Origin of the sequence: Pseudohalocynthiibacter sp. F2068 (assembly GCF_023015645.1) — a bacterium.
GTDB lineage: Bacteria > Pseudomonadota > Alphaproteobacteria > Rhodobacterales > Rhodobacteraceae > Pseudohalocynthiibacter > Pseudohalocynthiibacter aestuariivivens.
Genome location: NZ_JALKAK010000016.1, coordinates 57,672 through 100,813, shown reverse-complemented (window position 1 = coordinate 100,813; position 43,142 = coordinate 57,672). Strand labels below are relative to the sequence as shown.

The 43,142-nt window shown below is 52.3% G+C and carries 36 protein-coding genes and 3 pseudogenes (1 of these 39 only partly in view); 18 read left to right on the top strand and 21 right to left on the bottom strand.

The annotated features are described in order from the left end of the window. The 5 genes from glyA to MWU63_RS16740 all read right to left on the bottom strand — a co-directional run. A partial coding sequence (gene glyA, locus MWU63_RS16760) for a serine hydroxymethyltransferase (RefSeq protein ID WP_247078925.1) occupies positions 1 to 1,277 on the bottom strand: 1,277 nt, incomplete at its 3' end. A gap of 27 nt (positions 1,278 to 1,304) precedes the next feature. Then, entirely contained in the window at positions 1,305 to 4,013 is a 2,709-nt protein-coding gene (locus tag MWU63_RS16755; protein WP_247078923.1) for a phosphoenolpyruvate carboxylase, read from the bottom strand. Between the two features lie 141 nt (positions 4,014 to 4,154). Then, positions 4,155 to 5,033 carry a succinate--CoA ligase subunit alpha gene (gene sucD / locus MWU63_RS16750; RefSeq protein ID WP_247078907.1) on the bottom strand — a complete coding sequence of 293 codons (879 nt, stop codon included), beginning with the start codon at positions 5,031 to 5,033 and terminating at the stop codon, positions 4,155 to 4,157. Then, positions 5,033 to 6,229 carry a malate--CoA ligase subunit beta gene (locus MWU63_RS16745; RefSeq protein ID WP_247078904.1) on the bottom strand — a complete coding sequence of 399 codons (1,197 nt, stop codon included), beginning with the start codon at positions 6,227 to 6,229 and terminating at the stop codon, positions 5,033 to 5,035. The genes sucD and MWU63_RS16745 overlap by 1 nt, the downstream gene beginning before the upstream one ends. Before the next feature lie 24 nt (positions 6,230 to 6,253). Further along, on the bottom strand, positions 6,254 to 7,444 hold the full coding sequence (locus MWU63_RS16740) for an aminotransferase class V-fold PLP-dependent enzyme (protein ID WP_247078902.1): 1,191 nt from the start codon (positions 7,442 to 7,444) through the stop codon (positions 6,254 to 6,256). A gap of 207 nt (positions 7,445 to 7,651) precedes the next feature. Here MWU63_RS16740 and MWU63_RS16735 point away from each other — a divergent pair, with 207 nt between their 5' ends. From MWU63_RS16735 to MWU63_RS16725, 3 genes are all read left to right on the top strand, one after another. Further along, positions 7,652 to 8,317, top strand: coding sequence for a response regulator transcription factor (locus MWU63_RS16735; RefSeq protein ID WP_281496581.1), 666 nt, complete (start codon positions 7,652 to 7,654; stop codon positions 8,315 to 8,317). A gap of 108 nt (positions 8,318 to 8,425) precedes the next feature. After that, positions 8,426 to 9,403 carry a CoA ester lyase gene (locus MWU63_RS16730; protein WP_247078897.1) on the top strand — a complete coding sequence of 326 codons (978 nt, stop codon included), beginning with the start codon at positions 8,426 to 8,428 and terminating at the stop codon, positions 9,401 to 9,403. Between the two features lie 13 nt (positions 9,404 to 9,416). Beyond that, positions 9,417 to 10,685 carry a DUF4147 domain-containing protein gene (locus tag MWU63_RS16725; RefSeq protein ID WP_247078895.1) on the top strand — a complete coding sequence of 423 codons (1,269 nt, stop codon included), beginning with the start codon at positions 9,417 to 9,419 and terminating at the stop codon, positions 10,683 to 10,685. Here MWU63_RS16725 and MWU63_RS16720 read toward each other — a convergent pair. Beyond that, positions 10,682 to 11,101 (bottom strand): group II truncated hemoglobin, encoded by a 420-nt coding sequence (locus tag MWU63_RS16720; protein ID WP_247078887.1) that lies wholly within the window; start codon positions 11,099 to 11,101, stop codon positions 10,682 to 10,684. The two genes, MWU63_RS16725 and MWU63_RS16720, sit on opposite strands and share 4 nt — an antisense overlap. A gap of 171 nt (positions 11,102 to 11,272) precedes the next feature. Here MWU63_RS16720 and MWU63_RS16715 point away from each other — a divergent pair, with 171 nt between their 5' ends. Then, positions 11,273 to 12,124, top strand: a complete 852-nt coding sequence (locus MWU63_RS16715; RefSeq protein WP_247078886.1) for an EamA family transporter — start codon at positions 11,273 to 11,275, stop codon at positions 12,122 to 12,124. Between the two features lie 569 nt (positions 12,125 to 12,693). Here the strand turns inward: MWU63_RS16715 and MWU63_RS16710 are convergent. After that, positions 12,694 to 12,921 carry a hypothetical protein gene (locus MWU63_RS16710; protein WP_247078884.1) on the bottom strand — a complete coding sequence of 76 codons (228 nt, stop codon included), beginning with the start codon at positions 12,919 to 12,921 and terminating at the stop codon, positions 12,694 to 12,696. 67 nt (positions 12,922 to 12,988) lie between these two features. Next, positions 12,989 to 13,336 (bottom strand): hypothetical protein, encoded by a 348-nt coding sequence (locus MWU63_RS16705; RefSeq protein WP_247078882.1) that lies wholly within the window; start codon positions 13,334 to 13,336, stop codon positions 12,989 to 12,991. Between the two features lie 152 nt (positions 13,337 to 13,488). Between MWU63_RS16705 and MWU63_RS16700 the strand changes: the two genes are divergently transcribed. The 6 genes and pseudogenes from MWU63_RS16700 (at position 13,489) to MWU63_RS16675 (ending at position 21,517) form a co-directional block, all read left to right on the top strand. Further along, positions 13,489 to 13,746 (top strand): phosphopantetheine-binding protein, encoded by a 258-nt coding sequence (locus tag MWU63_RS16700; RefSeq protein WP_247078880.1) that lies wholly within the window; start codon positions 13,489 to 13,491, stop codon positions 13,744 to 13,746. 175 nt (positions 13,747 to 13,921) lie between these two features. Then, positions 13,922 to 15,448, top strand: a complete 1,527-nt coding sequence (locus tag MWU63_RS16695) for an amino acid adenylation domain-containing protein (RefSeq protein ID WP_247078872.1) — start codon at positions 13,922 to 13,924, stop codon at positions 15,446 to 15,448. Then, complete coding sequence (locus tag MWU63_RS16690) at positions 15,426 to 16,574, top strand: acyl-CoA dehydrogenase family protein (RefSeq protein ID WP_247078855.1); 1,149 nt, start codon at positions 15,426 to 15,428, stop codon at positions 16,572 to 16,574. The genes MWU63_RS16695 and MWU63_RS16690 overlap by 23 nt, the downstream gene beginning before the upstream one ends. Positions 16,575 to 16,591: 17 nt before the next feature. Then, positions 16,592 to 19,348 (top strand): hypothetical protein, encoded by a 2,757-nt coding sequence (locus MWU63_RS16685; protein WP_247078853.1) that lies wholly within the window; start codon positions 16,592 to 16,594, stop codon positions 19,346 to 19,348. Positions 19,349 to 19,375: 27 nt separating this feature from the next. After that, a complete protein-coding gene (locus MWU63_RS16680) occupies positions 19,376 to 20,671 on the top strand; it encodes an NAD(P)/FAD-dependent oxidoreductase (RefSeq protein ID WP_247078851.1) in 1,296 nt (431 codons plus the stop codon). 140 nt (positions 20,672 to 20,811) lie between these two features. Beyond that, positions 20,812 to 21,517, top strand: a pseudogene (locus MWU63_RS16675) (IS6 family transposase). A 533-nt stretch (positions 21,518 to 22,050) separates the two neighbouring features. Here MWU63_RS16675 and MWU63_RS16670 read toward each other — a convergent pair. From MWU63_RS16670 to MWU63_RS16660, 3 genes are all read right to left on the bottom strand, one after another. Further along, complete coding sequence (locus tag MWU63_RS16670; protein ID WP_247078849.1) at positions 22,051 to 22,830, bottom strand: alpha/beta hydrolase; 780 nt, start codon at positions 22,828 to 22,830, stop codon at positions 22,051 to 22,053. A gap of 62 nt (positions 22,831 to 22,892) precedes the next feature. Beyond that, entirely contained in the window at positions 22,893 to 23,387 is a 495-nt protein-coding gene (locus tag MWU63_RS16665; RefSeq protein ID WP_247078847.1) for a flavin reductase family protein, read from the bottom strand. Between the two features lie 5 nt (positions 23,388 to 23,392). After that, positions 23,393 to 24,451 carry an LLM class flavin-dependent oxidoreductase gene (locus MWU63_RS16660; protein ID WP_247078845.1) on the bottom strand — a complete coding sequence of 353 codons (1,059 nt, stop codon included), beginning with the start codon at positions 24,449 to 24,451 and terminating at the stop codon, positions 23,393 to 23,395. Between the two features lie 99 nt (positions 24,452 to 24,550). Between MWU63_RS16660 and MWU63_RS16655 the strand changes: the two genes are divergently transcribed. From MWU63_RS16655 to MWU63_RS16640, 4 genes are all read left to right on the top strand, one after another. Continuing rightward, positions 24,551 to 25,390, top strand: a complete 840-nt coding sequence (locus MWU63_RS16655; protein ID WP_247078843.1) for a LysR family transcriptional regulator — start codon at positions 24,551 to 24,553, stop codon at positions 25,388 to 25,390. Positions 25,391 to 25,490: 100 nt separating this feature from the next. Then, positions 25,491 to 26,543 carry an efflux RND transporter periplasmic adaptor subunit gene (locus MWU63_RS16650; RefSeq protein ID WP_247078841.1) on the top strand — a complete coding sequence of 351 codons (1,053 nt, stop codon included), beginning with the start codon at positions 25,491 to 25,493 and terminating at the stop codon, positions 26,541 to 26,543. Further along, positions 26,540 to 27,604, top strand: a complete 1,065-nt coding sequence (locus MWU63_RS16645; protein WP_247078839.1) for an efflux RND transporter periplasmic adaptor subunit — start codon at positions 26,540 to 26,542, stop codon at positions 27,602 to 27,604. Before MWU63_RS16650 ends, MWU63_RS16645 begins: the two co-directional genes overlap by 4 nt. After that, positions 27,601 to 30,642: an efflux RND transporter permease subunit gene (locus tag MWU63_RS16640; protein ID WP_247078837.1), complete on the top strand. Its 3,042-nt coding sequence runs from the start codon at positions 27,601 to 27,603 to the stop codon at positions 30,640 to 30,642. The genes MWU63_RS16645 and MWU63_RS16640 overlap by 4 nt, the downstream gene beginning before the upstream one ends. Here the strand turns inward: MWU63_RS16640 and MWU63_RS16635 are convergent. Both MWU63_RS16635 and MWU63_RS16630 read right to left on the bottom strand, forming a co-directional pair. Continuing rightward, positions 30,639 to 31,101, bottom strand: a pseudogene (locus tag MWU63_RS16635) (proline racemase family protein); the annotation flags it as partial. The gene MWU63_RS16640 and the pseudogene MWU63_RS16635 overlap by 4 nt on opposite strands. A 347-nt stretch (positions 31,102 to 31,448) precedes the next feature. Further along, a complete protein-coding gene (locus MWU63_RS16630) occupies positions 31,449 to 32,129 on the bottom strand; it encodes a hypothetical protein (protein ID WP_247078836.1) in 681 nt (226 codons plus the stop codon). Between the two features lie 211 nt (positions 32,130 to 32,340). Between MWU63_RS16630 and MWU63_RS16625 the strand changes: the two genes are divergently transcribed. Together MWU63_RS16625 and MWU63_RS16620 are read left to right on the top strand one after the other, a co-directional pair. Beyond that, positions 32,341 to 32,775, top strand: coding sequence for an efflux RND transporter permease subunit (locus MWU63_RS16625; RefSeq protein WP_348646248.1), 435 nt, complete (start codon positions 32,341 to 32,343; stop codon positions 32,773 to 32,775). Then, a pseudogene (locus MWU63_RS16620) lies at positions 32,763 to 32,942 on the top strand (hypothetical protein); the annotation flags it as partial. The gene MWU63_RS16625 and the pseudogene MWU63_RS16620, both read left to right, overlap by 13 nt. Here MWU63_RS16620 and MWU63_RS16615 read toward each other — a convergent pair. The 8 genes from MWU63_RS16615 to MWU63_RS16580 all read right to left on the bottom strand — a co-directional run bounded on the left by MWU63_RS16615 (position 32,939) and on the right by MWU63_RS16580 (position 41,531). After that, positions 32,939 to 33,967 carry a proline racemase family protein gene (locus MWU63_RS16615; RefSeq protein ID WP_247078834.1) on the bottom strand — a complete coding sequence of 343 codons (1,029 nt, stop codon included), beginning with the start codon at positions 33,965 to 33,967 and terminating at the stop codon, positions 32,939 to 32,941. The pseudogene MWU63_RS16620 and the gene MWU63_RS16615 sit on opposite strands and share 4 nt — an antisense overlap. A 55-nt stretch (positions 33,968 to 34,022) precedes the next feature. Continuing rightward, positions 34,023 to 35,210 (bottom strand): acetate/propionate family kinase, encoded by a 1,188-nt coding sequence (locus MWU63_RS16610; protein ID WP_247078832.1) that lies wholly within the window; start codon positions 35,208 to 35,210, stop codon positions 34,023 to 34,025. 242 nt (positions 35,211 to 35,452) lie between these two features. After that, positions 35,453 to 36,784 carry a type III glutamate--ammonia ligase gene (gene glnT / locus MWU63_RS16605; RefSeq protein WP_247078830.1) on the bottom strand — a complete coding sequence of 444 codons (1,332 nt, stop codon included), beginning with the start codon at positions 36,782 to 36,784 and terminating at the stop codon, positions 35,453 to 35,455. Between the two features lie 76 nt (positions 36,785 to 36,860). Further along, entirely contained in the window at positions 36,861 to 38,189 is a 1,329-nt protein-coding gene (locus tag MWU63_RS16600) for an FMN-binding glutamate synthase family protein (protein ID WP_247078828.1), read from the bottom strand. Positions 38,190 to 38,208: 19 nt separating this feature from the next. Beyond that, positions 38,209 to 38,892, bottom strand: coding sequence for a GXGXG domain-containing protein (locus MWU63_RS16595; protein ID WP_247078820.1), 684 nt, complete (start codon positions 38,890 to 38,892; stop codon positions 38,209 to 38,211). Position 38,893: 1 nt separating this feature from the next. After that, complete coding sequence (locus MWU63_RS16590) at positions 38,894 to 39,790, bottom strand: glutamine amidotransferase family protein (protein WP_247078818.1); 897 nt, start codon at positions 39,788 to 39,790, stop codon at positions 38,894 to 38,896. Between the two features lie 146 nt (positions 39,791 to 39,936). After that, entirely contained in the window at positions 39,937 to 40,152 is a 216-nt protein-coding gene (locus tag MWU63_RS16585) for a hypothetical protein (protein ID WP_247078816.1), read from the bottom strand. A 14-nt stretch (positions 40,153 to 40,166) separates the two neighbouring features. Then, positions 40,167 to 41,531: an ammonium transporter gene (locus MWU63_RS16580; protein ID WP_247078814.1), complete on the bottom strand. Its 1,365-nt coding sequence runs from the start codon at positions 41,529 to 41,531 to the stop codon at positions 40,167 to 40,169. A 153-nt stretch (positions 41,532 to 41,684) separates the two neighbouring features. On the opposite strand from MWU63_RS16580, the gene MWU63_RS16575 reads away from it, so the two are divergent. Further along, positions 41,685 to 42,821, top strand: coding sequence for an aminomethyltransferase family protein (locus tag MWU63_RS16575; protein WP_247078812.1), 1,137 nt, complete (start codon positions 41,685 to 41,687; stop codon positions 42,819 to 42,821). Between the two features lie 70 nt (positions 42,822 to 42,891). Further along, positions 42,892 to 43,142, top strand: the 5' end (the start) of a protein-coding gene (locus MWU63_RS16570; RefSeq protein WP_247078810.1) for a dimethylamine monooxygenase subunit DmmA family protein. The gene runs 361 nt beyond the window's last position; only the first 251 of its 612 coding nucleotides appear in the window; the start codon lies at positions 42,892 to 42,894; its stop codon lies off the right edge, out of view.

Sequence of the window (43,142 nt, the reverse complement as noted above, 5' to 3'; positions counted from 1 at the left end):
GGAAACTTCGCACAAAGTTCTACGACTTTTGTTTTAACGGCGTCCTCAACGGCTGTGTTGTTGTCTTCGCCGTTGGCGGCAAGGCCGTCGACCACCTCGACAATCCAGTCAGCGATCAGGCGGAACTCGGCCTCGCCAAAGCCGCGCGTGGTGCCGGCCGGTGTGCCAAGGCGGATGCCCGAGGTCACCATCGGCTTTTCCGGGTCAAACGGAATACCGTTCTTGTTACAGGTGATACGCGCGCGCTCCAGCGCCTTTTCGGTCGCGTTGCCCTTCACGCCTTTGGGGCGCAGATCAACCAGCATCAAGTGGGTGTCGGTGCCGCCTGTGACGATATCAAGCCCGCCTTTGATCAGCTGATCCGCCAGCGCCACCGCATTGGCACGCACCTGTTTCTGGTAGGTCTTGAACTCAGGCCGCAGCGCCTCGCCAAAGGCGACGGCCTTGGCGGCGATCACATGCATCAGCGGGCCACCCTGAATACCGGGGAAGATCGCCGAATTCACTTTCTTTGCGATATCTTCATCATTTGTCAGGATCATACCACCACGCGGGCCGCGCAGGGTTTTATGCGTCGTTGTGGTCGCCACATCGGCATACGGAAAAGGAGAGGGATGTTCGCCGGCGGCAACAAGCCCGGCAAAATGCGCCATATCCACCATAAGGTAGGCGCCCACACTGTCCGCGATTTCGCGGAAACGAGCAAAATCAATCTGCCGCGGAATGGCAGAGCCACCGGCGATGATCAGCTTTGGCTGGTGTTCGCTCGCAAGCGCCTGAATCTGATCATAGTCGATCAGGTTATCCTCTTTGCGCACACCGTACTGGATGGCGTGGAACCATTTGCCAGACTGGTTCGGGGCCGCGCCATGCGTGAGGTGCCCGCCGCTGGCAAGGTTCATGCCCAGAATCGTGTCACCGGGTTTGATCAGCGCCTGAAACGCGCCCTGGTTCGCCTGGCTGCCGGAATTTGGCTGTACGTTGACAAAACCGCAGTCAAACAACTGCTTTGCCCGGTCAATCGCCAAGGTCTCGGCAATGTCAACATACTGGCAGCCACCGTAGTAACGACGCCCGGGATAGCCTTCGGCGTATTTGTTTGTCAGCACAGAGCCCTGCGCCTCCATCACCGCAGCCGAAACAATGTTCTCAGACGCGATCAGCTCTATCTCATCGCGCTGACGGCCAAGCTCCGACGTGATCGACGCGTAAAGCTCAGGATCACGGGAACTCAATGACTCAGTGAAAAAACCTGTTTCGCTAAGGGGGGCGTTCATATGGGGATACTCCTTTAAAAAACGGGGTCAGCCGGTCCAACCCAGACCTGCGGCGACGCAGTTCATGGACTGCAACAGCGGAACCGAAAGGACGGATTTGCCGTTCGTTCGTGAGTCGCGCAACAACTGAACCTGAAGCATGTGACTGTGATCGAGATGCGCGCGCACGCGCTCAAACCGGGATTGAAGGGCAGGAAATCTTTCCGCCAGCTTGGTGTCTTCGGTTAGGAAATACACGGCGTCACAAGCCCGCTGATACTCGTCCTTGACTGAGGCGAAAACCCGCGCGCGCTGCGTCTCTTCTTTTACCAGTGACGCATATTCTGCCGCAATTTGCATATCGGCCTGAAACAACGTTTTCTCAACTTCGTCAACGATCAGACGAAACAAGCGCGACTGCGCAAACATATCTCGTAAAATTTCCTCACCCGCAACGCCCCGAAACCGTCGGAACGACTGTATAGCAGAGCCAAATCCGTACCACCCGGTCAACATGTGGCGGTTCTGAGACCAGGCAAACACCCAGGGAATTGCGCGCAGGTCTGACAGGCTCATCGCGCCAAAGCGCCGCGCTGGTCGGGACCCGATCTTAAGGAATGCAAGCTCTTCCACAGGGCTTGCCTGCTGAAAATACTCAATAAATCCGGGTGTGTGCAAAAGCGTATTGTAGCTCGCCTGCGACATCCCTGAAAGCGCCTCTAAGGTATCGTCGAAGTCTGGATTGGTTCGCAACTCTGGTTCGCGTTGCGAGATCGCGCTGTGTGTCAGAACGGAGGACGCCAATAGTTCAAGTTGGTAGAGCGCCGTGCCGCGGTTCGCGTATTTTGACGAGACAACTTCGCCTTGTTCAGTTGTCCGCATAGCTCCGCTAATTGTACCTGCAGGCTGCGCCGCTATCGCGCGCCCCGTCGGGGCACCACCCCGGCTGACAGACCCACCACGCCCATGGAAAAACGCCGCCCGGAACCCGAGTTCAGCCAGCGCACGGTTGATCCGGCGCTGCGCCTTCTCAAGTTCCCAAGTAGAACAGACAAATCCGCCGTCTTTGTTGGAATCCGAATAGCCCAGCATGACCTCAACGGCAGGCCCGTGGGCCTTCAGACTGCGGCGGGCAAGCGGGACGGAAAAGAGTTTTGTCAGAATTGCAGGTGCCGCGCGTAGATCTTCGATCGTTTCAAACAGCGGCACAACGCGAAGGTCAATTTCTTCGGAACCAAAGCCCGCATAGCGTGCCAACAGAAAGACGCCAAGCAAATCATCAGTCGATCGCGTCATTGACAGGATGAAAGGGCCAAAAGCATCAGGGTCCACACCGCGCTTTGTGTCGCGCATCAATGTAAGCAATGTCATCAATTCGCGTGCCTGATCGCTTAGCTTTTCCGGGGAAATCCATTTTAGATCAGATTGCCCAAGCTCGCGGCGAAGGCGCGCTGACCAGATTTCACTGCCATACCTTGGGGCAGGGGAGTCGCTGGCGGTGCTCCAGATTTCCGCTAATACATCAGTTGTGACGGTCGAATTCTGCCGAACATCAAGCGCCATCGTGCGAAAACCAAAAACTTCTGCCCGCCAGCGAATAGGCTGCACGTAGCGTGCTGCCAGCGCCTTGGCACCAATAGCTTCCAGCGCAGTTTCAATGACATTCAGATCGTCGAGAAAATCACGTACTTCCGCATAGGGTTCGCAGATGGATGTGAGCCCCTGTGTTGCTTCGAGGCGTTGCGCAACAGCGGTCAAACACTGGCGAAATAGCTCTCCGGGGTTCAGATTGCGTAGTGCGTCGCCATTTAACGAAGCTGCAACAAGCGCGTCCAATCGTGCGCTCACTTGTTCAGGAATTTTTGCAATTTTGCTACTGATGCTGATCCGGGCGGATGCCGTTTGCAACGCCTCACGGTAGCACTCAAACGCAGCCGTGCGGTTTGCGAAAAGAGCGCGCGCTGTCACATCAGCGGTGACATTTGGGTTGCCGTCCCGGTCTCCGCCAATCCAGGAATGAAATTTCACGCAAGGGAGCCCCTGTTGCGCAGAAGTGCCATAGTGCCGTTCAGCCGCATTCTGAAACTGCTCAAACAATTGCGGCACGGCGTCAAACAGGCTGTCGCGAAAGAACTGGAGACCCCATGAAATTTCGTCTGACAAGCTTGGCCGCTCAAGACGCAGCTCACCTGTCAGCCACAATAAATCAACCTCGGTTCGCAACGCGTCGATCAGCGCTTCTCGCTCACGCGGTGTCCAGCGATGCGTTTCCAGCGAAACAAGTGTCCGGTAAATGCGACGGTGAATTTCAAGAATTGTGACGCGCTTTGCCTCTGTCGGATGTGCGGTCAGGGTTGGGCCGACCTGCAACTTGCTGATCACATTAGCGAACTCATCCGCTGTAACGCCCTCGGATTTCAACTTGTCAGCAGAAGCGGCGAATGACCCTTGAATTGCTTCGGGGCCAAGACGGGTTTCGATCTGGCGGCGTTCACGGACATTTGCATTTTCTTCGGTGATCTTGAGAAGCTGAAACCAGATGTTGATTGCCTGTAGCAGCGGCACCCTCTGAGCCGATGTCAGAGCTTCGGGCGAGGTTTCGCCTTTCAGATAGCCCGCGATTTCAGGCGCCCGCGCATCAACAACGTCGAGCAGCAACATGAACAACTCGCTACGCAGACTGTTGGCATATTCCGCTTCTGTGAAAACGGGTTCCGGATCAATTGCGCCCTTTACTGGTTTTTGAAGGGGTAGCATCAGTTGCACCGAGAACGCTGTTTGTTTGCGTGGTTCAGGAGCACGTCAAACGTTTCAGCCAGTTGGATCTCTACCGCCTCAGGCCAGCGTCGAGCTACCAGTAGTTTTGGCTTGAACATGCCCCTGATCCTTCACCGTTGATTACATGACACGTGCAATGGTATCGCCAATCACCGCAGGGTTTTCAGCAACGGTTACGCCCGCTGCGGTCAGGATCTCTACCTTCTCGCTCGCGCTTTCACCAAAGGCAGAAATGATCGCCCCTGCGTGACCCATGGTTCGGCCTTTTGGCGCGGTCAAACCCGCGACATAAGCTACAACGGGTTTGCTCATGTGATCCCGGATAAATGCAGCAGCCTCAGCTTCTTGTGGTCCGCCGATTTCGCCGATCAGGGCAACGATATGTGTGTCCTCATCTTCCTCAAACCGCTCAAGCATATCCTTAAAGGATGAACCGTTGATCGGATCACCGCCAATGCCGACGCTGGTCGAAATTCCGATGCCGTGCTCTTTAAGCTGAGCGGCCGCCTCGTAGCCCAAAGTCCCGGAACGGCCAATGATACCAACATTGCCTTGCAGATAGATATGCCCCGGCATGATACCAAGCAGCGCCTTGCCGGGTGAAATGGTCCCTGCACAGTTGGGTCCGGTCAGAACCATACGCTTGTCGCGAGGGTAGCGACGCATGTAGCGTTTTACACGGATCATATCCTGCGCTGGAATGCCGTCAGTGATGCAAACGCAATAGCGGATGCCACCGTCGGCAGCTTCCATGATGCTGTCAGCCGCAAAGGGGGGCGGAACAAAGACAAGACTTGCTTCTGCACTTGTTTCAGCGATCGCTTCTTTCACGGTATCAAAAACCGGAACGCCATGAACCTTTTCACCGCCTTTACCTGGCACAACACCACCTACGACATTGGTGCCATAGTCCAACATGTCTTTTGTATGGAACTGTGCCATACGTCCGGTAATGCCTTGAACGATTACGCGGGTGTCTCTGTCTAAAAGGATGCTCATCAGACAGCCCTCATCTTTGTGTTTTGGTCTAGGTCGCTGTTCCAGGCGGCAACAACACGTTCAGCAGCTTCGTTCAGCGTGGTTGCACGGATCAGAGGCAGCCCGCTTTGCGCGAGGATTTTCTGCCCTTCTTCGACATTTGTGCCCGCGAGGCGTACAACGACAGGCACCTCAACAGGGTTTTCACGTAGCGCCTGAACGACCCCTTCAGCGACCCAGTCGCAACGGTTGATGCCTGCAAAAATGTTGACCAGGATCGCCTGAACATTTGTGTCAGACGTCACAAGACGAAATGCCTTAGCCACACGTTCAGGCGTTGCCCCACCACCAATATCAAGGAAATTGGCGGGTTCGCCCCCGGCAAGCTTGATCGTGTCCATCGTTGCCATCGCAAGACCAGCGCCGTTCACAATACAGCCGATGTTGCCATCCAGACCGACATAGGAAAGACCACGGTCAGAGGCACGGCTTTCGCGTGGATCTTCCTGGCTTTTGTCACGCAGTTCGGCAATATTTGGATGCCGGAACAAGGCGTTATCATCAAAGGTCATCTTGGCATCAAGCGCCAGAACGCGGTTGTCGCCCGTCACAACCAGCGGGTTAATCTCAACCATAGTTGCGTCAAGTTCGGTAAACGCCCGGTAGCATCCTTGCAGGGTGCGCACCATTTGCTGTGTCAACGCAGGTTCAACACCCAACGCGAACGCGATTTCGCGGGCCTGAAAATCCTGAAGACCAACGGCTGGCTCGACGGTTGAACGCACGATACTATCAGGCCGGCTTTCAGAAATCTCTTCAATCTCCATGCCGCCTTCGGATGAAGCAACAATCATCACCCGCTGGCTCGACCGGTCGAGGACCAAACCAAGATAGATTTCACGGTCAATCGGCACGGCGGCTTCTACATAAACGCGGTAAATGCCTTTACCTTCAGGACCTGTCTGATGTGTCACCAGACGCTGCCCGAACATGTTGTTCGTTGCTTCCAGAATTTCGCTGTCAGACGAGCAGAGCTTTACACCGCCCGCTTTTCCGCGACCACCTGCGTGGACTTGCGCTTTGACGATCCACTTGTCGCCACCCATTTCGCGGGCGCGATAAGCTGCTTGTTCCGGGCTATAGGCGAGCGCTCCCTGTGGGATTGCGACGCCAAAATTGCTCAGAACTTCCTTAGCCTGGTACTCATGGATATCCATATTGTCTCTCCTCCCTGAAAGACGTTATTCAGCCGCCATTTCCATATCGGCACCGTTTAAGCGGTAAAATTCTTCTGCTGCGGCAACGCCCGAGCCAGCTTCGATCGGGATGCCTACATCGCGCATCGCCATTTCGGCACCGGCAATAGCGCTCATCAACATCAGTTCGTTCAGGTCACCAAGGTGACCGATACGGAACACCTTGCCCGCGACAACAGACAGGCCAGCGCCAAGCGACAGACCATAACGATGATAGGCACGCTGGATCACGGCGTTTGCGTCATGCCCATCTGGCACGACAATCGCGCTGACGGTGTCAGATTGCCACTTGGTCTCTTTTGCACAGAGGGTCAGGCCCCAGGCTTCAACCGCGCGGCGCACACCTTCGGCATGGTAATTGTGGCGCGCAAAGATATTGTCGAGCCCTTCGTTCAGCATCCGGTCAACCGATGCACGAAGACCACGCAGCAATGACATAGGTGGAGTATACGGGAAGTACCCGGTCGCATTGGTTGCAATCATATCTTTAAAGTCAAAGTAACAGCGGCGCATCGTTGCGGTTTTAGAAGCTTCGAGTGCCTTTTGACTTGCGGCCATAATGGCAAGGCCAGCAGGCAGCATGAACCCTTTTTGCGACCCTGAAACTGCAAGATCGACGCCCCATTCATCCATCCGGAAATCAACGGACCCAATCGAACTTACGCCATCAACATAAAGCATCGCAGGGTGGTTTGCCGCGTCTATCGTAGCGCGCAACCCACCTATATCGCTTTGTACACCCGTTGCGGTTTCGTTTTGCGTAGCGAGAACCGCCTTGATCTCGTGGTTAGTGTCTGCCGCAAGCCGCTTGCCAAATTCTTCGGCTGGAACACCTGTGCCCCATTCGCATTCGACAACCTCGACATCCAGTTCCATGCGCTGGCACAGATCAATCCAAAGATGGCTGAACTGACCTAAACGCGAAGCGAGAACTTTGTCGCCAGGGTTCAGCGTGTTTGTGATTGCCGCTTCCCAGCCACCCGTACCCGAAGCAGGGAACAGGAATACCTGACCGCTTTGGGTTTTGAATATCTTTTTCAGATCTTCGAAAAGAGGTAGGGTGAATTGTGGCAGGTCTGGTGCACGGTGGTCTTCCATCGGCATGTCAATCGCTTTGCGAACATCTTCAGGAACGTTGGTGGGACCTGGGACAAAAAGACATTTGGTGCCTGTCATGGGTATTCTCCTACGGGGCGGCCGAACCGCTGGTTTGCAATTTCAACGTCGATACAAAACTGAATCGACAATTGCCGCAACGTAAGTTACTCCTGCTTTTGGGTATCTATTTAGGCAGGTAATTACCCACCCAAACTGGTAAGAATACTGTTGAATACCGAAAAATTGCCTATTCATATGGGTAGGTTTTTGAAGAAAGGTTAATGTTTGCAGCACTCTAAGTCGGATAACACCCCAATTTCAGTCGCCCTTGCTGACAGCAATCCGTTGGTCCTGTCAGCAATGTCCGAGATTTTTGACCGCGACCCTCGATTCTCTCTGGTCGCGACTTCCTCAACCGCCGAGGGGTTCCTTGGTGCAGTGATCCGTGTGCCGGTCGATGTTGGTGTGATTGACTGGAACCTTCCTGTTCTGGGAGGGCAAAAATTGATTGAAGTCCTGCGCGAACAGGCCAATGCACCCCGCGTGGTGATTTACGGGGATGACGCAAAAGGCGATTTACCCCGATTGGCGATGTCTTCCGGGGCTGCAGGCTTTGCCGCACGAAACGGCCCGGTTGACAGCTTGCTGGAAACCAGCATTTCGGTCGCGTCGGGCAAAATGGTATTTCCGTTTCTCGACATTCGCGAGCTGCAAAAAGATCCGATTTTCTTGCTGACAAACCGAGAGCGCACCCTGCTCGACGCGCTGTCAAAAGGATCGACAAACCGAGAGCTTGCCAAAGAGTTTGGAATCTCGGCAAACACGGTGAAATTTCACCTCTCAAACCTCTACGAAAAATTGTCGGTTCAAAGCCGCGCGCAGGCCATTGCGTTTTACTATTCGTCACGTCTTCCGGCCGAGGCAAAACGGACATCGGAGTTCCCTGAATGATGGTGAAATTCGTAAAATAGGCGGCTCTAGATTTTTCTTGACAGTGAAAAAAATATCCCAATTTGTTGGGCGCCATCCATCTACGCCCATTTGAGGAGGCACCCAACCATGAGTTTTTATCCTATCGAACAGGCACCAGCACGCCTGAACCGCAGTGAGCTTGCCATTCCCGGAAGCCAGCCGCAAATGTTTGAAAAAGCGTCTAAATCTTCGGTTGACGTTATCTTTCTTGATCTTGAAGATGCCGTAGCACCAGACGAGAAAGCACAGGCCCGCAAGAACATCATCAAGGCCCTCAATGAGATCGACTGGGGGAACAAAACCATGTCGATTCGAATCAACGGCTTGGACACGCATTACATGTATCGCGATGTTGTTGACGTGGTTGAACAGGCCGGAGAGCGGCTTGACCTGATCATGATTCCGAAGGTTGGGACCGCCGCAGATGTCTATGCTGTCGACATGATGGTGACCCAAATTGAGGACGCAAAAGGCTACAAAAAACGTATCGGTTTCGAGCACATAATCGAGACCGCTTTGGGCATGCAAAATATCACTGAAATCGCCGGCGCATCAAAGCGAAATGAGAGCCTTCATTTCGGGGTCGCAGACTACGCGGCATCGACCCGTGCACGGACTACAATCATCGGCGGCGTGAACCAGGACTACGCAGTGCTGACTGACCCGCTGGAAGACGGCAGCCGCGACGTGCACTGGGGTGATATGTGGCACTATGCTTTGGCCAGAATGGTGGTTGCTGCGCGCGCCAACGGCCTGCGTCCGATCGACGGGCCATTCGGTGATTTCTCGGATGCAGATGGCTACCGCGCGGCAGCAAAACGCGCGGCAGTTCTGGGCTGCGAAGGCAAATGGGCAATCCATCCAAGCCAGATCGATCTTGCAAACGAAGTGATGAGCCCCTCCGCCGCCGAAGTTGATCGCGCAGAGCGTATCCTGAAAGCCATGGCCGAAGCGGAAGCTGCGGGCAAAGGTGCCGTTTCTCTTGACGGTCGCCTGATTGACTATGCCTCGATCCGTCAGGCAGAAGTGCTGGTAGAAAAAGCCAGGCAGATCGCCGCTGGCTAATCCGGAGATAAGCATGGCCAAGGAAAAGCAAGATTTGCGTAAAGCAGCGACAGACCTATTTTGCACCGCTGTCAATGCCGCAGATCCTGCACCCGCCTTGTGCCAGCAGCTTGAAAATGCCCCTCTGCCTGAACTGGCAGGGGGGCAATACATTGTCATTGCGGTCGGGAAAGCGGCCTGTTCAATGATGTCAGAGGCACTGAAACATATCCCCACTGGTACACCGTTTACAGCGCTCGCTGTACCAAATTACGAGAACGAGCAGGAAATTTCAGACTGCAAAGTGATGCCAGCCGGGCACCCCGTGCCGGATGAAAACGGCGCGCGGGCAGGGCAGGCGGTTGCCGACCTGCTGGATAGAGCAACAGATAAGGACCGCGTTCTTGCGCTGATTTCTGGGGGCGGCTCGGCTCTTTTGCCCGCACCGGTCATGGGCGTGACACTTGAAGAAAAGGCCGAAGTCAGCCGCGTGCTCCTTGCTGCGGGTTTTGACATTTCAGAAATGAACATGGTGCGTCAGCAGCTTTCGCGCCTGAAGGGGGGCGGGATGGCGCGGCTTGCTGCCCCGGCACCGCTTCGGGCCTATATTCTGTCTGACGTAATTGGCGATGACCTGCGCGTGATTGCCAGTGGCCCAACCGTTGGGCCCATAGGAGCCCGTAAAGATGCGCGTAACATACTGATAGATAGAAATGTTATGAACAAAATGCCTGCTTCGGTGCAGGAATACCTGAACGCAAATACGAGTGATGAGCCGCTTGACCTTACGAGAGTCGAGAACACATTGATCTGTTCCAATCGGCAAAGCCTTGAGGCAGCGCAGGCCGCCGCGCGCGGGTGGAACGCTACAATCGTGAATGACCGTCTCGAAGGTGACGTGACTGAAGCCGTTGAATTGCTGCTTAACGCTGCAAAGCCGGTACCGGAAGGCAAGCCAACCGTGCTGATCTTTGGCGGCGAAACAACGGTTAACATCCACGGCACCGGTATGGGCGGGCGAAATCAGGAACTGGCGCTTCGGTTTGCCCTTGGCTCTGCAGATATCAAAGGCGACTGGGTATTTCTGAGCGGTGGAACAGACGGGCGGGATGGCCCGACAGACGCGGCGGGCGGTATCGTCGACGGTTGTTCTGTCGCAAGAATGAAAGGCGCAGGCATTGATCCGGGCGCTTTACTGGAAAACAACGACAGCTACGCCGCACTTAAAGCATCGGGTGATTTATTGATGACGGGCGCAACCGGCACCAATGTTGCCGATGTACAAATTTTCCTGCGTCGTTAACGCGCGGACGCTTTGGACATTCCCCATTCATCAAGGTCATTAACAAGGATAAGCGCAACCCTGCGAAATGCTGCACGCATTTTCTCGACGTGCGGCCCAGAATGGCCTTGATCCGAAATTGCCTGATCCATCAGTGCAAGCCAACTTTCAGCGTCTTCAAGCGCGATGGGAACGTGGGCGTGCATCAGGCGCACTTCCATTGAGCCATGTTTTTCTTCATAATACCGTCGGCCACCAAGGAACCCAGACAAAAAGTTAAACTGCTCTTCACGCACGTGCGACAGACCGTGGCCCCGAAAATGCAGCCGCATAAGGTTCTCTCCACGCGGGTCGGTTTCAACAAGATCATAAAAATAATTCACGAGCGCGCGAAGCGCGTCTTCACCACCGAGTTGATCCAGAATGGTTTCTGACACTTTTTTCTCCCTTGGATCACGCGCACATCTTATTCTGGCTCTGCAGGCCTATTAGTCATACACAAAGTGATCCGAATTCAGATTTGTTGCACCTGTGGAATATTTATTTATTATAGAGAATAAGGTAAATCTATTGACTTCGCAAGTGAGCAGAAAAGAGTAGAACCATAAATGCAATCCCTGTTTTTCGGACTGGTTGCGGCTGTCGCATGGGGTTTGCACGATTTTTGCGTGCGTTACGTTAGCCAGCGCACGCCAATATACGCCGCGATTTTAACTGTTCTTGTAGCTGGTCTATGTTTCCAAACTATCGTGATGACAGCTCAAGGCTCATTCGAACCAATATCACCACATGCAATTTTCCTATCGTTTCTTGCGGGCGTGTTTTTTACCACTGCAAGTATTGGGCTATACAAAGCTTTCTCTGTCGGCCCGGTTCGCCTTGTCGCGCCTATCATTGCGTCTTATCCGGTTTTATCCGTTGGATGGGCAGCCATATCGGGCAACCCTGTTTCACTGCTTCAATGGCTCGCCGTTTTTACTGTGATTGCGGGTGTATCCGTCGTTGCGGCAATTTCAAACGTCACCGAAAATCCTGAACAAAAATCGAAACACAAAAGAACCATTCTTTGGGCTGTTCTATCCGGGGTGGGGTTTGCTGCAACTTTCGCTTTCGGGCAGGCCGCAACAGATATTGCCCCTGATATGCCTGTGATTTTAGTCACCCGTCTGGCGGCGATTGCTACACTTCTAGGGATCATGCTTTTGTGCAAACTTCCGCTTTTACTAGGCCGCAATCAGCTTCCTTTGTTAGGGTTTATGGGGTTGTTGGATGGGCTCGCATTGGCAAGCGTATTATCCGTTGGCGGTCTACCAAAGGCAGAATATGCCTCTGTCGCCGCATCGACATTTGGCATGATTACAATTCTGCTGACATGGGCTTTCCTTAAAGAAACCATGACACGGACGCAGTGGAGTGGTGTTATTCTTGTCTTCGCAGGAATTGGGTACTTGGCGTTGTAGCGGTTCACACTAGGCTGTCAAATCAAAAACCTCGCCTCCTATTTTCAGATTTATTTCCTGCTCAGGCGCCCCATCAACAAGTGCCCAGATAATCTGACCCGTCGGGCGATAGATGACAAAAGGTTTAGAAATTTCCTGTAGCACCGTACGCTTCATGCTGTGGTGAAGTGACCATTGTCAAATCCATGGAAATTAGTGGCTACGAAAGAAACATAAACTTCGTTATCCTGAACAGGAAAAGCCGCCAGAAACCTGAGCGTAAAAACCAACTAAAAACAGATTCAAGGAAGATGGTATGGAAATCACACCCGCCGGTACCCGGCCCTCAAAAAGTGCGACATCTGACTGGTTTACCGGGACCGTCTGGTAAGACCCAATCATAGAGGCCCCGCCACCCACCCCAGTCTCTGTCAGCACAGCCGACATTTCCCTGTTTTATCCCGATTTTCCGGGAGCTTGCGCCGTGCCATCGGCCTGAGAGACGACCATGATATCACGGATCAAGGCGGATTTCCCTGCACAAATTAACAGGGAAGTTTCCAACAAGAACAGGGAATGACGCGCGCAGATCAGGGATGGTTTAGATCTCGACTGAACCCGTAAATCCGCGCCTGCACATCCCAGTCAAGCGGGATCGGTTTGCGGATGATCTGTTCCAGGGTCAGTTCAGGTGGCTGGCGACCGTCGAGGATCGCTTTCTGAATCTTAGGCGAGAGGAAGGTGAGCTGGGATCGGGTGCGGATGTAGGATTCGGAACGGCTAGTTTTTGCAGCTAGCTCGCTCAGCGGCTTGCCCATCCGTAGCGCAGAGGTCCAAGCATGCGCGCGGGCTAGCGCACGCAGCATCGTTCTGTCTGGGTTGGGCTCACGATCGCCGACTACGATCTTTCCCTCGACGCAGCGCGAAGGGTGCCTGGATCTGCAGCGCGGATGGATCGATCTGGTTCGCCTTCAAGCCAAGTTCATTCGCCAGCTCTGCCGCATTCAGCTCCAGGGCGATGCGCCCTTTGGCCAGTTGGCATCCCGCCGTAGCGATTGCGAGAAGTCCAGGTGCACCTTTCCGTAACCTCTGTGTCAAATCCCGAGCCTTGGTGCCGACCGCGTCGTCAAATTGAAGATCTGGTATGATGCAAATCTGATGGCCGCGGACGAGGTCACTCAAATGTCGCGCGATGATGTCCGCAACTGCCTGCTCCAGTGCAACTGCGGGCACCCAACCTTTCCTATTCACCGCATAACTTGGCACATGCAAAATTATACGTTCCAGACTGCAACCAAGCCTGAGTTCAGGAAAAAACTGGAAAACTGTTTGCAATTCAAACTCACGCAACGAATTATGCACGAAATTGAATAACGGAATTTACAATGAACAAAGATCAAATAAAGGCCCGGGTTAAGACCTTCATTCTGGACGAATTCCTTCCGGGTGAAGATCCGCAATCCTTGACCGACGAAATCGCTCTTATTTCTGATGGTATTCTGGACTCTATGGCTAGCCTTAAACTTGTGTCATACCTCGAAGAATCTTTTGAGATTTCCATCCCCGCACATCAAATCGATGAAGAACACCTGAATACACTTGATCTTATTGCCGAAACGGTCGCGATGAACAAAAACGACTAGCGGTTAAACAATTTAACCCTATTGCTGAGATTGTTTCAAATTTAGCTGGAAAAGAGCGGCCTCAACGAAAGATTAGCCGAAGTCGTTTGATTGGGCCTGGGAAGCGGGTAATTTCTTTATAGGCGATTCTTTGTCTGTCTTATGATTTGAGCATAATGGTTTTGTAGTGACAAGTTTGAGCAATCTTCTTATCCGGTCAGCGAATTTAACCCCAGATACGATCGCGGTTTCCGATGCAACGGGTAATCGTTTTTCGTTTGCCGAACTGGATACACTTGCAAACGATGTTGCATTCAACCTTTCTGCATTTGGAGTTAAGCCTGGGGACAGAGTGGGGCTATGTGCTCGAAAATCAATCGATACTGTAGGTGCAATCTTCGGGATTTTACGGGCCGGCGCCGTCTACGTCCCAGTAGACCCGACGGCCCCTATAGCCCGAAGCAGCAGTATTTTTACAGATTGCGAAGTTCAAGTAGTTTTAGCAGACACTGACAAAGCAACTCCTTTGGCAACAGAGATGGCAGAACTCGGCTTTCCGGTCACAGCATCTGACATCGAAGTTTCGGGTTTCTCGGCGCTTCTTGCTAACAATTCAACGTCACCGGGTGATAGAGATTTAGCTTACATTCTTTACACCTCAGGTTCGACCGGAAAACCCAAAGGTGTCACACACAGCCACACATCCGCTTTGGCCTTCGTAGATTGGTGCAGTGATGAGTTTAAGCCTTACGCAACAGATCGATTCAGTTCGCACGCTCCTTTTCATTTCGATTTGTCGATTCTTGATATCTTTGTACCAATCAAACATGCCGCGTATGTTCGGCTGATCAGCGAAACAGAGGCAAAACAACCGGCTTCTCTTGCACAGCTTATCGAAGCAGAGTGCCTGACCTTCTGGTACTCGACGCCGACAATTCTACGCGCCATGATGGAACACACCGACCTTGCAAGTTATGACCACTCATCGCTCCGCACAGTATGTTTTGCAGGCGAGGTATTTCCGACCAAACACTTCAAGAAACTCGCTGAATTCTGGCCTGATCCAAAGTACTATAACCTTTTTGGCCCGACCGAGACGAACGTCTGTACATTTCAAAAATTCGAAAATCCGCAAACAATGCGGGATGAAAACCCTGTACCAATCGGCACGGCTGCCTCTCAGGATGAACTTCGTATCGTCCTTTCAGATGGCCAAACCGCGAACACTAGCGAGGAAGGTGAGCTGCTTGTTTCCGGTGGTTCAGTCATGCGTGGATACTGGAATGCGCCCGAGAAAAACGCCGAAGTATTCGCTAAAAACGACGGAAAGACATGGTATCGTACCGGGGATATTGTAGTAGAAGGTGACGATGGCGCGTTGTTGTATCGAGGTCGCCGGGACCGCATGGTGAAACGTCGTGGTTATCGGGTAGAATTGGGCGAAATCGAAGCTGCCCTGCTGCGACATGCGGATATTTCAGAATGTGCTGCCGTCGCCGTAAAAGATGGTTCCGGTTCCGTTCAAATCGTCGCCTTTTATACGTGGAGCGGTGACAACCCGCCTTCGCTTATCACACTGAAAAAGTATTCTAGCCAAGCACTGCCAACATACATGATCCCCGACAGGTTTTCTGTTCTTGAAGAAATGCCGAATACGTCAACCAACAAATTAGACTTTCAAAGTCTTAAGGAGATAGCGTGTGGACTTTTCGCTGACAGATGACCAACGCAATTTGCGCGACCAAATCATTCGGTTTGCACAGAATGAGCTGTCACCAGGGGCTCGGGACCGGGATGCGGCGCAAGAGTTCCCGCATGATCTTTGGCTGAAATGTGGTGACATGGGACTTCAGGGGTTACCGATTCCACAGGAATATGGCGGCACCGGTCTGGACCCTCTTTCAACGGTGATCGCTCTAGAGGCTCTCGGTTATGGTTGTGAAGACTCCGGACTAGTTTTCTCTGTATGTGCGCATCTTCTAGCGTGCACTGTTCCGCTATGGAAACACGGTTCGGAAGAACAGAAAAAGAAATATTTGCCCCGCCTTTGCAACGGAAGATTGATTGCCGTGAACGCGATGACAGAACCCGAAGGAGGGTCAGACGCTTTTTCCATGCAAACGCGCGCGGTTGAGAATGAAAACGGATTTACGATCAAGGGCACGAAGATTTTCTGTTCAAATGCACCTGTTGCCGATCTTGCAATTTTATATGCTTCAACCAATCCGGATCGTGCGTTTATCGGGGGCATCACTGCATTTGTCGTGGAGTCTTTTACACCCGGATATACGAAAGGGCAGAAATTCGAAAAGATGGGACTGCGCACTTGCCCTATCGGAGAGCTTGTATTTGATGACATGGAGGTTAGCCCAGAAAGTGTTCTGGGCAAGGTCGGAACCGGCGGCCCGGTTTTTGCAGACTCGATGGAATGGGAGCGCATCTGTCTGGTAGCTGTGCATGTTGGCAAGATGCAGTGGTTGTTAGAACGCGCAATTGATTTTGCAAAAAACCGATCGGCTTTTGGTAAAAAAATTGGCGATTTTCAGGCCATTTCTCACAAAATTGCGGATATGAAAGTTCGCCTAGAAGCAGCGCGCCTTTTAACTTACCGTGCCGCTACCCTGCTGGGAACACGCAGTAGCGTTGGAATGGATGCCGCCATCACAAAGCTTTTCGTAAGCGAAGAATTGATAAAGGCGGCCCAGGATACGATTCAAATTATGGGCGGCTATGGTTTCATGACGGAATATGATGTCGAACGTGCGCTTCGGGATTCAGTTGCAGGAACAATCTATTCAGGCACGTCTGAGATGCAGCGCAACATCATCGCAAAATGGTTGGGGCTATAAATTGGTTAAAGAATGTAATGGCTAATATTGAAGTCGACAGTACGGAAAATTTCTGGGAACTTTCAGGGTTTCGCATGAGTGACAAGATTGCTGCTATTTTTGCGTTGATCGGGGCTTTCCTGTGCGGCACCGCCTTGTCTTTGGACTACTTTGGCGGGAACTCAGGAATGGGAACTTCGGAAATTGTGCTCCTGATTTCAGGAGCAGGCGCTCTTGGTTTCGCTGTATTGTTACTTCATGTTTTACGTGGCGAAATGCGCGAAGCTGTACAGTTTGCCGCGATATCAGCGCAGATCGCCCTTCTATACCTTATTATCAGAACATACGATTTAGAAAACGCTGCGTTTTCAGACTTTATCTTTGCACTCGTTTTTAGTGGATTTCTGGCAAACTACTTCCTTCACAAAAAACACCGTATGGTTTTCTTTTTCGGGCTGTCGTTGCTTGCTATGTTTGGCGTTTTCGGCCTGCCGCATGGCATGCTTCTGTTTGCGCTTGGCGTCGCGCTTATTCTGATTTGCCATTTGCCTGTCTCTCTTTGGATTCGGGTTGTTTTGCTTTTAGCTGCTGGTGGCCTTCTGGTCCTCGCACGATACGGCACGATTGTTTCAACCAACCTGAATGTGATCCTTCCCATTTTCGGATCTATTTTTATGTTCAGGCTGATTATCTACCTCTATGATATTACGAACGGAAAAGGCCCCAAAGGTGTATGGGCACGTCTTTCATATTTCTTTATGCTACCGAACTTTATCTTCCCGTTCTTTCCAGTTGTTGATTTTTCAAGCTGGGGTCGTAACTACTATTCAGGCCGTGAACTGGAAATCTATCAACGCGGCGCAGTCTGGATTTTTCTGGGTTGTCTACACCTCATAATTTACCGTTTTGTAAATTATTACCTTGTCATCGACCCGGTCGAGGTAACCAGTTTTGCTAAATATATTCACTATATCCTTGCAAACTTCGCGTTGTATTTTAAAATCTCCGGCCTCTTCCACACGATCATTGGCTGCCTGCATCTCTTCGGCTTCGCGCTTCCTGAAACACACAACAAATTCTACTTTTCCAGCAGCTTTATTGATCTGTGGCAGCGGATTAATATCTACTGGAAAGACTTCATGCAGAAGCTTGTTTTCAACCCGGCTTACACGCGTTTGAAAAGAGCTGGCATTAAACATCTTCCGGCGGCAGTCACAGCTATCGCAGTCGTTTTCGTATGCACATGGTTTTTACATGCCTATCAATGGTTCTGGCTTCGGGGTTCAATCTTTTTTACCGTTCCGGACACGTTGTTCTGGACGATGCTCGGGTTTCTTCTGATCTGTCAAACCGTACTTGAGGCCCAACCAGTCAAAAAAGATGCAACTGCGCTGATTGGTGTGGCTACACTGCGGGTAACACGGACGGTTGCGACGATGCTGACATTCACGACGCTTTGGGCGCTTTGGGGCAGCGAAAGTATGAGTGAGTTCTATACCCTATGGGCTGCGGCCGGGTTCACATTGCTCGACCCGACCATCCCGGTAAGTTTTGTGTCAGTCCTGCAAAGTGCACTTTTTATCGCTTTTCTTGGAGTAATCGTTGCGTTTGCAGTCGGGTTCACCTTTGGCCTTGCTCCGCCCGGATCCCATAAAAGGGCTTCCGCCCTAGGGGCGCATCGTAAAGAATATGAATTTGCGCGCCATGCATCGATTGTTGTGCTGGTATCTGCTGGTTTGCTGGCGATCCAGCTTCCAGCTCTGTACGGAGCATTCCCCAGAGCGACCCAACTCTTCGTTGTTGATATGAGACTTGAGCATTTATCTGCTCTGGACCAAAGCAAGCTTGAACGCGGCTACTATGAGAACCTAACAGATGAATCGATCATCAATTCAGATCTTTGGGAAACAAATTCTCAAAAGCCGCGAAACTGGCAGCAGATCCGCCAGATGGAGGCGACCACATTCACTGACGATTATCTGGAGTATGAGCTTCTGCCGAACGCCACAACGGTTTACAAAGGCGCAGCCCTATCGACCAATAGCCACGGCATGCGGGATCAGGAATATACGCTTGCCGCACCGGATGATGTGCACCGCATCGCGATTGCAGGCGCTTCACGAGCCATGGGCGCTGGCGTTGCGGACAATGAAACGTTCGAATCCAGATTAGAAAGGCAGATAAACGCAAACAATCAGACCACAGTTGAAGTTCTGAACTTCGCTATTGCGGATTACGAACCGGCACGCCGTCTGTTATCGCTGGAGCGGAAAATCTGGCCCTTCGCACCTGATGTCGTATTTTACATTGCTCACAAGAATGATTCAGACGTGAGACATCTCGTCGACAAGTTTCTTGCAGAAACACCTCTTCCCTACGCGTTTCTCGAAGATACCATAAAAAAGGCCGGTGTGACCCCCGAGATGGAGAAAAGCGATATCTCGCGCCGTCTGCTCCCGCTTGGTTCCGAGATAGCCGGTGAAATTTACCGTGAGTTTGCAGGTAATGTACGTAATCATGGCGCGCTACCTGTCTGGGTGTATCTGCCGTCTACCACACCGTATTCCGGCCCTGATGAAACCGCGCGTATCCTGCGTGAAATGGCTCAGGAGGCGGGCTTTATCATTCTGGACCTTGAAGACATGTACGAAGGGCAGGATGTAAGCCCACTCTGGATCGCCTCCTGGGATCAGCACCCAAACGCAAGGGGTCATCAAATCATAGCCGACGAAATTTACAACCGAATGCTGACCTTGCCAGAAGTCCAGGAAAAGCTGAGATTATCACAATTTTGATCAAGCACTTATACGAGGAACAGAATTATGCCAGACGTCGTAATCATTGGGGGTGGACCCGCCGGTTCAACGCTTGCCAGTTATCTTTCCATGGCGGGCATCGATAATATTATCATTGAGGGCGCAAATCATCCCCGACCACACGTGGGTGAATCTATGGTCACCTCAACCACGCGCGTATTTGAAGAAATCGGTTTTCTCGAAACGATGGAGCGCGAGGGCTTTGTCAAAAAATACGGGGCGTCCTGGCATGCACCACAGCGCAAAGGGGTTTTCACAATCGAGTTTGGTGAATTTCCGCAACCTGGCATCGATCAGGATTACACCTATCATGTTGATCGTTCCAAATTGGATTTGCTGCTTCTGAAACACGCTGAATCTCTCGGAACGAAAATATATCAGGGCCAATATGTCCAGGAGGTTCTGATGAAAGATGGCAAAGCCGTCGGGGTCCGCATAAATTCTTTTGGCGAACCTGTTGATATAAAGGCAAAGATTGTTGTTGATGCCTCTGGCCGTCATACGCTTCTTGGTAAGCAACTCGGATTAAAGCGACCTGATCCGGACTTTAACCAGTTTGCAGTTCACGCTTGGTTTGAAAATGTCGACAAGAGCATCGGAAAGAGAGACGATGACATTCACATCTATTTCCTGACCTGCGAACGGGGATGGGTCTGGCAAATCCCCATCACTGACGAGATAACTTCGATTGGCGTCGTTGCCGAAAAAGAAGTCTTCAAACAGTCTAAACAGGATGTTGAATCTTATTTTAACACTCATATTGCGACGAACCCCAATTTGAAAAACGCAATGGAGAATGCGGTTCGCGTAAATGATTTTAAGAAAGAAGCGGATTACAGTTACAGCATGGAAAAATTTGTCGGCGACGGCTTTCTTTGCGTCGGTGATGCTGCGCGGTTTGTCGACCCGATCTTTTCCTCCGGCGTTAGCGTCGCGCTGGCTAGCGCCAAATATGCTTCAGAACAAATCGTCAAAGCAATGGAAAAAGGTGATTTTTCTGAAGCAGCGTTCAAACCTTATGAAACAAAACTCCGTTCCGGCGTCAGCGTCTGGTACGAGTTCATTCGGTTGTACTACAAGCTTCTTCCTTCTTTCACACATTTCATTCAATCAAAAAAACATAGGCTGGAAGTACTTCAACTGCTACAGGGAGAGGTTTTTGACAGGCAGGATGTTCCCGTGCTTGATGCCATGCGCAAATTTATCAAGGACGTCGAACAGAATGATAAGCACATACTTAGAAATGCGCTCACGGATCTTGAGCTTCCTGACGTTGCAGCAGCACAAGAAATATCGACCTAAATCGATTGTTGCGCTTCGCACGAGTTGAGGATGAACACCCCTTGTGCGGAACGCTCTTTAATATCCACAATATCAACTGGTTAGGTACTGTCAGAGGGATCTGACTTGAGACGGGCAGGGCGGTTGCGTAGCTTTGCCGGATGACAAAACCCAGCCCTTTTCGGTATTTCCGAACTAGCCCGGAGATCATTCGCCTTGCAGTGATGATGTACGTGCGGTTTCCACTTTCCTTACGAAATGTAGAAGACCTGTTGCACGAACGTGGTATTGATATCAGCCACGAGACAGTTCGTTTCTGGTGGAACCGTTTTGGCCCGTTGTTCGCCGCTGAGATCCGCCGGTACCTCGTCCAAAAACTACGAGCGCACTCCAATTGGCAGTGGCACCTGGACGAGGTTTTCGTGAAGATCAACGGCGAGACGCACTATCTCTGGCGCGCCGTGGATCACGAAGGTGAGGTGTTAGAATCCTTTGCCACCAAGCGTCGTGATCGCAAGGCGGCGTTGAAATTCCTCAGGAACACAATGAAACGCTACGGGAGCCCGCATGTCATCGTGACAGACAAGCTTCGATCGTACGGCGCTGCCATGAAAGAAATAGGCATTGCGCAGAAGCAAGAAACCGGCCGTTGGTTGAACAATCGGGGCGAGAATTCACACCAGCCGTTTCGACGACTAGAACGGGCGATGCTGCGGTTTCGGCAGACGAAGAGTCTACAGAAATTCTCCTCCTTGCATTCCTCGATTCATAACCATTCAATCTGGAGCGCCACCTTTACCCCGCGCCATTTTCAAGCTCAACCGTGCCGCCGCTCTCGCCGAGTGGCGCCAACTTTGCACGCCATAAGGGACAGCGTTACTGTCCTTACAGAGACTGGTTCGATCCGTCTGACACCACCCACTCCGGCTTTCCCCACCGGCTGGCCAGCTTCGCTGTGGCGCGAAGCCAGTTCTGTATTGGAAACTACTTGGGCAGCTTCCTTCTTCCCATGTATCAACCCCTCACGGGCTTGGCGCTCTAGGACTTCGATTTTATCTATGAGTTGTTCAATCAAAGACTCAGCCACTTCGAGAGTTGCGCCAACACCGCTTGGTCGCAATACCGTCTGCTTCAAAAGGTCGTCTGAACTATTTGATTGATGAACTTTCTGCTCTTCCAGTCGAAGCGCGATATGTATCTCCCAATGCAAACGTAGAGTGCGGAAAGGATGCAATCGAAAATGACAGCTTCGTCACGCCAGGCGCGTGTCTGGCTAAATAAGGCTCGACATCCAAGCCCTTAAAATATCTTGAAACGAATTAGGGGTTGTTGTCTTTGTAACTAGAGCTACAGGTCCACTCTGAGATTGCCGAATTTACTGTCTAATTACATAATTCTGATTATGCGTTTAGGCTTTCTATGAATCGGATTACGTGTTCAGCAACAATGTCACCTGCTTCCAACAACAGTGAATGTTTGTAGCCTGGTAGAATGACCAGTTCCGAATTCGGCAATGTATTGTCAATCAGCCTGTTAAGACGCGGGTTGCATCCACCATCATTTTCACCAGTCAAAACCAAAGACGGCGCATTTACATTATGCAACCATGGCGCCATCTCTGTTCCGGCATAAATACGAAAAACATTCAGAAAAACATCAGGGTCCGTTTCAACAACTTGCTTCAACCGGGCTGTTACAACTTCTTTGTTGTTCTCGATAAACGCATCCGTGAACCAGCGATCGGTCAGAGTCTCAAGAACCTGTGGAATTCCCTTTTCTTCCATCGCCCGGACGACACCCCAAACTTTCGCGCTATCGTCTTCTGTTCTGAAAGCCGCTGTTGAAAGCAAGCCAAGTGAAAGCACCCTGTCTGGGTATTTCAACGCATAAGCTGGCCCGATCATACCGCCAAGCGAATGACCCGCAAAATGAGCAGCTTCAAAACCGCTTCGTTCGCGTACACGCTCCAAATCATCAACAAGTACATCAAGTCCAAATTCACCCATTGGCATTGGCGACGTTCCATGACCGCGCAAATCATAGGTCACAACCGTGAAATGGGTGCGCAGCAAAGGCATTGCGTTGCGCCACGTGTTCCGCGCAGCACCAATGCCATGGATCAGAAACAACGGAGGTCCGCTTCCCTCGACACTGAATTCACAGTCGATAACGTCGTTCATATCCTACCCTCAATCCGGAATTTAGCCGCCCTTAAACATTTCAACGCTTAAAGCCATGTATGTCATTCTTCCTCAGGCTTTGATTGTGGGCGCACCTGGTGATAAGCGCCGTTCAGGTAGGTCAAAGGCCGGTCAGAGGCGCAGAAAATTTGGGTGACGCCACCAATAAAAATTGTGTGGCTGCCATGCTCAACGCATTTCTCAACATTGCAAGCAAAGACGGTCGCGCCAACCAACCCCGGGCCATTTCCATCAGTTTCCCAGATCGACAAATTCTCAAACCTGTCTGGCGTCTTGCTATCAAACTGCCCGGCAAATCGTTGCGCGAGTTCGTCCGCCCCTTCCGGCAAAACGTTCACACAATAGACATTGTTCGCTAAAACAGTTTGCGCAATCCGGCTGTCTGTTTTCAGGCACACAAGAACTGATGGCGGGTCTGCCGTTAGCGATGAAAACGCACTGACGGTCGCGCCCACCCTCCCATAGCTACCATTGGTAGTCACTACAGTTACAGAGCTGGCCACCCTGCGCATCGCATCGATAAACTCTTGTCGCATGTTGTTCAGCCGTGCCTTCGCTCTGCCGCTGTCACGCTCTTAGTTCGCTTGGTGAAATGCGGCATCACATCTTCGGCGAAACACTGCATGCTGTCCAACACTTCCTGCGGATCGGTTTCAAAGTTCATGTTCATAATCACCCGATCGATTCCCAAATCAAAATACGGCCCCAGCTTATCGATCATTTCCGCTTTTGTGCAAACCAGCAAACTTTCGGCCAGTTCCTCAACGGATTGTTCGCGCGGTAGCGGACGGACCATACCATTGTCCACTAAACCCGGCCCGGTGAACACATTGTCAAAGCGGCTGTAGTATCGGCTCGCGGCTTCCATCTTGGAGCGCTGGTCCGATTGTGATTGTGCGACAAACCCCACGCGTGAAAGACTAAGTGTCAGGTCTTTACCGCTTTCAACCGTTTCGTCCTTGGCCCGGTTAAAACTGCCCACCTGATCAATCAAAAGCTGATGGTTTCCCGATAGCGGCGTTGTCTGAATGTGAAAGCCGCGCTTCGTGCAATGATAAATCCCTTCGGGGTTCAAGACCGCCATCATCATTTGCGGACCACCGGGGCGGACCGGGCGCGGCATAATCGTTATCGGGTCGAACTTGTAATATGCACCATCCCACGACACTTCTTCTTTGGTCAGAAGCGCCTGAAGCACATCAAGAGATTCATTGAACCGCGCCTGTGTTTCCTCCATCGGAACGCCCAGTCTTTCCATCTCATACTTAAACGCCCCTCGCCCAACGCCCAGCATCAGCCGCCCTTCGGTAAAGATGTCGGCGACCACCACCTCTCCGGCATAGGTGCGCATGTCATGCAGCGGCAGTACGACAATAGACGTCATAATCTTTATGTCATTCGTATGCGCGGCAATCTTCACAACGAACTGCAAGGGGGCGGGCATCATCAGGCAATTCATCAGGTGATGTTCGGTTATCGAGACTGCGTCATAACCAAGTTTGTCAGCAAAGATGGCCTGATCCAGCATGTCACGGTAAACGCGATCTCCGCCATAAGACTTATCAGGATAGTCCGACGAGAGTTGAAGACTGAATTCCATATTTGCTCCGTCATAAAGACACCAAAGCATCGCATATCTCTTAAAATCTGGAAAACGAATATATTTTGTGCTTTAAATCAATAATCTTGGATTAACGTCATGAAAATAGCTGCCATTCAAACTTTTCTAAGCGTTGTACGCACCCGAAACCTGATTTCGGCGGCGGAAGAAATGAACGTCACGCAATCTGCCGTTTCTGCCCGTCTTGATACATTGGAAGAGTCACTGGGGCAAATATTGCTTGTGCGATCTCGTAAAGGTGCAAAATTGACAAAGGCAGGATTTGCCTTTCTTGGGCAGGCTGAAACAATCGTCAATACCTGGGAAAATGCCAAAGCACGCGCAAGTCTGCCAAAGGGTCTTACCAATCTTTTCAGTCTGGCCTGCGAGCCAAATCTTTGGGTTAATCTGGCAGAAACATGGATGACAAATCTCAGAGCGTCGCACCCTGACACCGCTTTTGAAATATGGTCTGCCACGTCTCGAGAAGCGAGTGAATGGTTGCAAAGCGGTGTGTCCGACGCCGCTTTACTTTACGAACAAATCGTTGCGCCAAACATCGTCAGTCGCGTTTTTTCACGCGACCGATTGGTTTTGGTCTCTTCTGTTGAACGCGAAGTGATGCCCTGGGATCCGGCATACATTTACATCCACTACGGGCCAGAATTTCGTCGCCATCACGTTCAGGCCTGGCCGAAAGATGAAACCGCCCGGGTTTCCTTTAACGCACCGGATTGGGCCTTGCGCCACATTCTGAAAACCGGTGGGTCTGCCTATCTGCCAGACCGCCTGGTAAAAACCCATTTGGACAACCAAAGGCTTTTTGCGGTCAAAGGGGCCGAAGGTTTCGAACAAACGATATATCTTTCATGGCGAGAGTCGCATGACGAAAAATTCCCCTGGCTAGTCGATCAAATACAAGACTCGCGACACCCTTAGACCCTGCCCCAAATCTTTCTTTCATAGATGTTAAAGAAAGCACATAATGTTGCGAAACGTTTTGATATTGATAAGCGCCATCTGCTTAAGAGGTAAAGAAATGACTCTGATCCATGCCGCTTTGGTTTTGTTCTTGTCCTTTGCGCCCGTTTTTGCAGATGCCCCGCTGATTGTTGAAATCGTTGCTGCAGAAAGCCGCACGGACAGTCAGAGCATTTCTCTGACTGGCGAAATAAACGCGCGGGATACCCTGAGCGCATCTTTCCCGATGAGCGGTCGTGTTGCTGACGTTCTGGTTCAGGAAGGCGATAAGGTGACGAAAGGTTTCCCGCTTGCCCACATGGAATCTGTTCAGCAAGAGCAGGCATTGCGCGCTGCAGAAGCAGGGCTTGCAACTGCGCAGGCTGATCACCGTCAGGCCATCGAAGATCTGGATCGACAAAACGCATTACTCGAGCGTGGTGCCACAACAAGGATCAACCGCGATAGTACCGAAGACGCGCTGCACATTGCCGAAGGCGGGCTTGCACAGGCACTTTCAGAGCTGGATCGCGCCAACAAAGCACTTACAGAAACCGTCCTAATCGCCCCATCTGACGCTACCGTCATCGACCGCATAGCAGAGCCGGGTCAGGTCGTAGGGGCAGCGCAATCCATTGTAGAGCTTGCCCTTGGCGACGAGATTGACGCGGTTTTCGAAGTCCCCGAGGTTTTGCTCACAGACGATGGGCCACCACCTGTTGTCTACTTGTCTTTAATTGAAACCCCGGGCGAACAGTTCACTGGCGAAGTGCGCGAAATTTCACCACTCATCGACCCAGCGACCGGAACGGTAGAGGTTACCGTAGCTGTTAAATCACCGCCCGCAAACATGAGCTATGGCGACGCTGTACGTGGCACCGTGACCAAGCAGAATCCGGCACATGTGGTGCTACCATACACCGCCATGTCCGCAACAAAAGACGGACCCGCTGTTTGGGTTGTGGACCCCAATACAATGGCGGTCGAATTAAAACCTATCAGAATAGAACGTTTCGAAACGGGCCAGATCATTCTTGCTGACGGAATAGAAAGCGGAACCTTGGTGGTGACGCGGGGCGCGCATTTGCTTTACCCGGGTCGCATCGTGAAGCGAACGGAGGCTAACCAATGAAACTGGTTGTTTTGCTTCTGATGATCCTGGCCGCGCCCGCGTTTGCGGAAGAACCGGCAAGCACGGCTTCGCTTTCGCCAAGGCCCGTTGTTTCCGAGGTCATCAATCCACAATTCAGCGACCCTAACGTCTATGTCGGTATCGTCGCGGCGCGCGCGGAAACAGATCTCGGGTTCCCGCTCAACGGTACCATCGCTGTGCGTTTGGTCGACAAGGGGCATCTGGTCTCTAAAGGGGATGTGTTGGCACGCCTGAATCCCGAAGATCTGGACTCTGACGTTCGCGCGGCTGAGGCGGGTGTTGATGTCGCCACTGCCCAGTTGCGGACTGCACGTGACGCGGAACAACGCGCGCGGGAACTCTCGGCGCGTGGTGTCGACAGTGCAACCAAGGTCGAAGACACCCAACGCGCACTGACCGCTGCCGAAGCAAAGCTTGAGCAGGCTCAGGCAAGTCTTGCCCGTGCGCAGGACATGCGCAGTTTCGCGACGCTTCTCGCACCACAGGATGGCGCGATAATAGAGGTGTTTGTCGAACCGGGCGCGACGATCACAGCCGGAGAGCCTGTCGTAAGGCTTGCCGAAACCGGAGCGCGGGAAATCGTCATTGACCTCACTGAACAGGACGTTGCCAACCTTGAAATTGGCACTGGGTTCACAACTGGTCTTGTCTCGAGCACCGATGTCACAGCGCAGGCCACCCTCACCCGGATCGACCCCGTTGCCGAGCGCACCACCCGAACGCGACGCCTACACCTCACCTTAAGTGATCCACCCTTGAGTTTTCGGCTTGGCGCCCTTGTGCGTGTCAGCGTGGCTGACAGCTCCGAAGCAATCGTAAGCATCGAAAGCACGGCAATCCTTGATCGGGAGGGGACAGCTGCCGTCTGGGTCGTTGATCGAGATACAAACACTGTGAGCCGTACCTCGATCACATTGGGTGCACGGTTTGGCCAGCGCGAACGCGTCACAAGTGGGCTTTCAGCGGGTGACGAAGTGGTCGTTAAAGGCATCAACTCTCTTCATGACGGACAGATCGTTGGCCGGCGGGTGACACCATGAACCGTTTTAACGTTTCGGACTGGGCATTAAACCACCGTTCTTTTGTGTGGTTCCTGATGATCATATGCGTCGTCGCGGGTGCTTTGTCCTACGTCGGCATCGGACGGGAAGAAGACCCGGACTTTTCAATCAAGACTATGATCATTGCCGGCGCCCTGCCCGGCGCAAACACGCAAGAAACACTGACCCAGGTCACTGACAGGATCGAAAAGAAACTCGAAGATCTACCAGAGCTTGACTACACACGCTCTATTACCATCCCAGGCCAGTCCATCGTTTACGTAGAACTGCTACCTTCGACAGATGCATCTACTTTGCCGCGAGTCTGGCAAACCGTTCGCAACATGATGGCAGACATACGTGGCGATTTCCCGGTCGAGTTCGCGGGCTTCCAGTTCAATGACAATTTTGGCGATGTGTTCGGCAATATCTATGCCTTTACCTCTGACGGTTTTTCCCGGCGCGAAGTGCGCGACTATGTCGAAAGGGTTCGTCGCGATGTGCAGGCATTGGACGATGCTGGAAAAGTCGAAATATTCGCGACCCGGGATGAAGTCATCTATCTGGAATTTTCTACCGAACGCCTCGCCGCACTTGGCCTCAATCAACAGGAAGTGCAGGCAACCCTAGCTGCGCAAAACGCGATCGTGCCATCAGGCGAAATTGATGCTGGCCCTGAGCGTGTACTGGTACGGATCGGTGGACAGTTTTCAGGAACCGAAAGCCTTGAGGACATAAACCTGCGTGTTGACGACAGGTTTTTCCGCCTGACCGATGTGGCCGATATTCGGCGCGGCTATAAAGACCCCCCAGACCAGATTTTCAGGTTTAATGGCGAAGAGGCGATCGGGCTTGCCGTCGGAATGCGTAGAGGCGCCAACATCATCGACTTTGGAGTCGAGTTGGAAAAGGTCATGACGCAAGCCTTATCCGACTTGCCGATTGGTATAGAAATTCATCAGGTCGCCGATCAACCCCATGTGGTTGACGAAGCTGTTGGTCACTTTCTGCAAGCGCTGCTTGAGGCGGTGCTGATCGTTCTGGCCGTCAGTTTCATCAGCCTCGGCCTGCGGGCAGGGTTTGTTGTGACGCTGACAATCCCTCTTGTGCTCGCCATTACCTTTGTTGTGATGGAATACACGGGGATAACCCTTCAACGCATATCGCTTGGTGCCTTGATTATTGCATTGGGGCTGTTGGTTGACGATGCGATGATCGCGATTGAAACCATGATTTCGCGCCTTGAAAAGGGTGAAAGCCTTTCGCGCGCGGCCTCTTATGCCTGGACCTCTATCGCTTTTCCAATGCTCTCAGGAACGCTTATCACGGTTGCCGGTTTCATCCCAATTGGGCTTAACACCTCGGCGGCGGGCGAGTTTACCTTTTCGCTTTTCGTGGTCATTGCGGTGGCGTTGCTGGTTTCGTGGATCGTGGCGGTTCTGTTTGCCCCACTTCTTGGCGTGACATTCCTGCCTTCCAAAATGAAGCAGCACAATGGTGAACCGGGACGCTTCCGACGCTTGTTCCATGTGTTTTTGCGGGCTGCCATGCGTTTTCGCTGGCTGACCATCATTCTTACGATCGCAACCTTTGGTCTCTCGCTTTACGGAATGCGGTTTGTCGAACAGCAATTCTTCCCAAACTCTGACCGACCAGAGCTGATCGTTGACATGACGCTACCTCACAACACCTCAATCACGGAAACTCAGGCGCAGATGGACCGGCTGGAGGAGCACCTGAAAGGGAATGAGCACATCCTGTTCTGGTCATCCTATGTCGGGCGGGGGGCGCCGCGGTTCCTGCTTGCGTTTGATGTACCAACCGCCGGGCCGAACATGGGTCAGATTGTAATACAGACACCCTCGGTCGAAGCACGTGATGCGCTGCGCGTCGAACTTACCGAAATTGTTGCGAAAGATTTTCCGGGCGTCGACGCCTTTATAAAACTCCTTGAAATTGGCCCCCCCGTTGGTCGCCCCGTGCAATATCGGATGAGCGGTACCGATATTGCATCGCTGCGCGACTATGCACGTGAGCTTGCTGCAATTGTCGCCACAGATCAACGACTTGCAGGGGTTGTGATGGACTGGAACGAACCAGCCCGCGTCGTGCGTGTTGACATCCTGCAAGACAAAGCGCGCCAACTGGGCATCACCGCCCGTGATATCGCAGCCGCACTTGACGCGATATACGATGGAACCGCAGTAACCGAACTGCGCGATAATGCTTATCTGATCGACATTGTAGCGCGTGGTGATGACAGTTCCCGCCAATCTGTAGAAGCATTAGCCGGCCTTCAGCTTAGCGCAACAGGTGGCAGAACGATCCCGCTCCGCTCGGTCGCAACATTTCACTACGGCACAGAACAGCCGGTAATCCATCAACGAAGCCGCGCGCCGACAATTTCTGTGAAAGCGGCCATCGCAACAGATGATCAGCCTGACACTATCGTCAACGATCTTGCAGATAAGATCGCGGCCTTTAACGACGCCCTGCCCTTTGGATACAAGGCCGAAGTTGGCGGCTCGGTTGAGGAAAGCGCTAAAAGTCAGGCCCCGATTGTCGCGGTCGTTCCGCTGATGATGCTGATCATGCTGACGCTGATCATGGTTCAGATGCAGGGATTCCGACTTGCATTTGTGGTGCTGTGCGTTGCCCCGCTTGGCTTGATTGGGGTCGTTGCTGCGCTCGTGCCATCAGGTGCCCCGCTTGGATTTGTGGCCATTCTTGGTGTGCTCGCCTTAATAGGCATTCTGATCCGGAACTCCATCATTCTTGTGCACGAAATCGAAGTGCTGCGCGAAAAAGGCCGAACGGCCTGGGATGCTGTTTTTGAGGCAAGTGACAGCCGCGCGCGTCCAATTTTGCTGACAGCAGCGGCAGCCAGCCTCGCGCTTATCCCGATCTCGCGTCAGATATTCTGGGGGCCAATGGCCTACGCTATGATGGGTGGCATCATTGCAGGAACGATCATCACACTTGTCTTTGTGCCCGCGCTGTATCTCGCTGTTTTCAAGGTTCGTCAGGACGACAGTTAAGAAACACCCCAGGTGTCATTAACACGGTAGCCTTCGGGCCAGAGATCATCCGGGTCAAGCATATGCTGGTGAATACCAGTCGCCCAGCCACGCCCTGAAATTTCCGGGATAATCGCGGGTTTTCCACCCTCAGTTACAATGTCTGCAATTCGTCCCGTAAGGGTCGATCCGATGATCGACGTCGCCGTCAGCGTCTGGCCCTTTTTCATCTGGCCGCGCGCATTCAGAGCTGCCATGCGCGCTGATACCGCCGTACCCGTGGGTAGAGCGGTCAACTTTTCCGGGCTGAATTGCGACAGCGGACCGGGCCTTAAAGCCATCTCGGTTTGGTTCTAATCCCCCCGCAAAAAGACAGAATGAGATATGATCCCAATCGGGGTTTTCCGGGTGGGTGAATCCCAGGTGTTCATTCGCGGCTTTCATGATCGTAACACCCAGCTGCACGATATCACGCGCCTCATCCGGTGCGATTCTGATCTTTCCTTCAGCAGAATACTGTTTGCGCGTCAAACGCTGTATGTCTTTGACGATCTCCTCTGACGCTCTGCTTCCTGTTCCGGTTGTTCGTCTCATGTTCCACTCTTCAGTGGTTCGGTGAACCAGAAACAATCCCATTCCGAATACTGAAGTTTAAACAGATACGCGCTGACGTCAAACACAGCACAACAATCGATGTCACAATCTTAAATCGTATTTGTATGTGCAAAGATCTTTAAAGCAAATTTCAAAGCGGCCGGCATCACAAGGCAGCTGATAAGGGGATGTTTGGTTTTGAAACCATGTCACATCGAAGGATGAGGCCACGGTTACATGTCTAGTTGCCAGCCAAGGAGCACTGACAAGCCGCTCTGACTGTATTCGTAATTGCCTGACACTCCGTTGTCTAAGGGAACGTCCGCCGTACCAGTGTCGCTATAGCGAATTCCCAGTTCTAGCCCAGCCGACTCTGTGATTTCCTTTGTCATTCTGAGTCCCAACATTCCGTATGGTACGTAGTCGCTGGAATTTCCGCTTACGACGCCATCAGAAACACGAATATTAAAGGCTTGAATGCCAAGACCCACGCCGCCTTCGAGCATCCAGTCAGACTGGTGCCAGATTGGGGTCCAGAGATTCGCGGCTAGCCGCTGGGAATTTATGTGCGTGTTGTAAAAGAATAAGATCGGACCAGGGGACCCTGGAAAACTGTTGGTCACGACATCACCGTTGGTCACTGATATTTCGGCCTCGACAGTCATTGGTAAAGTGCCCAATCGAAACAAGTCTTTCGCACCATATGCGATGTAAAGTCCGTTTACGGATGCGTTTCTATCATCGACGTTGCTAAATCCGCCGTTAGAATTAAACCCGCCAATGTCGTGAGATGCATCAGGTGTGCTAATCAAGCCAAAACTGAACTGCCGTTCTGTGGCATTTGCTTCATTTGACGAAACCCCAAATGCAACGGAAAGCACCAAAGCGGAAAGAAGTGATTTTGAAAGATACATCTGCTGATCGCTCCAATTATTTTTACGCAACCTTAAGCGATTAGTTGCCGATCAGCCAGATGGCACTCTGCAATTGTTAACTTTTCGTTAACAAAGATGGCAGTAAGGACACAGCGAAACCGGCGCTAAATTTTATGGGTAATTTACAGATTAGTTTTCGTCTGTATCTTCTTCTTTCTCAGACTCTGCTTCTGTTTCGGCCTCAGCGACCATCGCAACAGATGATCAGCCTGACACTATCGTCAACGACCTGGCCGATAAGATAGCGGCCTTCAATGATGCTCTGCCCTTTGGGTACAAGGCCGAAGTTGGCGGGTCTGTTGAAAAAAGTGCTAAAAGTCAGGCCCCGATTGTCGCGGTCGTTCCGCTGATGATGCTGATCATGGTTCAGATGCAGGGATTCCGACTTGCATTTGTGGTGCTTTGCGTTGCCCCGCTCGGCTTGATTGGGGTCGTTGCAGCGCTCGTGCCATCAGGTGCCCCGCTTGGGTTTGTGGCCATTCTTGGTGTGCTCGCCCTGATCGGTATTCTGGTCCGGAACTCCATCATTCTGGTGCATGAAATCGAAGTGCTGCGCGAAAAGGCCGAACGGCCTGGGACGCTGTTTTTGAAGCGAGCGACAGCCGCGCGCGTCCGATTTTGCTGACAGCAGCGGCAGCCAGCCTCGCGCTTATCCCGATCTCGCGTCAGATTTTCTGGGGACCGATGGCATATGCGATGATGGGCGGCATCATTGCTGGCACGATCATCACGCTAGTCTTTGTGCCCGCCTTGTATCTCGCTGTTTTCAAGGTTCGTCAGGACGACAGCTAAGAAACACCCCAGGTGTCATTAACCCGGTAACCTTCAGGCCAGGGATCATCCGGATCAAGCATATGTTGATGGGTGCCTGTTACCCATCCACGGCCCGAGATTTCCGGGATGATTGCTGGTTTCCCACCCACAGTTACAATGTCTGCAATTCGCCCCTTAAAGGTCGATCCGATGATCGACGTCGCCGTCAGCGTCTGGCCCTTTTTCATCTGGCCGCGCGCTTTCAGAACTGCCATGCGGGCTGATACCGCCGTACCCGTAGGAGAACGGTCAACTTTTCCGGGCTGAATTGCGACAGCGGACCGGGCCTTAAAGCCATCTTGCTCAGGCTCCAAACCCCCTGCAAACAGGCAGAAAGAAATATGATCCCAATCGGCATTTTCAGGGTGGCTGAATCCCAGTTGTTCATTCGCAGCTTTCATGATCGTAACACCCAATTGCGCGATATCACGCGCCTCATCCGGTGCGATTTCAATGCCAAGTGACGGCGCATCGACAATCACGAAACTATCGCCGCCATAGGCCGTATCGACGGTCAGCGTGCCAACCCCCGGCACTTCCAGTTTTGCATCCAGACGGTCAGCGAATGACGGAAGGTTCTGAACATTAATCCGCTCAGCCTTGCCGTTCCTGCATTCCGCGCGAACCCGCACCAAACCGCCGGGCGCTTCAAGCACCATTTCCGTCAAAGGCTCGACCATCGGAACGATCCCGGCATCAAGCAGCACCGTAGAAACGCAAATCGAGTTCGACCCTGACATCGGCGGGGTATCTTCGGGTTCCATAGTGATGAAACCCATCAGCGCGTCCGGATGCTTTGGTGGCACAAGCAGATTAACATGCCGGAACACACCACCCCTTGGTTCGTTCAGCATAAAATTCCGCAATGTTTGATCCTTGGCGATGAAAGAGCGCTGCTCCCAAAGCGTGTCACCGGGCGGTGGCAGAACACCCCCAACGATCACATCGCCAACTTCACCCTCTGCATGGGCAGATATTACATGGATGGTCTTTGAACTGCGCATTTTACACCCTTGCCGAACAACAATGCACCCACGCTAACAAATCCCCGCTGAATGCCTAGCAGGAATTGAGAACCTCGCGGGACGAGGCCGCAATAACCGATTCCTCGTCAGTCTTGATCACCCGAACATCTACAGTAGCGCCGGCTGCGCTGATCTGATTCTGGTTTGATGCGTTCGCTGCAATATCAAGCTCTACGCCCAACCAACCAAGTTCTGCACAAATCTTTTGCCGCACCACGACAGAGTTTTCTCCGATACCTGCCGTAAAAACCAGTGCATCCAATCCACCAATCGCCGCCGCAAGCGAGCCAATCTCGCGCACGGCCCGGTAACAGAACAGATCAATTGCTTCCTTAGCGCGGGGTTCTGTCCGCTGCTCCAGCACTTGCATATTGTTGCTGATGCCCGACACACCAAGCATGCCACTTTCACGGTACAGAATCCGCTGAACTTCATCCACGCTCAGCCCCTTCTCCTGCATCAGGTGCAGAATGGCACCCGGATCAAGTGATCCACATCGTCGCCCCATCATCAAACCATCAAGTGCTGTGAACCCCATTGTGGTGGCAACGCTTTGTCGGTTTTTCATCGCGCACATGCTGGCCCCGTTACCAAGGTGGGCGACGATCACCCGGCCGTCAGCCCCTGCCCCGAGTTCGGTTGGAAGTTGTGCGGCAATGTATTCATAGGACAAACCGTGAAACCCATAGCGAATGATACCCGTATCGGTCAGCGCATAAGGCAAAGCAAACATCTGCCCCAACCGCGGCTGCGTACGGTGAAAGCTCGTGTCAAAACACGCGACTTGTGGCAGATGCGGGGCGAATTTATCTATCGCGTCGATAGCTGCCAGATTGTGCGGTTGGTGCAATGGGGCCAGCGGTACAAAGTCTTCCAGCTTCCTGCGCACGTTCGCAGTTGTTAAAACGGGTCCGAAAAATTCACTGCCGCCATGCACCACACGATGCCCCGCTGCCACAGGGTTCAGGCTTACAAATTCACTGTGCAACCGATCCAGAAGTTGTTCGATCAACCATTCATGGCTCGCATCCTGAGGGATGTTGTTTAACGGCTCTGTCACTGCCAACGCCTCCCCCCCCATCCTTGCAGTCAGAACAGGTTGGTGCCCAATACCCATTACCTTGCCTGTCAGCAAAGCCTCGTCTGCGTGTTCATTAGCTGGGTAGACCGCAAATTTCAGGCTGGACGAGCCACAATTGATTATCAGAATTACATCGGTCACGTCGCGGCCTCCTGCCGGGTCAGCCCTAAAATCGGGTTTGCCTCAAAAGCGTTACCTGATCTTTATCACCAGCAACAGATTTGCTTCAAACCCTAGCGATGTCGCATAACAGTTTTATGTCTCAGGCGGCTTATAAATGGAAAAAGCAACCACCCCTTACGGGCAATTGCTTTTTCAAGGTGGTCGGGGTCTGCACAAAAAAAACGCCGCCCGTTCCAAAGAACAGGCGGCAGTACAGGGATTTAAATATCCAAAGTGTTTTCTTTTTCCCAGTTTGAGAAATGCGACACAAAGGAATTCCATTCTTGGTGTTTCATCTTCAGAAAGGCTGCCGAGAATTCGTCGCCCATCATCGCTTTTAACTCTTTGTCTCTGTCGTATGCGCGCAACGCGTCGAGCATGTTCAGCGGCAACTTAGGCGCGCCACGAACCTTGTGGCCCTCGGCGTACATATCGATGTCCCAACGCTTGCCGGGATTGGCCTCGGACTGGACACCCGAAAGCCCGGCCGCAATGATCACCGCCTGCAAGAGATATGGATTCACCGCACCATCGGGAAGGCGCAGTTCAAACCGGCCAGGCCCTGGGACACGAACCATGTGGGTCCGGTTATTGCCGGTCCAGGTCACGGTATTGGGTGCCCATGTTGCACCCGACATGGTGCGCGGCGCGTTGATACGCTTGTAGCTGTTCACTGTTGGGTTTGTGATCGCTGCAAGTGCGGAAGCATGCTTCATGATCCCACCCAGAAAATGTGATCCCTTTTGGGAAAGGCCAAGTTCGCCGGTCTGGCCTTCGCCTTTGTCTGTTGCGAAAACGTTGACCTTCGAATCCGCACCCGGCGCATCCCAAACAGAGATATGCGCGTGACACCCGTTTCCGGTCAGACCCTCAACAGGCTTTGGCATAAACGTTGCGCGAAAGCCGTGTTTTTCTGCAACCGACTTGGTCATGAATTTGAAGAAGCTGTGTTTATCCGCAGTTCTGAGTGCGTCGTCAAACTCCCAGTTCATTTCGAACTGACCATTCGCATCTTCGTGGTCGTTCTGGTAGGGACCCCAGCCAAGCTCCAGCATGTAGTCACAAATTTCGCGCACCACATCATAGCGGCGCATTACAGCCTGCTGGTCATAGCAGGGTTTCGCGGCTGTATCGAAGGGGTCCGAAATCTCTTCCCCGTCCGGTGTCAGCAAAAAGAATTCAGCCTCGATACCGGTTTTAACATGCATACCCAATTCCGCGGCATCGGCAATCAGGCGGCGGAGCACATTGCGTGGAGCTTGTGCGACGTCCTGCCCTTCCATCACGCAGTTGCCCGCAACCCATGCGACCTCGGGTTTCCAGGGCAGTTGAATGACGGAAGAAGGATCCGGCACCGCCAGCATATCTGGGTGCGCCGGGGTCATGTCGAGGTAAGTTGCGAACCCGGCAAATCCGGCGCCATCTTCCTGCATGTCGGCAATTGCCTGTGCAGGCACCAGTTTCGCCCGCTGTCCACCGAACAAATCGGTGAAGGAGATCATGAAATATTTTACGCCTTTTTCCTTCGCGAAAGCGGCCAGATCTATCGTCATGGTCTGCTTTTCCTTTCCCTGTTGATATTCATAATAAAATCGGCGCGATCCTGTTCATGAACCGCGCCGTAATTTGTCAAAATCCGTCTTTTCCGGGGTACCAGCTTGTTCCTGCCAAGGGGACCCGTGCCATTGCTGCGGCCTCCATTGTCAGCGCGCACAGATCCTCGGGTTCGAGATTGTGCAGATGGTTATGGCCGCAAGCACGTGCTATTGTTTGTGCTTCCAGTGTCATCACCTTGAGGTAATTGCGCAAACGCCGACCCGCATCGACCGGATCAAGACGTGCTGCAAGTTCCGGGTCCTGCGTTGTGATGCCCGCCGGGTCTTTGCCCTCATGCCAATCATCATAGGCACCCGTTGTTGTGCCGAGCTTTTGGTATTCACTTTCCCATTTCGGGTCGTTGTCACCAATCGCAACCATTGCTGCCGTTCCGATGGAAACTGCATCAGCCCCAAGCGCCATCGCCTTTGCAACGTCTGCACCAGTCCGAATACCACCTGAAATGATCAGCTGTACTTCACGGTGCACACCCAGATCCTGTAGCGCCTGAACTGCAGGGCGGATACAGGCCAGTGTCGGCAGGCCGACATGTTCGATAAACACATCCTGCGTTGCGGCGGTGCCGCCTTGCATACCGTCAAGAACCACAACATCAGCACCAGCTTTCACAGCAAGCGCGGTGTCAAAGTAAGGGCGGGTCCCACCAACTTTTACGTAGATCGGTTTTTCCCAGTTTGTAATTTCTCGAAGTTCGAGGATTTTGATTTCAAGATCATCGGGGCCGGTCCAGTCAGGATGACGACAAGCAGACCGCTGATCGATGCCTTTTGGCAGCGTGCGCATCTCGGCAACACGATCACTGATTTTCTGACCAAGCAGCATCCCGCCGCCGCCAGGTTTAGCACCCTGCCCGACAACGACTTCTATTGCATCAGCCTTGCGCAGATCGTCCGGGTTCATCCCGTAACGCGACGGCAGATATTGATAGACAAGCTGCGTTGAATGACCACGTTCTTCCGGGGTCATGCCGCCATCACCTGTGGTGGTCGAAGTGCCAGCCATGGATGCACCACGCCCCAACGCTTCCTTGGCTGGGCCGGACAGCGCGCCAAAGCTCATTCCCGCAATCGTAATTGGAATGTCGAGCACGATCGGCTTTTTCGCAAACCGTGTGCCCAGAACAACTTTCGTTTCACATTTCTCCCGGTACCCTTCCAGCGGATAGCGCGATATGGACGCGCCCAGAAACAGCAGGTCGTCAAAATGCGGGACTTTGCGTTTCGCGCCACCGCCACGAATATCGTAGATACCGGTTGCCGCAGCACGACGAATTTCCGCGTTGATCGGATTTGTAAACGTGTTCGACTGAATTGGCACCGTACGTGGGATCTTATCATCCATGTCTTTCATGTCCTTGTCCTTAATACGCAGCAGCGTTATCGACGTCGAAGTTGTAAAGCTGACGGGCTGAACCGTAGCGCTTAAATTCTTCCGGTTTCGCATCACACCCTGCGCGTTCAAGCAGGTCTTTCAGGGTCTTAATATGTTCAGGCCGCATCTCTTTTTCGATACAATCCGCCCCGAGGCTTTTCACCGAGCCACGTACAAACAGGTGCGCTTCATAGAGCGAGTCACCAAGCGCATCCCCTGCGTCACCACAAACAACCAGATTGCCGGCCTGTGCCATAAACGCGGACATGTGGCCGATGTTGCCATGCACGACAATGTCGATGCCTTTCATCGAAATACCGCAGCGCGATGACGCATTACCCTTGATCACAAGCAATCCGCCGTGACCGGTTGCACCAGCGTATTGGCTGGCGTCCCCTTCGACGATGACCTGGCCAGACATCATGTTCTCAGCCACACCCGGCCCTACAGAACCATGCACGTTAACAGTTGCTTGCTGGTTCATTCCTGCACAGTAGTAACCGGTGGACCCTTTGACAGTGACTTCAATCGGGGCATCCAGACCAACCGCAATTGCGTGACTTCCCTTAGGATTAACAATCTCCCAGGCGGTTTGGTTCGTTACTTCGTTTTGCCCCTGCAAGGTGGAATTCAGACCACGCAAACCATTCACTTCTAGATCATATGTCTGCATCTTAGTGGTTCCAGAAATAAACGGTTGCGGGCTCGGGCTCCCAAACGCGTGCGTCTTCGATACCGGGCAAGTTTACCAAGGCGCGGTATTCCGATCCGAAGGCCACATACTGATCTGTCTCGGCCATGACGGCTGGCTTACAGGCAATCGGGTCGCGCACCACGCCGAACCCGTCTTTCGTGCCAACCACAAAAGTGAAGAACCCATCGAGATCCTCTAGCGAACTTTCAAGAGCTTCGCCCAGAGTCGAGCCATTTTGCATTTTCCAGGACAGGTAAGCAGCTCCAACTTCAGTGTCGTTCTGGCTTTCAATACGAACGCCATCGCGCATGAGCTTGCGACGCAAGCTGTTGTGATTGGAAAGCGATCCGTTGTGAACAAGACACTGGTCTGTTCCGGTTGAAAACGGGTGTGCACCCATCGTTGTAACAGCAGATTCTGTTGCCATGCGCGTGTGGCCGATGCCGTGGCTTCCGCTCATTTTCGAAACTTCAAAACGGGCGGCGACATCCTTCGGAAGACCAACCTCTTTGTAGATTTCAATCGTGTCACCCGCGCTCATGACGCGAACATTCGGTCTGAGATCAGCCAGTGCACCGCGCGCTTCTTCAATCTTGCTCATAGGCATTTCCAGAACTGCGTGCGTATCCTTGACGCGTATGCTGACCTGCGCCCCAATCGCTTTACCCAGATCAACGCCAATCGTTTCAAAATCTGCCGAAGCGTTGTCTGACTGAACTGTCAGTTTGCCAAGATCACCTGCGTCTGACCCATAGATTGCGATGCCTGCACTGTCCGGTCCCCGGTCTGTCATTGTTACAAGCATATCGGTCAGCATTTCACCCAGTTTGGGCTCCAGAGATCGATCTTTCAGAAATAATCCTACGATACCGCACATTGGTTTCGCTCCCTTCATTCAACAGTCGACTCAGAGGCTAACATCATTGTTTTAGCAGTTCAACTGTGAAGAAACTTTTTTTCATGCAAGAAAACAAAGGGGCGGCTGCTTTTTGCAACCGCCCCCAAATTTTTTGTTGAGCGGTTTTAATATCGCTCTAGCGCTTTGGCTATTTTTTCCTCGTCACCAGCATGCTTCGCCGCTTCCAGGTGCGCGCTTTCGCGAACATACTGGATGCGATGCCATCCGACCCAGAAAATCACACCAACCACTGTCATCAAGACCTCCCAGCCCTGCAGCGGGTAAACGGGACCAACTTCGGCCAAATCAACAGCCCAGCTATCGTATCCAATTGTAGACATAGTTATTTCTCCCTTTATTTACCTGTCGCTGCGAGGTGCAGTCTGGTGGCTTCGGTGATCTCGGCCATAGCATCCTCGTATGCGTGGTGTTCTGCGTAGTCGAGACCTTGAAGTTCGACCTCTTCAGGAATGCGAAGCACACCTACCGCAGCCTGTAGTTTGCTGACGATAAAGGCGGGCAGGAAACCCAAAACAAAGAACATGATGAATGCACCAATCGTCTGACCCAGCGGGTTGACTGTTGCATAACCTTCAAAGGGTGACGACGGAGCACCCCAAAGAAGGAAGCCCGCGATAATCAGGCCAACAACACCGGCATATCCGTGCACCGCAACCGCACCGACCGCATCGTCAAGCTTGAATTTGCGCTCAACCCAGTAGTGCAGATTGTAGATGATTACGACACCAACGGCACCCACCAGCATGGCCTGGATCGGATGGTAAAGATCGTTACCGGCAGACGCGGTAATAATACCGGCAAGACCACCAGAGAACGTCCAGAACGCATCACCCTTTGACACCACATAGGCTGCCATCAGGCCACCTGATAGTGACATGATAAAGTTGAATGTGATTGCACCCAATGTTGTCGGAGCAAGATAGATATTCGTGGCTGTCCACGTTGTACCCGTGATCTGACCACCAATCGCTTCTGGTGAAATCAGCGGCACGTTACACGCAGCATAAAAACCCCAGAACCCGGTGTAGATCAGGAATATCCCGATCACGAGCATCCACGGGTTATGCGGAGGAATGTCACGTGGTGTGCCATCGGCGGCAAATTTGCCGATCCGTGGGCCAAGCACCATGATCACACCTAATGCGTAACCACCGGCGATCGCGTGAATCACGCCCGATGCATAAGCATCGTGATATCCCAGTTCGCGCACCATCCAGCCAGCGTAGTGCCAGCCCCATGCCGCATCGATAATCCAGAATACCGAACCAATGAGAACAGCGTGCAACCACAGCGCACTTGACCGAATCCGTTCGATCACCGCGCCAGACACAATCGACGCTGCTGTCCATGAAAACAGCAGGAACGCCGCCCAGAACACACCCGTGATTCTATCTCCGAGGTGAGTCGCCATGTTCTCCGCCCACGGCAGATTTGCGCTTCCCGCTTCCAGGTTCAGACCACCAAATAGCGGAAAGTCTGGGAAGGCCCAGTAGATCCACCATCCAAAGAAGTAAAATGTCACCGAGACCAAAGGAATGATCATGATGTTTTTCATAAGTGTATGCATATGGTTACGCCGACGGCTTGCGCCGACTTCGTACATGCAGAACCCGACGTGAATCAGGAACATGAAAACGACCGTTACCCAGTAATAAAACTCGGTAAAAATCGTGGTAATTGCATTGAGATTTCCGTCCAACTTTCCGACTCCCTAGTTGCGCGTTTTGGAGGTTTTTGCCTCTCAGTAATATTTTTTTCTTTTAGTATTGCTTTTGAACGCACCTTTCTGTCAACTTAAGTTTACAAAAAATTTACTTTTGCCTGTACTCGACGGGCCGGATGGGAGAGAAAAATGACTGCCTCTTGGAGATTTTCTGCACTCGGTGATCGCCATCGCGCGATGGGTTCGAACCTCGAAGACTGGAGTGGGATGGGAACCGCATGGACCTATGACAAGGATCAAGAGGAAGAGTATCTGGCGATCCGCACCAAAGCGGGATTCATGGATGTTTCGGGCTTGAAGAAAGTTCACGTCACCGGCCCGCATGCCAGCCATGTGATTGACCGGGCAACTACGCGCAACCCTGAAAAAATTAAACCAGGGCGCAGTTCTTATGCCTGTATGTTGAACGACGAAGGCAAGTTCGTCGACGATTGTGTGATCTATCGCATGGGGCCAAATTCATGGATGGTTGTACACGGCTCGGGTCAGGGTCATGAACAGCTGACTATGGCTGCGACGGGCCGCGAAGTAGACATCCGTTTTGACGACAACCTGCACGACATCTCATTACAAGGCCCACTGGCTGTTGATTTCCTTGAAAAACATGGTGTTCCCGGCATACGCGACGTGGCCTATTTCAGCCATATTCACACAACGCTCTGGGACAAACCCGTGACTATCTCACGCACTGGTTACACTGGGGAACGCGGATATGAAATTTTTTGTCGCGCGCAGGATGCACCTGAAATCTGGGATACACTGGTAGAAAAAGGCGCGGACATGGGTATCATCCCGACACGCTTTACCACACTGGATTGGCTGCGGGCTGAAAGCTATCTCTTGTTCTTCCCCTATGACAATTCGGACATGTATCCGTTCGAGAACGAAAAGCATGGCGATACTCTGTGGGAACTCGGCCTCGACTTTACGGTCTCCAAAGGCAAAACCGGTTTTCACGGCGCGGAAGAACACTACCGACTTCAGGGCAAGGAACGCTTCAAAATCTATGGCGTTAAACTTGAGGGAACAGAGCCAGCCGATGAAGGCGCACCATTGTTGCAAGACGGCAAACAAGTTGGTGTCGTAACAATCGGCATGTATTCCTCGCTAAATAAACATAACGTCGGAATCGCACGGATGCCTGTTAATTGTGCAGTCGACGGCACAAAGCTTTCAGTTAAGAACAAAAGCGGAGAGGTTCCCTGCATCGCGCATTCGATGCCATTCTATGATGTCGATAAGAAGCGTCGCACAGCCAAAGGCTGATACATTAAAGGGATGCCAGCATCCGTTGGCATCCCTGACTTGAACTATTTCAAAAGGGATTGCGCAGAACATGTCAAATTCCGCGACTCAATCAAAGCCAAGCAATCAAATGGTTCATGGAAAGCTGGAGGCACGACCGGGAAAGGCACATCTGATCGTTGCTGATGCCGTCGGCGCCGATGCGATTTTGGAGATGGCCAAATCAGTGCCGGCTGACATGATGGCCCACACACATATAATCTTCATCCCGAAAACGTCGGGTGACACGTATAACGAAAAACTCAATGCACTTGGCGCGGCCCAGTTATACATTGGCCCATC

What these genes read in the sequence shown, in the direction of transcription:
- MWU63_RS16730 (WP_247078897.1), top strand. Translation starts at nt 8,426, where the DNA reads ATGAGTTTTTATCCTATCGAACAGGCACCAGCACGCCTGAACCGCAGT.
- glnT (WP_247078830.1), bottom strand. Translation starts at nt 36,784, where the DNA reads ATGACGATAGATCTGGCCGCTTTCGCGAAGGAAAAAGGCGTAAAATAT.
- MWU63_RS16680 (WP_247078851.1), top strand. Translation starts at nt 19,376, where the DNA reads ATGCCAGACGTCGTAATCATTGGGGGTGGACCCGCCGGTTCAACGCTT.
- MWU63_RS16715 (WP_247078886.1), top strand. Translation starts at nt 11,273, where the DNA reads ATGCAATCCCTGTTTTTCGGACTGGTTGCGGCTGTCGCATGGGGTTTG.
- MWU63_RS16740 (WP_247078902.1), bottom strand. Translation starts at nt 7,444, where the DNA reads ATGACAGGCACCAAATGTCTTTTTGTCCCAGGTCCCACCAACGTTCCT.
- MWU63_RS16670 (WP_247078849.1), bottom strand. Translation starts at nt 22,830, where the DNA reads ATGAACGACGTTATCGACTGTGAATTCAGTGTCGAGGGAAGCGGACCT.
- MWU63_RS16585 (WP_247078816.1), bottom strand. Translation starts at nt 40,152, where the DNA reads ATGTCTACAATTGGATACGATAGCTGGGCTGTTGATTTGGCCGAAGTT.
- MWU63_RS16650 (WP_247078841.1), top strand. Translation starts at nt 25,491, where the DNA reads ATGACTCTGATCCATGCCGCTTTGGTTTTGTTCTTGTCCTTTGCGCCC.
- MWU63_RS16725 (WP_247078895.1), top strand. Translation starts at nt 9,417, where the DNA reads ATGGCCAAGGAAAAGCAAGATTTGCGTAAAGCAGCGACAGACCTATTT.
- MWU63_RS16600 (WP_247078828.1), bottom strand. Translation starts at nt 38,189, where the DNA reads ATGGATGATAAGATCCCACGTACGGTGCCAATTCAGTCGAACACGTTT.
- MWU63_RS16685 (WP_247078853.1), top strand. Translation starts at nt 16,592, where the DNA reads ATGGCTAATATTGAAGTCGACAGTACGGAAAATTTCTGGGAACTTTCA.
- MWU63_RS16660 (WP_247078845.1), bottom strand. Translation starts at nt 24,451, where the DNA reads ATGGAATTCAGTCTTCAACTCTCGTCGGACTATCCTGATAAGTCTTAT.
- MWU63_RS16590 (WP_247078818.1), bottom strand. Translation starts at nt 39,790, where the DNA reads ATGTGCGGTATCGTAGGATTATTTCTGAAAGATCGATCTCTGGAGCCC.
- MWU63_RS16655 (WP_247078843.1), top strand. Translation starts at nt 24,551, where the DNA reads ATGAAAATAGCTGCCATTCAAACTTTTCTAAGCGTTGTACGCACCCGA.
- MWU63_RS16665 (WP_247078847.1), bottom strand. Translation starts at nt 23,387, where the DNA reads ATGCGACAAGAGTTTATCGATGCGATGCGCAGGGTGGCCAGCTCTGTA.
- MWU63_RS16645 (WP_247078839.1), top strand. Translation starts at nt 26,540, where the DNA reads ATGAAACTGGTTGTTTTGCTTCTGATGATCCTGGCCGCGCCCGCGTTT.
- MWU63_RS16640 (WP_247078837.1), top strand. Translation starts at nt 27,601, where the DNA reads ATGAACCGTTTTAACGTTTCGGACTGGGCATTAAACCACCGTTCTTTT.
- MWU63_RS16615 (WP_247078834.1), bottom strand. Translation starts at nt 33,967, where the DNA reads ATGCGCAGTTCAAAGACCATCCATGTAATATCTGCCCATGCAGAGGGT.
- MWU63_RS16745 (WP_247078904.1), bottom strand. Translation starts at nt 6,229, where the DNA reads ATGGATATCCATGAGTACCAGGCTAAGGAAGTTCTGAGCAATTTTGGC.
- sucD (WP_247078907.1), bottom strand. Translation starts at nt 5,033, where the DNA reads ATGAGCATCCTTTTAGACAGAGACACCCGCGTAATCGTTCAAGGCATT.
- MWU63_RS16755 (WP_247078923.1), bottom strand. Translation starts at nt 4,013, where the DNA reads ATGCTACCCCTTCAAAAACCAGTAAAGGGCGCAATTGATCCGGAACCC.
- MWU63_RS16630 (WP_247078836.1), bottom strand. Translation starts at nt 32,129, where the DNA reads ATGTATCTTTCAAAATCACTTCTTTCCGCTTTGGTGCTTTCCGTTGCA.
- MWU63_RS16710 (WP_247078884.1), bottom strand. Translation starts at nt 12,921, where the DNA reads ATGGGCAAGCCGCTGAGCGAGCTAGCTGCAAAAACTAGCCGTTCCGAA.
- MWU63_RS16575 (WP_247078812.1), top strand. Translation starts at nt 41,685, where the DNA reads ATGACTGCCTCTTGGAGATTTTCTGCACTCGGTGATCGCCATCGCGCG.
- MWU63_RS16700 (WP_247078880.1), top strand. Translation starts at nt 13,489, where the DNA reads ATGAACAAAGATCAAATAAAGGCCCGGGTTAAGACCTTCATTCTGGAC.
- MWU63_RS16595 (WP_247078820.1), bottom strand. Translation starts at nt 38,892, where the DNA reads ATGCAGACATATGATCTAGAAGTGAATGGTTTGCGTGGTCTGAATTCC.